Consider the following 48,322-nt stretch of genomic DNA (forward strand, 5'->3'; position numbering starts at 1 on the left):
GCGCGGCGCTGGCCGCCAGCGGCGCGGCCTTGCAGGCGCTGTTTCGCAATCCGCTGGCCGACCCCGGCCTGATCGGCACTTCCAGCGGCGCGGCGCTGGCGGTGGTCAGCATGCTGGCCATCGGCGCCGCCGGCCTGTCCTTGCCGCTGGCCGCCTTCGGCGGCGGCCTGCTGGCCACCTGGCTGATCCTGCTGCTGGCGCGATTGGTGCGCGGCGGCCTGGCCGGCCTGCTGCTGATGGGCCTGGTGGTGGGCGCTTTCTGCGGCGCCATCACCAGCCTGATGATTTTCATGTCCGACGACCTGACCCTGCGCGCCGCCACCAGCTGGCTGGCCGGCAATCTGTCGTCGGCTACGTCGGAACGCCTGCTGGCCTGCCTGGGCGTGGCCGGCCTGGGGCTGTTGATCCTGGCCGCGGTCGGCCGCGATCTCGATTGCCTGCTGCTGGGCGAGGACGCCGCTCAGTCGCTGGGCATAGATGTGCGCCGCACCCGCCGCCTCACCGCCGTGGGCGCGGCGCTGGCCACCGGCGGCGCGGTGGCGCTGTCCGGGGTGATAGGCTTCGTCGGCATGATGATTCCCAATGCGCTGGCGCTGGTGCTGGGCGGCTGCCGCCGCCGGCTGATCCTGCTGTCGGCCTGGGCCGGCGCCTTGTTTTTGCTGGCGGTGGACACGCTGGCGCGCACCATAGTCTGGCCCATCGATCTACCGGTGGGATTGATGGCGGCATTCGCCGGACCGCCGTTCTTCGTCTGGGTGTTCCGGCGGCAACAAAGGAGTCTGATCAATGGCTGAGACCTCTACTCTGTGCGTGCGCCAGCTGGCCTACGATATCGACGGCAAGCGGATTCTGGACGACATCAACCTGGACCTGCCCGCTGGCCGCGTCAGCGCGCTGCTGGGACCCAACGGCGCCGGCAAGACCACGCTGATGCGCCTGCTGGCCGGCCTATCCACGCCCGGGGCCGGCGCGGTGCGCTTGGCCGGCCAATGCGTGGGCCGCATGGACGCGGCGGTGCGCGCGCGCCGCATCGCCTGGGTGCCGCAGCACATCCCCTCCGGGATTCCGCTGACGGTGCGCGAGTTCGTGATGCTTGGCCGCATGCCCTATCTGGGCGCGTTCTCCCGCCCCAAGGTGGAAGACAAGAGCGCGGTGGCCGACGCGCTGGCCACGGTGGAGCTGGACGATTACGCCGACCAGCGGCTGGATCACCTGTCCGGCGGCGAGCGGCAGCGCGCGGCCATCGCCCGCGCCTTGGCGCAGCAGGCGCCGGTGCTGTTGCTGGACGAACCCACCAACCATCTGGATCTGCGCCACCAGCACCGCCTGCAACAATTGCTGCTGGAGCTGTCGCGCCAGGGCAAGACCGTGGTGCAGGTGCTGCACGACCTGGCGCTGGCGGCCAGCTATGCCGATCATGTGGCCTTGCTGGAGCAGGGCCGGCTGGTGGTGGCCGGCGCGCCGGAGCAGGTGCTGACGCCGGAACGACTGCTGGCGGTCTACCGCTGGCCGGTGCGCTTGCAGCGCAGCGGCAATGACTGGCAGCTCAACGCCGCCCTGGCGCAGGCGCAGAAGCCCGCGGCGCTGGCGGCCGGCGCCTGAGAGCCTGAGAGCCTGTCCATAGCCTGCTGCGCGTCGGCGGGATTGATAGGTAAAGGGCGTTGAAAACAGCTTCGAAATGCTCATGTACCACTTGAGCATTCCGCTTTCTCAGCCGCAACGCCTTGTCTCGCCCTAGCTCGCGAGGCTTTGAACAGACTCTGAGACCAGGTCCAAAAATAAAAACCCCCGGCTTGCTGACGCGAGCCGGGGGTTTTTCGCGATCTGGCCGCGCTTATTTCAGCGCGTAGATAGCCGGCAGATTGCGCCAGGCGCCGCGCACGTCCATGCCGTAGCCGAATACATAGCGGTCCGGCACGTCCAGGCCGACGAAGTCCGCCAGCATCGGCTTTTCCTTGCTGATCAGCTTGTTGGCGAACACGCCGCTGTAGAAGGCCTTGGCGCCCATGTCCATCACTTTGTCGCGGATCGCCGCCATGGTGTGGCCTTCGTCCAGGATGTCGTCCAGCACCAGCACCACGCGATCGCGCACGTCTTCCTTGGGCGCCTGCTTCCACACCAGTTCGCCGCCCTGGGTCTTGTCGCCATAGCGGGACACGTGAACGTAGTCGAAGTCCAGCGGGAAGGCCAGGCGCGGCAGCAGCTGGCCGGTGAACACCACGGCGCCGCCCATCACGGACAATACCAGCGGGTAGGTTTCGCCCAGTTCCTTGGTGATTTCCACCGCCATGCGGTCGACGGCCGCGCTGACTTCCTCGGCGGTGAACAGCACGTCGGAACTGTTGATCAGGCCACGGGCCTCGGCAATATTGGGCATGATGCCTCCTTGATTCACACGTACAAACGCCGCTCTTCATGACAGAGCGGCGTGATTGAGAAAACGATTAGTTCCTGGCCAGCGACTGCAGATAGGCGGCGAACTCGGCGCCGACCTCGTGATGCTGCAAGCCGTAATTGACCGTGGCTTTCAGATAGCCCAGCTTGGAGCCGCAGTCGTAACGCACGCCTTTGAACGGCAGCGCCAACACAGCCTCGTCCTTCATCAGCGCCGCGATGCCGTCGGTCAGCTGGATTTCGCCGCCGGCGCCGGCCGTGGTGTTGACCAGCTTGTCGAAAATGCGCGGGGTCAGAATGTAACGGCCCACCACCGCCAGATTGGACGGCGCCACTTCCGGGCGCGGCTTCTCCACGATATGTTCCACTTGCTGATGGCCGCGCGCGTCCGGCGCCACCTTGACGATGCCGTAAGAGCCGGTTTCCTCCGGCGCCACGGTTTCCACGCCCAGCACCGAGGTATGGGTTTCATCGAACAGCTTGACCATTTGCTCCATCGCGCCCGGCGCGCCTTCGATCAGGTCGTCGGCCAGGATCACCGCGAACGGCGCGTCGCCCACCACCGGCCGCGCGCAGAGCACGGCGTGGCCCAGGCCCAGCGCCTCGGTCTGACGGATGAAGATGCAGGACACCGACGGCGGGATGATGCCCTGCACGGTTTCCAGCAGCTTCTGCTTATTCTTGTTTTCCAGTTCGGTTTCCAGCTCGTAGGCCTTGTCGAAATGGTCTTCGATCGAACGCTTGTTGCGGCCGGTGATGAAAATCAGCTCGGTCATGCCGGCGGCGATCGCCTCTTCCACCGCGTACTGGATCAGCGGCTTGTCCACCACCGGCAGCATTTCCTTGGGGCTGGCCTTGGTGGCCGGCAGGAAACGGGTACCCAGCCCGGCGACGGGGAATACCGCTTTCGTGATTTTTTTCATGCCCATTCTCGTTAACAAGCGTTGACAGCCGCGCATTCTACCGCGCCGCGGCCCGCTGGTGAAAGTCCCGCCTTACAAAGCGGCGGCAAATCGCTGAGCCAGCGCTTGCGCCACGCCTTCCAGCACCGCATCCCAAGCGCCGGCCTCGGCCTGGCGCCAGACCCGCATCGAGTCGTACCACGGCGCGCGCTCGCCGGCGGCCAGGAAGAAGGGCGCGCTTTCCGCGCGCATCAGCACCCAGACCGGCTTGCCCATCGCCCCGGCCAGGTGGGCGACGGCGGTATCGACGGTGATCACCAGATCCAGCTCCGCCACCCAGGCGGCGGTATCGGCGAAATCGTTCAGGGCCGGTGTGCTCAACAAACCTTGCAAGGCCGAAGGCGTCGTTCCCGGCTGCAAGGACACGAAGTCGATGCCGGGCAGCCGGCACAAAGAGGCGAAGTCCTCCGGCGGCACCGATTTGTGGCGGCGCCAATGATCGGCCTTGCCCACGCCCCATTGCCCGCTTTCCCACACCACGCCGACGCGTGGACGGCCGCCGCCGCGCGCCGGGACCGCGGCCGCCGGCACCGCGCTCAGATAAGGCTGGCCGGACAGATTCTCCAGCGTCACGCCCAGCGCGCCGGGCAAGGACATCAGCGGCAGTTGCCAATCGAAAGCCGGCGCGGCCTCCGCTTCCAGCAGTTCGATGCCGTCGAATTGAGCGAACAGGCGATGAAAGGTTTTGGGGCAGGCCAGCAGCAGGCGCGCCCGCGGATGCTCGGCCCGCAGCCGCGGCAGGAAGCGCGCCATCTGCAGGCTGTCGCCCAGGCCCTGTTCCGCCCACAACAGCAAGACGGACGCGTCCAGCGCCTGGCCCTGCCAGCGCCGTTCGCGGTGACGCGGCTGCAGAATGGCTTCCCAGCGCGCCTCATAATACGGCCAGGCCTCGGCGTAGCAGCCGGCCAGCAATAGCGCGATGGACAGGCTGAAGCGCAGATTGGCGTCGTTCGGGTCCAGCTCCAAACCGCCTTGCAACACGGCGATGGCGTCGTCCAGCAGCAAGGCGCAGGTGCAGGCGTAACCCAGGTTGTTGCAGCGCGCCGGGCTGGCTCCGGCCAGCTCGATGGCGCGCAGATGGCAGGCGATGGCGTCCTGGTATCGCAGCCGATGCTGCAACACCACGCCCAGATTGCTCCAGGCGTCGACATGTTCGGGCTCCGCCGCCAAGGCTTCGCGCAGCAACGCTTCCGCCAGCTCCAGCTCACCCAACTCCTTGAGCAGCACCGCCAGATTGCACTTGATATTGACCGACTGCGGATTGAGCGCGGCGGCGGCCAGGTAGTCGTCCAGCGCGCGCGCGCTGTCGCCCTGACGCAAGCGGGCGTTGGCGCGGTTGGCCAGCGCTTGCCAATCCTGCGCATTCAAGCGCAGGCATTGATCAAACGCCTGCTCCGCCTCGCGCCAGCGGCCCTCCGCCGCCAATCGGTTGCCTTGTTTGAAGGCTTGGTCCGCCGTCATCTGTTCCGTTCCTTCTTAAAATACCTGCCACGAAAACCCCAAAACCGACTTAGCCACGGAAGCACACGGGAGGGCACGGAAGGCAAACCCTTTAGCCACGAAATCCACGAAAACAACAGCAGCCTTTGGTTTGGTCCGTGTTTTTCTGTGTGCTTCCGTGGCAAAAACATTTCCCGCCGAGGCTACAGGCTCTTAAGTCACTCTCCGGCCAGCAAGGCTTGCAAGCCGGCCTCGTCCAGAATCGCCACGCCCAGTTCTTCCGCCTTGGCCAGCTTGCTGCCGGCCTCCGCGCCCGCCACCACGTAATGGGTTTTCTTGGATACGCTGCCGGACACCTTGCCGCCGGCGGCTTCTATCAATTCCTTGGCCTGGTCGCGGCTCAGTGTCGGCAAGGTGCCGGTCAGCACCAGGGTCTTGCCTTCCAGCACGCCGGCCGCCGCCGCTTGCGCCGGCAGCGCCGCCAGGATCTCGTCGACCAGGGCGGCGAGCGCGCGCAGGCTGTCGCGCTTGCCCGGCAGGTCCAGCCAATCGGCCAGCGCGTTGATCACCTCGGCCGGCAGTTCCAGGTCCAGCAAGGCGCGCCGTTCGCGCCCGACCAGCGCGGCCAGGCCGTCGATCTGCGCCGCCAGCTGTTGGCTGCGCACCTCGGTCAGACGCGGGATGTCCAGCCGCGCCAACAGCGCCGCCGGCAGCAAACGCTCGGCCAGGCGCGGCGACGGCGCGTGCTCGTCGGCCGGCGTCACATGGCTCAACAAAGCGTCCAGCGCGGCTTCGTTATTGGCTTCGGCGAAAAAGTCCGCCAGCGATTCCGCCACCACGCCGCCGATGTCCGGCAGCGCGGCGAACAAGGCCGCCGGCGAGCGACGGACCAGGGCCATCGTTCCCAGCCAATCGGCCAGGGTCTTGGCGGTGGATTCGCCGACATGACGGATGCCCAGCGCGAACAGCAGCCGCGCCAGCGGCGGCCGTCGGCTGGCGGCGATCGCCTCGATCAGGTTTTCCGCCCATTTGCTGGCCACCTTGCCGGCCTTGACGGTTTCCGGGGTCACGCCCTCGTCCTCGTCGGCGCGGCGCTTCATTTCCAGCAAGTCTTCCAGCGTCAGCCGGTACAGATCGGCCACGCCGCGCACATAGTCGTACTCCACCAGCTTGTCGATATAGCGCTCGCCCAGGCCGTCGATGTCCATCATGCGGCGGCCGGCGAAATGCTGGATCGCCTGGCTGCGCTGCGCGCGGCAGGACAGGCCGCCGGAGCAGCGCGCCACCGCCTCGCCCTCTTCGCGCACCACATGGCTGCCGCATACCGGGCAAGTACTGGGCAGCCGGTAGGCCGGATATTGCGCTTCGTCGAACAAGCCGCCATCCGCGGCCGGCAGCATGGGCCGGCGCTCCATCACCACGGACACCACTTCCGGAATCACGTCGCCGGCGCGGCGCACGATCACGGTGTCGCCCACGCGCACATCCTTGCGCCGCGCCTCGTCCTCATTGTGCAGGGTGGCGTTGGTGACGGTGACGCCGCCGACGAACACCGGCTTCAGCCGCGCCACCGGGGTGATGGCACCGGTGCGGCCCACCTGTTCCTCGATCGCCTCGACCTGGGTCAAGGCCTCCTCGGCCGGGAATTTGTGGGCGATGGCCCAGCGCGGCGCGCGCGACACAAAGCCCAGTTCGTCCTGCAAGGCGCGCTGATTGACCTTGTACACCACGCCGTCGATATCGAAAGGCAGGCCGGGGCGGCGCTGCTGCACTTGTTCGTAATAACCGATCAAGCCATCCACGCCGCGCACCACCGGCCGCAGGTCCTCGGCCACCACCGGGAAGCCCAGTTCCCGCAACCAGGCCATTTCCCCGCTGTGGCTGGCCGGCCAGTCCGCGCCCTCCACCTGGGCGATGGCGTAGGCAAAGAAGGATAGCCGGCGCTGGGCGGTAATGCGCGAATCCAGCTGACGCAGGCTGCCGGCGGCGGCGTTGCGCGGATTGGCGAAGGTCTTGTCGCCGCGCGCGACCTGCTCGCGGTTGAGCTTGTCGAAATCCTGCTTCAGCATCAGCACCTCGCCGCGCACTTCCAGCAGGCCGGGCGTGGCCGCGCCGGCCGGCAGCCGCAGCGGAATCGCGCGCACGGTGCGGATATTCTCGGTGACGTTCTCGCCGGTCACGCCGTCACCGCGGGTGGCCGCCTGAACCAGCATGCCGTCGCGGTAAAGCAGGGAAATCGCCAGGCCGTCGAACTTGGGCTCGGTCGCGTACTCCACCTCGGCGACGTCCAGGCCTTTGCGCACCCGCTCGTCGAACTGCAGCAGCTCTTCATGGCGCAGTTCGCGCTCGCTCAGCTGCATATCGGAAAACGCGTTGGACAGCGACAGCATCGGCACGCTGTGGGTCACTTGCTGGAATTCGTCCAGCGGCGCGCCGCCGACGCGACGGGTAGGCGAATCCGCGCTCGCCAGTTCCGGATGCTCCTGCTCCAGTTGCTGCAGCTCGCGGAACAGGCGGTCGTATTCGGCGTCCGGCACGGTGGGAGTGTCCAGCACATAGTATTCGTGGCCGTAGCGGTTCAGCAGTTGATGCAGTTCGGCTACGCGCTGTTGCGGGGTTTGGGCGGTCATGTTCAGTCGGACTCAAACAGAAAAAGCCGGCGTGACGCCGGCCTTGGATACGGAGGATTATCGAGCGGGCCTATCACCCCAGTGTAGCGGCTGGACAGCAAGGCGACACCAGGGCTTCCCGCCGGGTTCAGGCAAACAGTCTCAACGCGGCCACGCTGCCGGGGGCGATGCCCCGATCGTCCATGCTGCCGTAGATGTGCAGCAATTGGTCGCGGATGCGGGTCAGGCCGGCGTCGGACAGCGGACGGCGGTTGTCGTCCACCAGTTGGGCGTCGAACTCCTGCGCCAGCTGGCGCGCGAAGTAAACGGCGCGGTCGAACACCTCGACGCCGCCGGCCACGCGCGGCACGTCGAACAACAGCGTCAGCGCCGGGAAGGATTTGTCCAGCAAGGTGTGGAAGGTGAACGGCATCTGGTCGGCCGCCATCAGGGAATACAGGGTATTGCCGGAATCCGCCAGGTAGTGGAAGGCGCCGTCCGGCTCCAGCTGCAGGCCGGCCGCCTCGGCGAAGCTGCGCAGGCGGGTGCCTTCTATCGGCCCCTGCGGCACGATGTTGATGCCGATCAGCACGTCCACATCGGCGCAGAAACGGTCCAGTTCGCGCGCTGCCACCAGCTTTTGCTGGCGCTGCGGGAAACTGACCGCCGCGTCGTGCTCCTCGGCGAAACGCGACACCTGCTGGCAGAAGCCGGCCAGTTCCTGTTCAGTGACCGCGCCGCTGCGGTCCACCATCTGCATGCTGACGTTGATCTGCTTGTAACGGGTGCCGGGCAAGGCCTCGGCTGGCTTCCACAGGCCTTTCTCGGTGCGGCCGATCAACTGGGTGCGCTTGCCGACGTTGAAGCGCGGAATCGCCGCCAGTTCGTGCGGCGCGTGGAACACCACTTCGGCGATGAAATCCAGCGACGGGTCCAGCATCGCCACCACCAGCGCCTGGTGATCGGCGGAATCCATCTGCTGAACCTCTTCTTCCTCTTCCACCACCGGTACCGCGTCGAAAACCGCCTCGCGCGGCCGCGCGGCTTCCTGTCGCTCCGGCTCCGCCGGCGGCAGTTGCGGCTCGAAATAAGCGGCGGCGTAATCGTCCGGCTCCGGCGCGGCATCCACTAGCACCGGCTCCATCCGATCCTGCTTCACGCCGTCGCGCACATTGTTCTTGGGCACGTCCAGCAATACATCGTCATGACCGCCGCGCGTAAAGGCCTGGCGAGTCTTCTTGCGAAAACGCCATTCCTGAAAAGCATTGAATCCATATACCAGGGCGATGACCGCTCCGCCCAATATCAATACACCAATCTGTAATTCGCTCATCAGCCAGTCCGCATTAAGGCGAATAATCGAAGCCGTCGGCAGCCTCATCGCCGCGCGCCGGCGCATCTTTCGATGCGCGATGCGGCGTCTTTCGGCAATGGCCAGGCCGACAGCCTCCCTTTAAGTATTCGGCAACAAAACCGTTCGAATCTGGCGTTTCGGCCAGTCGTGAACGGCGATAGACCACGGTTATTATAACGAAAGCCTCAGCTTGCGCATCATTTGGCAGCAATTTAGCCGTAAATGCCTTGCCGCCAACATAAATACAAGCCGGGGCAATAGCTGATGCGGGCAGTTTGGCGTTTCAAACCAGGATCACAACCTGAATTGGATGCCGAATCGCCCCTGCTGGTTCCATCGCCTGGTTCGAAACTGCCGCAGCAGGCCGTTCAGCACCGCGCAGCCGGCCCGCCTCGAGTGGGCCGAATGGAAGCGGAACGTCATTTCAGGGCTCATAAGGTCCAACAGATGACATTTCTGACAGGGGCGCTCTGGAATATCTCGTGCCAGAATATTTCGTGTTCATGCAAATGAATGAATGATTCCAACCGTCTTAACACTGCTTAGGAAAGCAAGGGATAGATCGATGAAAAACACTTCTCAAGCCAGTTTCCTTCCGGTGGTCCACGAGCTGGCGCGCACCTACCAGGCGTTTGAACAGTTTGCCAGCCAGCACATTCGTCAGTTGGGCTTGACTCCGCCGCAATTCGACGTGGTCGCCACGCTGGGCCACAGCAAGGGCATGAACTGCAAGGAGCTGTCCGACCGCACGCTGATCACCAAGGGGACGCTGACCGGCGTCATCGACCGGCTGGAAGACAAGGGCCTGGTAACGCGCACCATGCAGCCGAACGACCGCCGCAGCGTGTTCGTGTCGCTGACCCAGCACGGCGAGCGGCTGTTCGACCAAGCCTTCCCCGCCCATATCGACTATATGCAGATCGCCTTCAAGCGCTTCGGCGAACATGATCTGTCCGGCTTCTGCCAGGAACTGGGCCGCCTGCGCGAAGGCTTCAGCCTGGCGCTGGAAGAGCAAGAAGAAGTCACCGCCTAGGCCAAGCATGCGCTAGGCGCCCTCACCCGGCGGCGAAGCGCGGCCCCCGCATTGCGGAGCCGCTCTCGCCGCCATTGCTTTGGCGCCGGTCCACGCTCAGCGTCTCTCAAAACGCACCGGCACCGTCAACACCGAATCCACCGGCTGGCCATTACGCTTGGCCGGTACAAAACGCCAACTCTCCACCGCGGCCTTGGCCGCCCGGTCCAGCCGTGGATAGCCGCTGCTGGCCGCCACCGTCACTTCGCTGGCGCGGCCGGCGGCGCTGACCCCGACCCGCAGCATCACCGTGCCCTCTTCGCCATTTTCCCGCGAGCGCTCCGGGTATTCCGGCTGCGGATTGCGCAGATATTCGGCCCGGTACAGCGCCACGCTATCCTGTCCGCCTGCCCTTGCCGCTCCGGAAGCGCCTTGCGCCGACGCCAAGCCGGCCGGCTCTCCTTCCCCAACGCCGGAGCCGCCTCCGACCACCGCCGGCAACGATGGGCGCTGCTGCGACGCAGCCTCGGGCGATGGCGCCGCCGGCCGCGCAATCGCCTTGGCAGCGGGAACGGACTTGGGCTGTGGAGATTGACGGCGCTCGACCGGCGGCGCTTTGGCTGCTTCCGCCCCCGCGCCATCGGGAACGCCGGCGGCCGGCGGCGCCGGCAAGCTCAGCGTCAGCACCGCCTGGCTGACGGGGGGGCGCGATGCGAACGGCCGCCAGCAAAACAAGAGCAGCGCGTGCAGCAGCAAGGACGCCAGCAAGGCCCAAGCCCACCCCGGCCGCGCGCGCATCCCGCGCCTCAGCAACGCATCCGGCTGCCCGGCCGGCTGTATTGCCACCAAGCCACCAGCATGGACACCAGATAAAAAACGAAGAACATGCCGAAGGCCGGCAGGAAGCTGCCGAAAGCGGCCAACGCGCTGCCAAAGGATTTGGGAATCACGAAACCACCGAAGGCCGCCATCACCGAGCTCACATTCATCGCCGACGCGCCACGGCGGCCGCCGCGCGCATAGGCCTCGGCGACGTTCAGGCCGGCGGCCTTGGCCTGCTGGCCGGCCTGCAACAGAAAGACCTTGGGCGCCAACTGGAAAGATGAGCCGTTGCCAACGCCGGCGGCGAAGAAAATCAGCTGGAACATCGCCAGGAACAGCCAGAACGAACCGCCGCTGCTGGCGGTGGGCATGCTCAGGTAAACGCCAACGGTGGCCAGCGCCATCACCCCATTGCTGAGCATGGTGGCGATGCCGCCGCCGATGTGGTCGCCCATCCAGCCTCCCAGCGGCCGCGACAGCGCGCAGATCATCGGCCCGATGAAGGCGTAGGGCGTGACGTCGATCAGCGGAAACATATTGCGCGCCAACAGCGGGAAGGCGGCGGCGAAGCCGAGAAAGGTGCCGTAGCTGCCCATGTACAGCAGGCAGATATACCAGGTGTGCGGATCTCGCATCGCGTCCAGCTGATCATGCGGCGTGATGCGCAGCTTGGGCAGGTCATGCGCGTAGAGCAGGCAGGCCAGCGCGATGACGACGATGAAGGGCAGCCACAGATAGCCGGCGTTCTGCAGCCACACCGGATGCACGGCGCCGCCGACGCCCCAGATCTGCGGCATGCCGCCGGCCGCGCCGAACAAGGGCAGCAGGATAGCGACCGGAATCGCCAGCTGCGCCACCGACACACCCAGATTGCCAAGGCCGGCGTTCAAGCCCATCGCCAGCCCCTTGGCCGCCTTGGGGAAGAAAAAGCTGGTATTGGACAGATGCGAGGCGCTGGCGCCACCGCCGATGCCACATAGGCCGGACACCAGCAGCAGAATGGGAAAAGGCGTCGAAATATCCTGCACCACCGCGGCCACGCCCACCGCCGGCAGCAAGAGCAGCAAGGTGGAAATCCCCAGCCACAGGCCGCCGCCCACCCAGCTCCATATCCAGGAGTACAGCAAGCGCATCAAGGCACCGACCAGCGGCGGAATCGACACCAGCAGGAACTGTTGCTGATTGCTGAGCGCGAACCCCACCGCCGGCAGGTTGACCACCACCATGCTCCACATCATCCAGATATTGAAGTTCAGGTGCAGCGACAGGATGGACAGCCAGAGATTGCGATTGGCGATGCGCCGGCCGCGGCGCAGCCAGAAGATAGGGTTTTCAGGTTCCCAACGCTTGATGCTTACGGTCATGCCACTCATCCAGCAACGATATCGCCCGGCGGCCGTTGCCGTCGGGAAGCTGCGCAGTATGCCAGCCGCGCGCGCGGCCTAGTTTGCGCGCCGTCAAACTGTAACTGACGGCAATAGTCCGCGCCAGCCCGTTTAAACGATGGCTAACAAACCCGGCGGGTGCCAGGCGGGCTTTGCCACCGGCAGTAGCCGGTTGTCGGATACCAAAGACCTTGCGGCTGAAAAAGCGGAATGTACACGTGGTACATGAGCATTTCGAAGCGGGTTTCAACGCCGTATCGCCGACGCGCAGCAGATCGTAAACAGGTTCTTAGGCGGTTTCCCGCATTTTCAATGCTTCCACAATGTCCACCGCCACAATGCGGCTGACCCCCTGCTCCTGCATGGTGACGCCCACCAGTTGCTCCGCCATTTCCATGGTCAGGCGGTTATGGGAAATATAGAGAAACTGGGTGCGCTCCGACATCTGTTTGACCAGGTCGCAGAAGCGGCTGGTATTGGCGTCGTCCAGCGGCGCGTCCACTTCGTCCAGCAGGCAGAACGGCGCCGGGTTCAGGGAAAACAGCGAGAACACCAGGCTCATCGCGGTCAATGCCTTTTCACCGCCGGACAGCAGGTGAATGGTGCTGTTCTTCTTGCCTGGCGGCTGGGCGATGATCTGCACGCCGGCATCCAGCAAGTCCTCTCCGGTCAGCACCAGCTCGGCGCGGCCGCCGCCGAACAGCGTGGGGAAGAACTCGCGCATCTTGGTGTTGACCGCGTCGTAAGTGGCTTGCAGCATCTCGCGGGTTTCGCCGTCTATCTTGGCGATCGCTTCTTCCAGCGTCGCCATCGCCAGGGTCAGGTCCTCGGACTGGCTGGCCAGGTAATCGCCGCGTTTGCGGGCTTCATCCAGTTCTTCCAGCGCCGCCAGGTTGACCGCGCCCAGGCCTTCCAGCGCGCGCGCCAGCCGCGCGATTTCTGCGGCCAGCGCGTTCGGCTTCACCGCCTCGCTCAGATCGGCCATCAAGGCGGCCTCGTCGGCGCCGGCGCTGGCCAGTTCTTCGGCGAAGCGCTCCATCGCCAGCCGCGCTTCCTGGTGCTTGAGCAGCCAGTCCGAGCGCGATTCACGCAGCGCCGGCAAAGCGGCGTTGGCCTGTTGCTGCTGCTGGGTCAACTCGCGCAGCCTCTCGGTCAGGCCGTTGAGCCGGTCACGCACCGCGCCCAGCCGTTGTTCGCGCTGCTCGCGTTCGGCCAAGGCCAGTTGCAAGGCCTCTTCCGGCACAGCCTCTTCCACCGCCTCGGCCTCTTCGGCCAGGGCTTCCAGGCGCTCGGCCAATTGCTGATCGCGCTCGTCCAGTTCGCGGCCGCGCCGCGCCAGTTCGGCCACCTTCTGCTCGGCGGTGCTCATTTCCAGCTTGATTTCGTGCAGCATGCGCTCGGCGTCGCGGGTCTTGTTGCGCGCCAGTTGCAAGCCGGTTTCGGCGTTCAGGCGGTCCAAACGCATCTCTTCCAGCTGTACCGCCAGTTCCTCCAGCGTCAGCGCCGCCTCTTCGCCCAGCATCTCGGCCTCGGCCATGCCTTCCCCGGCCAGTTCGCGCTCTTCTGCGATGCGGCTGCGCTCGGCCTCGATCGCCGCCAGACGCGCCGCGCCCTGGCGCGCGGCCTGGTCCAGCTTGACGTGTTCCAATGTGGCGGCGTTCAGTTCCGCTTCCAGCCGGGTCAGCGCGCCCTTTTGCGCGCGCACCGCTTCGGCCAGCATGCCGCTGCGGCTCTGCGAGGATTCACGACGCTGCTGCAAGGCGCCCACTTCCGGCAGCAGGCTGTCCAGGCGCGCCTGCGCCGCTTCCAGCAGCGCCTTGCGCGCCATCAGGCCGTCGCCGCCGGCTTCGGCGTGCAGGCAGAGGCTGGCGGCGTAAACGCGATGGCCTTCCGGCGTCAGCAGGCAGGCGCCTGCCGGCAGTTGCTCGCGCAGCGCTTGCGCCTGCTCCAGCGAATCAGCCAGGTAGATGCCGGCCAGCCAGTCTTGCAAGGCCGGCACAAAAGCGTCGGCGGCGCGCACTTGCTGCAATAAGGTCGGCCATGGACGCTCAGGCTGCCACTCGCTGCGGGCGCCGCCGTCGGCCAACGCCAGCGCCGCCGGCGGCGGTTCTCCGGACAAGGCTGCGGCGCGCGCGGCCAGGCGCTCCCCCAGCGCCGCCTCCAGCGCCGGCTGCCACTTGGGCTCCACCTGCAGGCTTTGCCACAGCTGCGGCGCATCGGCCAGACCCTGGCGCTGCAACCAGCCATCCAGTTGCTCGCTGGCCGCTTCACGCGCCAGCATGCCGGCCAAGGCGGCGGCCTCGGCCTCGGCGCGCGCCTGTTCGCCGCGCAGCGCGGCCAGTTGTTCGTCCAGCTTTTCGCGCTCTGCCGCCAGGTCGGCCTGCTTGGCCTCGTCGGCCACCAGCCGCGCCCGCACCGTGTCCAAGGCGCCGCGCGCGCGTTCGACCTCGGCGGCGGCGGCTTGCTGCTGCGCTTGATCCGGCAGGTTCAGATCGCTCAGTTCACGCCGCAGCGCGTCCTCGCGGCTGGACAGCTGTTCCAGGCCACGGCGCAGATGCTCCAGTTTCTGGCGCGACAGGTCGCGGTCGCGGCTCAGATTGGCCTGCTGCGCGGTCAAGCCGTTCAAGTGTTGCTCGATGGCGCGGTATTCCGCCTCGGCGGTGGGCAGTTCGTCAGCGCCGTCCTCCAGCGTCATCTGCGCTTCTTCCAGCCCCATCTGCGCTTCTTCGCGCCGCGGCAGCCAGTCGTCCAGCTCCGCCGACACCTGGCCTCGGCCCTCGGCCAGCACTTGGCGCTCGGTGCGCACGCTGCCCAGTTCGCGGTCCACTCGGGCGCGGTTCTGCTCGCGGTGGCGCTGGGCTTCTTCCAGCCGCGCCAGCTGCGCATTGGCTTCGAACAAATGCTGTTGCGCTTCGTGCACTTCGTCGCTGGCGGCGAAATGCCCTTCGCGCACGGTTTCGGATTCGGCCTCCAGATGAGTGACCGCAGCCTCCAGCGCCGCTTCCTCGGTTTCGATGCGCGCCAGTTCGGCGCGCGCCGCCGCCTCGTTGCGCGCCGCTTCTTCGCGCCGCGCCAAGGCCAGCAGGTTCTGCTTGTGGGTCAGCGCGCCGCGCAGGTCGTGATATTGGGCCGCCACTTCCGCCTGCTCGGACAGGCGCTCCACCTGGCGCTCCAGCTCTTGCCGCAAGTCGGCGATGCGTTCCAGATTGGCGCGGGTGTCGGCGATGCGGTGTTCGGTCTCGCGGCGGCGTTCCTTGTACTTGGACACGCCGGCGGCTTCTTCCAGATAGGCGCGCAGTTCTTCCGGCCGCGCTTCGATGATGCGCGAGATCATGCCCTGCTCGATCACCGCGTAACCGCGCGCGCCGACGCCGGTGCCGAGGAACAGGTCGGTGATGTCGCGGCGGCGCACCTGCTGGTTGTTGATGAAGTAGCTGGATTCGCCCTGGCGGGTCAGCACTCGCTTGATCGCCACTTCCGCGTACTGGCCCCAGGCGCCGGTAAGCGCGCCGTCGCCGTTGTCGAACACCAGTTCCACCGAGGCGCGGCTGACCGGCTTGCGCGTGGACGAGCCGTTGAAGATCACGTCCTGCATCGATTCGCCGCGCAACTGCTTGGCCGAGGATTCGCCCAATACCCAGCGCACCGCGTCTATCACATTGGACTTGCCGCAGCCATTGGGGCCGATCACCGCCACCAGTTGGCCGGGCACGGCAATGCTGGTGGGGTCGACGAATGACTTGAAACCGGCAAGCTTGATGTGGGTGAGACGCAAAATGTCCTCGCAATGGCAGGGCGAAAATCGGCATTTTAGCAGTTGCCCGCTCCGGCTGCGCGTCGCGCGCGGGCCTGTTGCGCGTCGCGCAGCCGCATCTACCCAGCCAGCCCACTTATGCCATAATGGCCGCATGGAACCGCTATCGTTGTCCAATCACTTCTTGATCGCCATGCCCAATATGGCGGACCCGCTGTTCTCGCGCTCGCTGGTGTATCTATGCGAGCACGGCGAGCACGGCTCCATGGGCCTGATCATCAACAAGCCTTCCGGCATCGCCATGGCGCAGCTGTTCGACCAGATCGACCTGCCATTGGACGGTGAATCGCTGCGCGCCGAGCCCATCTACTTCGGCGGCCCGGTGCAACCGGATCGCGGCTTCGTGCTGCACATGCCGGTGGGCAATTGGCAATCCAGCCTACTGGTCACCGACGATATCGCGCTGACCACGTCCAAGGATGTGCTGATAGCGGTATCCGAGGATCACAATCAGCCGGAACGCATGCTGATCACGCTGGGCTATTCCGGCTGGAGCGCCGGCCAGCTGGAGCAGGAAATCGCCGACAACGGCTGGCTGACGGTGCCGGCGCGTCCGGACATCATCTTCGGCCTGCCTTGCGAAGAACGCTACGACGCCGCGATGGCGCTGCTGGGCTTCGATCCCTCGCTGTTGTCCACGGATGTCGGCCATGCCTGAAGGCTGCGCACTGGCATTCGACTTTGGCGAGCGCCGCATCGGCGTCGCCGTCGGGGACACCATCGTGGGCATTCCCCATCCGCTCATCACCATAGACACCGAAATCAACGATGCGCGCTTTGCCGCCATCGCCGCCTTGATCGCGGAATGGCAACCGGCTCAGCTGGTGGTGGGGCTGCCCATGCATATCGACGGCACCGAGCACCAGATGACGCAGTTGGCGCGCCGCTTCGCCAACCGGCTGAAGGGCCGCTACGGTCTGCCGGTGTGGCTGGTGGATGAGCGGCTGACCTCGGTGGTGGCCGAATCCATGCTGGAAGAAGCCGGCGTGCGCGGCCGCAAGCAGAAGCCGGCGCTGGACCAGGTGGCGGCCCAGGCCATCCTGCTGACCTGGTTCGAGCACCCCGGCCACGCGGTCTGAACCCGATGAGATTATCGCCGCAAGCCCGGCTCAGCGCGCTGATGCTGGCCTTCCTGGCCAGCCTGCTGGGCCTGATCGCCATCCTGCTGACGCCGCATCAGCTGCGGGAATGGCGCAATGCGCCAGGCCATGTCGAAAGCAGCCGCATGCTGGTGGTGTCCAGCGCCGAACACCCGGACCAATTCTACTGGCAGCCCTATGTGCAATACCTGTACACGGTGCGCGGCCAGGTCTACCACAACGACCGGCTGTTCGCCGTCGACAAGGCCCTGCCCGGCGACCGCAGCAACGCCGACGATCTGACCCGGCGCTTCCCCGCCGGCAAGGCGATCACCGTCTACTACAATCCGCGCAGCCCGGCCGAATCGGTGCTGATCAAGGGCGGCGACAGCGATATCGGCAGCGCCAAATTCATCCTGGCGGCGCTGAGCGCGCTGTTCGGCTGGGCGCTGCTGTACCGGCTGCGCGCGCGGCTGCCGCTGCCGCGCCGGCGCATTCAACGCGGCGCGCGCGTCCCATGAGCGAGAAAGTCATCGCCCTGCTGCTGATCGCCATCGGCGCGGCCATTTCCATCTATCTATGGCAGCAGTCTGCCAAGGCGCAGCAAGCCGCCAGCTGGCCCAGCACGACCGGCAAGATCGTCTCCAGCGAAGTGGACTGGCGCCAGATGCGCGGCGGCGACAGCTCGGACCGCAAGGAGTACCGCGCCATCGTGCGCTATGAATACCTGGTGGCCGGCAGCGTCCACCACGCGCAGCAACTGCGCTTCCCCAACCCCGGCTACGGCGGCAGCGAGCAGCAGGCGCGGGACATCGTCCAGCATTATCCGGCCGCCCAGGCCGTGCAGGTGTTCTACAACCCGCAGAATCCCGAAGAAGCCTGCCTGGAGCCGGGCAAGCACTGGACGGTGTGGCTGGGCCAGGCGATGGCCGCGCTGATCGCCCTCATCGGCCTGTTCTGGCTGCGCCGCTGAGCCGCAATATCTGGCAATACTTTAGCCATGGCGCGGAACGCCGCGCGGCGGCTATAACTCAGTCAGTTCCCGTCTCCATCTGGATTCGTCATGAGCAGCACCATCACCCAAGCCGCGCAGATCTCGCTGGCCAGCGCCGCCTTGCTCAATGGCGGCGTCGCGCCCTCGCCGGTGCAGCAGTCGGCGCAAGCTTCGCCGGAACTGGCGGCCCAGGCCGCGCAGCTGGCGGCGGACGCCAGCGCCATCGTGACACTGGGCGGCGCCAGCGCTAGCGACCCCAGCTATAACGCGGCCGGCTTGCTCAACAGCTTCACCCAGGCCGGCACCCTGCAAGGCGGCCTGCTCAGCGTCGGCAACGCCGCGGATACCGCGCAGCAAAGCAGCGATCAGCAAGTGGTCGGCCAGTTGCTGGGCGGCGGCAGTAGCAGCAGCGCCGGCCTCAGCAATGCCTGGGCCTCGGTATTGCGCAGCAATCCCGAACTCGCCGGCCAGGCGATGCAAAGCAATCTCGACAGCGGCATCATCGACACCCTGGCCTGAGCCCCCCTCGCGTTCCGCCGGACTTGCCCGCGCGGCATCCACTCCGTCTCTGCCATTTGACCGCCGTCGGGCGCTGCTCGCGCTTACCAGCCAAGATAAACAATTAAATAACCGTTATTGATTATGCGAAATATATAGTGTTTAATTTTTATAATAGCTACTGATAGCCACTGACAAAAAATGACATTGCCGTCACAATGTCGCCCCATCTGAAACTCCTCGCCGCCTAGCCGATGCCTCGCGCGCTGCCGATACTGCTATTGCTGTGCCTGTTCTTCGCCGCCCATGCGGCGCAAGCCGGCTTTCGTCCGTTCAGCGAACGGGACGCCAGCGCTTTTTGCAGCGCTGACGCCAGTCTGGGCATAGAACAGATTTCCAGCCCCGACTGGCAAGCACGCTTCCAGCCGCTGCCAGACGGCAAGCTGGCGCGCGGCTATGGCCACGATACGTGCTGGCTGCGGCTAAAGCTGCAGGCTTTGCCTCCGCACCCCTGGCTGGAGCTGATTCCCAGCTATCTGGCGCGCTTGAGCCTGTATCAGCCCTTGCCGGGCGGCGGCTGGCAGCGCAAGGACATCGGTTCCTGGCTGCCGGTGTCCACCATGGAGCTCCCGCTGAGCACCGCCGGTTTTTCGCTGCAGCCGCGCGAGCAAACCGTCTTCATCAAAGTCCAGTCGCTGACGCTGAACGCGCAACCGCGCCTGTGGAGCGAACCTGAGCTGGTCGCTCATCACAATGAGCGCCTGCTGCAGCTGGGCTTGATCTACGGCTATATGCTGACCATGGTGCTGATTGCGCTGGCAGCCTGGCTGATCATCCGCCAAGTGCAGCACGCCAAGCTGTTCGGCTACATCCTGGCGGTGGCCTGCCACCGCTTCGCCACCGACGGCATGGCCAGGCTGCTGCTGTTCCCGGAGCAGCCCAAGATCGCGCTGCTGTGCAACTACATCGGCCTGGGCGCCGCCGTCATCTTCGGCTGCGCCTACTTCGCCCAATTGCTGGGACTGAAGGACGGCCATCCGCGCACTTACCGCCTGTACCAGCTGCAGGCGGCCACCGGCGCCGCCACCATCGCCTGCGCGCTGTTCTGGCCCTACGGCCTGGCTTACAGCATCCCGCTCACCCTGTACGCCATCATCGTCATCAATTTGTTGAGCATGCCGATCTGCTGGCGGCTGTGGCAGCGCAACGGCGGCGGCGACCGCCTGATCGCGCTGCACTTGCCCACCAATCTGGCGCTCAATATCCCCGCGCTGTTATTGCACCTGGGCCACATCCCTTATCAATCCTGGATTCAGGAATACGGCCGCCTGGCGGACCTGCCCCCCATCACCCTGCTCTACATCGGCCTGTTCCTGCGCATGCGCACGCTGGAACGCGAGCGCATCGAAGCCTTGCACCAGGCCAGCCAGGCCCAGGCCGACAGCCAGCGCCAGCGCGAAGCGCGCGAGGAGCAGGCCGATCTGCTGGCGATGATCACCCATGAAATCCGCACCCCGGTGGCCATCATAGACGCCGCCAGCAGCAGTTTGCGCCTGTTGGAGGAGGATGAACCGGCGCAAGCGGTGCAGGCCCAGCGCCAAGCCCGTCACGAACGCATTCATCGCGCGCTGCAGCGCATGCAGGAATTGATGCTGCTGGCGGAACAGCACGGCCGCGCCGGCGTGGTCGACGCCGGCCTGCACAGCCAGTCACTGGATTTGCTGGAACTGACCCGGCAGACGCTGGAACACCTGGAGGCCGGCACCCAAGGCCGCTTCTGGCTGCAAAGCGGCGGGCCGAGCATGCCGCTGTGCGGCGACGCGCAACTGCTGTCTGTGCTGTTGCAAAACTTGATGGAAAACGCCTTGAAGTACGCGCATCCGGACACGCCTATCCAGATCGGCATCCACCATCGCGGCGATCACATCATCTGGCAAATCAGCGATCACGGCCCCGGCATCGCCCCAGGCCAGGAAGAAGCGATCTTCCAGCGCTTCACCCGGCTGGCGGAAACCAGCAACCGCCCTGGCCTGGGCCTGGGCCTGCACTTGGCGCGGCGCATCGCCGTCCAGCACGGCGGCGAACTAGGCCTGGACCCGCACTGGCCCCACGGCGCCAGCTTCATCTTGCATCTACCGAAAGCCGTTCATGATCAATATAGCCTTGCTTGAAGACAATCCGGACTTGCGCGAGGAACTACTGTTCCAGCTCGGCCGCAGCGGCTATCAAGCCGCCGGCTTCGCCTGCGGCCAGGACCTGGAGCGCCATCTGGCCGAACACCCCTGCCGCTTGCTAATCCTGGATCTGGGCCTGCCCGATGTGGACGGCCTGGAGCTGAGCCGGCGGCTGCGCGCCAGCCATCCCAGCCTGGGCCAGGTCATGCTCACCGCGCGCGGCGCGCTGGACGACAAGGTGCAGGGGCTGCAGCAAGGCGCCGACGCCTATCTGGTCAAGCCGACGCCGCTGCCGGAACTGCTGGCCACACTGGCCAGCGTGCTGCGGCGGCTGGACGGCAGCGCTCCCGCCCGCGCCGCGGGCTGGCGCTACCATGCCGCCAACCGCATGCTGACCGCGCCCAACGGCCAGCAATTGCACCTGACCCACGCCGAACACCAGGTGCTGGCCACCATGTTGCGGCGGGCGCCGGAGCCGGCTCACCGCCGCGAGCTGGCCGAGGCGCTGGGCGCCAATTATCTGCATTACGACGAACGCCGGCTGGAAACCCTGATCAGCCGCCTGCGCCGCAAGCTCAGCGGCATCGCGCCGCAACACAATCCCATTCTTGCCGCCAGGGGCGTGGGCTATGGTTTCAGCGAACCCTGCCAGCCGCTTTGAGGCGGTAAAAAAAAGCGCGGCCCGCAATGGGCCGCGCTTGGGCGAACAAGAATGGACTCAAGCTCAACGGCGGCCGGACTTCTTGCTGTCCCGCTCCTGCTGCCGGGCTTCGCGCTCGGCCGCGCGGATGGCGGCCAATTCCTTGGCCCGCTTTTCCCAGGCCAGCCATTCTTCCGGCCGTTCCAGCGTGATGCGGCCGATATTGCCGTCGCGAAAATCGGTCAGCACGAGCTCGGCGGCCTTCTGCACATTGATCTTGCCGCCGGACTGCACCGCGCCGCGCTTGCGGCCTATCATTTCCAGCACCTGCCAATCCTGCAGGCCGGCGATGTCGTCCAGCTTGTAACGGGCGCTCAATTCCGGCACATAGTGCTGTATCAGATACTTGAGCAACTCCAGCGTCACTTCCTCTTCGTCCATCGCATTGCGCCCCACCGCGCCGCTGGCCGCCAGATTGTAGCCACCCTCTTCCACCTCGATCTTGGGCCACAACATGCCCGGGGTGTCGAACAGCTCCACGTCGTCGGCCAGGATGATGCGCTGCTCGTTCTTGGTGACGCCGGGCATATTGCCGGTCTTGGCCACCTTGCGGCTGCTCATGCTATTGATCAGCGTGGACTTGCCCACATTGGGAATGCCGCAGATCAACACCCGCAGCGGCTTTTCCAGGCCGCCGCGCGTCGGCGCCAGTTCACGACAGGCCGCCACCAGCTTTTGCGCCGGCGCGCGCTCGCCGGCGTCCATGCCCAGCGCCTGGGTGTTTTTCTTGGCGCGATACCACTCCAGCCATTGCTGGGTGGCGGCGGCGTCGGCCAAGTCCTGCTTGTTCAGAATCATCAGCCGCGGCTTGCCCTTGGCCATGCGCGCCAGCATGGGATTGGCGCTGGAAGCAGGCAGCCGCGCGTCCAGCATCTCGATGACCACGTCGATGTCTTTCAATCGCTCGGTCACGTCCTTGCGGGCCTTGTTCATATGGCCGGGGAACCATTGGATTGCCATGCTTCAGCGCTTTCTTATCGGATCAAGTAGATAGGTTAGGCCATTATGGTCCAGCTCCTGCATCAATTGCAGCAGACGGCCAATCTCGCCGGGTGGAAAGCCTTCGCGGGCGAACCAGTTCAGATAGTTGCCGGGCAAATCGCAGATCAGCGTGCCCTTGTGTTTGCCAAACGGCATGGCCCGGGTCACCAGGCTTTGCAAATCATCGGCTTGCATTGCGCCCCTCGTTCAAACAGCTTGCGCATTGTGCCAAAACCGCGGCGCGCTGGCCATGCCCGCGCCCCTGGCTTGACATGGCGCAAGCGCCGGCCGGGTTTTGCTGGGGGCGGTCAGGCGCGGGGTTTAGCATGTAGGCGGCCTTCAAAAACCAGCGGCGCGCCAGCCGCCTATTTTCCGGTTCGCGCAGAACCTTTTCGGGCGCCGGGCATTGCATATGCCCGCGCCCGCTCTTTTTGTCCAGCGGACACTCACTCCGGCATCGGCTTACCGTCGTTGAAATTCAGGAAACCGCGCACGATGCGGTAGACATACCATACCCAAGTGGCGCCCAGGATCACGAAACCCACCAGGATCCAGGCCAGCGCCACGCCCAGCACCGTGCCGAGCAAGGCCCACCAGAAGGTACGGATCTGCCAGTTGAAATGGCTTTCATAACGCGTGCCGCGCACATCGTCGCGCTTGACGTAGTTGATGATCACCGCCACCAAGCCGGTCAGGCCGACAAACAGGCTCACCGCCTGCAGGATATAGACCACCAGGGTCAGATTATTCAGTTTGCGTTCGTCTTCTTGCGTGATCACTTCCAGCGACATCATGCCTCCCCGGCTCAAAATTCATGCGGAACAATTATCAAGATACTCTAGCCAGCAAGGCTTGCAAGCGCCGCTCGCAATGCCGCGCCAGCCTGGCCCTGCCACCCGCCAGCGACAGCGCCACTTCGGCGCTGCGGCTCCAGGCCTGCAGGCAAAGCTCGCCACCGGCGTCCGCCACCAGGATGGGCAGCGCCGGCGTGAACGGCAGTCCGGCTTGTTCCGACCATGCGCGACAGCGTCGGTTCGCCAGATCCAGCCGGGAAAACACCTCCACCGTCACCAACACATGGCTGAGCCCCAGCAGCAGGATACGCGCCGCCAGCCAGTCCGCCGCGTCGGCCAGCCGCGCCGGCGTTGCGCCACCCTGCTCGCGCCAGCGCTGCGCCGCCAGCAACATGGCCATCGCGCGCAGTTGCGGCAGCTGGCTTTCCAGCACATCGCCGGACTGGCGCGCGGCGCTGATCGGCGCCGCATCCGGCGCCGGGTGGTTGGCAAAGCGCTCGCCGTCGGTCAACACTCTGACCGGCACCGCATCGCTGGGGCATAGCAGGGACCAAGACTGGCGCGCGATTTGCGCGGCATCGCTGACTTCATTCATGGGACGGACCTCCTGGGGTCTGGCCTGGCTTCCGGAGGTCATGTATTTCGGGGAGGAAAAACAAATGCCGCCGGTAGCGCGGCGGCATTTATCGGGAATCTTGCTAGTGCTGGGTCAATCTTTCAGTTCACAGCCATCCCTTGGCGCCGCCGGTGTGCGGTACCAATAAAAATAGCTGTTGAAGAAGGCGAAAGATTGGGTCATGTCGACCATGCTGCCAACAATCGGCCCGGCTTGTCAAGAAAAACCCCGGAGCACGCTCCGGGGTTTCGCCAAATCATCCCGCTTACATATTGGGATAATTGGGGCCGCCGCCGCCCTCGGGCACGGTCCAGACGATGTTCTGGGTCGGGTCCTTGATGTCGCAGGTCTTGCAGTGCACGCAGTTCTGCGCGTTGATCTGCAGCTTGGGCTCGCCTTCTTCCCGACCGACGATCTCGTAGACCCCGGCCGGGCAGTAGCGCTGTTCCGGCGCGTCGTACTTGGCCAGGTTGAACTGCACCGGCACGCTGGCATCCTTCAGCTTCAGGTGCGGCGGCTGGTCCTCGCCATGGTTGGTGTTGGAGATGAACACCGAGGACAGGCGGTCGAAGGTCAGCACGCCGTCCGGCTTGGGATAGGCGATGGGCGTGCATTCGTCGGCCGGCTTCAGGCTTTGATGGTCGGCCTGGTGATGGCGCAGCGTCCACGGTGCCTTGCCGCGGAACAAAAAGGTGTCCAGCGCCGAATAAATCATCGCCGGCCACAGGCCCCAGCGGAAGGAGGGCCGGATATTGCGCACCCGGTGCAATTCCTCGTGCAGCCAGCTTTGCTTGAATTTCTGGCTGTAGGCGCTGGCTTCGCGCGCCGGCTGTTCCTCGCCCAGCAGCTCGAACACCGCTTCCGCCGCCAGCATCGCCGACTGCATCGCGGTATGGGTGCCCTTGATCTTGGGCACGTTGAGGAAACCGGCGGTATCGCCCACCAATAGGCCGCCGGGGAAGGTCAGCCGCGGCAGGCTTTGCAGGCCGCCCTCGGTCAGCGCGCGCGCGCCGTAGGACAGGCGGCGGCCGCCTTCGAACACCTTGCGGATGGCCGGATGGGTCTTGAAACGCTGGAATTCCTCGAACGGCGACAAATAAGGATTCTGGTAATCCAGGCCAATGACGTAGCCGACCACCATCTGGTTATTCTCCAGGTGATACATAAAGGAGCCGCCATAGGTGGCGGTATCCACCGGCCAACCCACGGTATGGGTGATGCTGCCCGGCTGATGCAGTTCCGGCTGCACCTCCCACAATTCCTTGATGCCGATGCCGTAGGTTTGCGGATCGGCCCCGTCGTGCAGGCGGAAGCGCTCGAACAGCGTCTTGGTCAGCGAGCCCCTACAGCCTTCGGCGAAAATGGTCTGCTTGGCCCACAACTCCATGCCCGGCTGCCAGGCGTCGGTTTTCTCGCCGTCCTTGCCTATGCCCATATCGCCGGTGGCCACGCCCTTGACCGAGCCGTCCTCGTGATAGAGCACTTCGGCGGCGGCGAAACCAGGGTAGATTTCCACGCCCAGTTCTTCGGCCTGCTGGCCGAGCCAGCGACAGAAGTTGCCGAGACTGACGATGTAGTTGCCGTGATTGTGCATCTGCGGCGGTGTCGGCAGCTGGATGGATTCGGTTTCGGTCAGGAACAGGAAGCGGTCGGACTTGGCCTCGGTGTTCAGCGGCGCGCCTTTTTCCTTCCAGTCCGGAATCAGCTCATTGAGCACGCGTGGTTCGATCACCGCGCCGGACAGGATGTGGGCGCCGATTTCCGAGCCCTTCTCCAATAGACAGACGCTGACCTCCCGGCCTTGCTCCGCCGCCAGTTGCTTCAGGCGAATCGCCGCGGTCAGCCCGGAGGGCCCGCCGCCGACGATCACCACATCGTATTCCATGTAATCGCGTTCCACTGCATCTCCTTAATCGCGCGCCAGGTTCAAATCACCCCATATCGCATGCATGTTGCATGGCGCGCGATCAAAAATCAAACAACCGTTTAAAAACTGTCAGCCGCCCGCCCACTGGGCCCGCGTCTGACTTCAATCTGTAAAGGCTCATCCTGTTGCAAATGCACATCGCGCTGCGGAAAGGGCAGTTCGATGCCGGCCTTGGCCAGCGCGCCGTCTATCATATGGCGCAGATCGCTGGCCACCAGCACGGAATCGGCTTCGCCGATGTCCAGCCAATACTCCAGCTCGAACTCCAGCGCGTCGGCGCCGAAGTTGCTGAACAGCACCCGCGGCGGCGGCTCCTTGAGCACCACGCCATGGCGCTCCGCCTCCGCCAGCAATAGATTGCACACCTCGCGCGGCGGGCTGCCGTAAGCCACGCCGATGGCGATTTTCCGGCGAATCCGCCGGTTGCTGTAAGTCCAGTTGGTCACCGCGCTCTCCACAAAGGTGGAGTTGGGAATCAGCGTCTCGATGCCGTCGCCGGCGCGCACCACCGAAGAGCGCAGCCCTATGCTGCTGACGGTGCCGCTGATGCCGCCGACCTGAACGAAATCGCCCACTTTCAGCGGCCGCTCCACCAGCAGCATCACGCCGCTGATCAGGTTCTTCAGCAGGTTCTGGGTGCCGAAGCCAATGCCGATCGCCAATGCGCCGCCAAGGAAGGCGAACACCGTCAACGGGATTTTGACCAGATTGAGCGCAAAGATCACCAACAGCGCGATCACGAACACATAGCTCCAGCGCCACCAGATATTGGCCGAGGCCTCGCTGACGCCCAGCCTACCCGTGGCCAAGCGCCGCAAGGCGCGCAGCAGCGCGGTGCTGGCGGCGTAGCCTATCAGCAACACCAGAATGGCGCCCAGGCTCTTGCCTATGGTCACGCTGCGGGTGGCCTGCACTTTCTGGCCGTTGATCTCCACGCTGTCGTCGGCGCTGAACAATTCATAATTCCACAGCGCCCGCGCCGCCTGCAACACACGCTCGCTCAAGCGGCGCGACACTTCCTGCGGCGTGCCCTCCGCCGGCGCGCCGACGTCGAACTCCTGCTGCAACAGCAAAATGCCGGTCAAGGCCGCCTGCACCGGCTGCTGGGCGGCGTTGACGATGTCCAGCCGCTGGCGCAGCAGCTGCAGCATCGCCAGCGCGTGGCCGCCGCCGCGATCCAGGCCGATGTCATGCTGCACATCCGCCATCTTGGCCATGGTCAGCTCCGCCTCTTTTTGCAGGTAGTCGCGCACCGCGCCCAATTCCTCGCCGGCCTGACGGCTGGCGCTGGCCACTTCGGCCAGATTGGCGGCCTTGCCGGCGTACAACTGATAGCGGTACTCCCAGATACCGCCCTCCTGCGAGTTCGCCTCCTGGCGGATGCGCATCAGCTGCACCGCGAGGTCGCTATTGTCCAGAGCCTGGCGCTGCTCGACTGTGCGCTGGGTCAAATCCTGTAACAGCGCGGCCTGCGCCGGCGCGTCCTTTTTCTGCTTCACGGCGCTCAACTGCCGCTCCAACTCCTCCAGCTCGGCCTTGACCCGGCGGCGGCGCAGCTCATGCGCGCCCATTTCCCGCTCCAGGCGCAGGCGCTCCTCTCCCAGCCTCCGTTGCACTCCATCCAGCTCCGCCGGCTGGAAGCGGACCTGTTTGCCGATACCATCCAGTTGTTTCCGCCACAAGTCCAACTGCGCCTGCAAAGTCTGCTGGCGGATGCGCAGCACCTGCCCCAAGGCGTCGAACTGCAGCAATTCCGACGCGCTGATGTCGCGGCGCCAGCGCGCGCCCTCCATCCGCCAGCGCAGCGCTTCGGCCTCGCCGGCCGCGGCCCCTTCCAGTTGCTCTCGCGCCTGGCGCAGGCTTACCTCGTTGAGCTTGAGGCTGTTGCGCATCGCCTCTTGCATCTGCGACAACATCAGCTGCTGCGCCTGCTGGGTATCTTTTTCCCAGCCGCCGGTCTGCAGTCGGCTGCGCAAGCCCTCCACCAAGGACACCGGATAGGGGCCGGCTTGCGCGAAGCCGCTCCAGTTCCGCAAGGCCTCTTCGGCCTCGGCTTGCTGCCTCAGCCTCTGATCGCGTTCTCCCGCGAGATCCAGCTGCCAGGCGTAGGACGCCACCAAGCGTTCCAGCAAGGCGCGGCGAAACAACAGCTCGCCCGGGGTAACGCCGGCCGGCAGCTTGTCCAGCTTGATGGTTTCCAATTGATCCAGCGCCTGCTGCGCCTCGGCCAGCTTATCCACCACGCTGACCGCGGGCGCCGAAGCCATCGGCTTGGCCGCGGGCTTGGACGCAGCCGGCAAGGCGACGGGTTTGGACGCGGCCGGCAAGGCGGCGTAGGCCGCGGCGCAGGACAAGAGCCCGGCAAACAGGCAACAGACGGCAAAGAAGCGGCTCTTCACGCTAGGCATTTCATTGAACAAGCGGTGGACCTTGCCCCGGCTCAGACCGCCGGCGGCAACTCGACCGCGCATTTTCGCACGAATCCGCACGCGGCACCCAGACCCAAACCATGCCAAAGGCATTTATTTGCGTCAGATCACGCCCGCCCCGCGCAAGCGGGCAATGTCGTCGGCACCGTAGCCGGCCTTCTCCAGCAAGGCATCGGTGTGCTGGCCCAGCCGGGGCGGCGCGTCGCGATATTGCGGCGGCGTGTCCGACAGTTTGATCGGGCAGGCCACCAGCGGCACGGCCAGGCCATCCGGGCCTGGCAATTCAATCTGCATCTGACGGTGCCGGATTTGCGGATCGGCGAAGGCCTCGTCCACGGTATTGATCGGCCCGCAGGGCACGCCGGCCTGATCCAACCGCGCCAGCCAGGCGTCGCGCGGCTGGGCCAGGAAACCGGCGGCCAATAGCGGCACCAGTTCATCCCGGTGCGCGACGCGCTGCGGATTGCTGGCGAAGCGGGCATCATCGGCCAGTTCCGGCCTGCCGATCAACTCGCACACCGAGCGGAACTGACGATCGTTGCCGCAGGCCAGGATGAAGTGGCCGTCGCCGGCGCACTTGAACACCTGATAGGGCACGATATTGGGATGGGCGTTGCCCAGGCGCGGCGGCACCGCGCCGCCCACCAGCCAGTTCATATTGACGTTGGCCAGCATCGCCAGCGCGCAATCGAACAAGGCCATGTCGATATGCTGGCCGCGCCCGCTGCCTTGCCGCGCCCACAGCGCGGCCTGGATCGCGTTGGCGGCGTAGAGTCCGGTGAACAGGTCGGTGACCGCCACCCCCACCTTGTGCGGCTCGCCGTCGGCCGGGCCGGTGATGCTCATCAGGCCGGACATGCCCTGCACGATGTAGTCGTAGCCGGCCATCTGCGCGTACGGCCCATCCTGGCCGAAGCCGGTGACCGAGCAATACACCAGCCGCGGATTGAGTTCGGCCAGGCTGGCGTAGTCCAGCCCATACTTGGCCAGCCCGCCCACCTTGTAGTTTTCGATCAGCACATCGGCGTCGGCGGCCAGCCGGCGGACAATTTCCTGCCCCTCCGGCTTGGCGATGTCCACGGTCAGCGATTTCTTGCCTCGGTTGGCGCACAGGAAATAGGCGGCGGTGCCGTCCGGCAAGCTGGGCGGCGCCCATTGCCGGGTATCGTCGCCACAGCCCGGGCGTTCCACCTTGATCACTTCCGCGCCCAGATCGGCCAGCAACTGGCCGGTCCACGGCCCCGCCAATACCCTGGACAAATCCAATACCTTGATGCCTTCCAGCGCGCCCGTCATCTGCGTCTCCCGCTACATGCAGCCCATCGAAAAAAAAGCGGCCCGGCAAGCCGGGCCTCCAAGGACAGACAGGAATAACGGCGCGGCCGGCCTCCCGACCGCGCCGGCTTATCAGGCAAATGCCTGAATACCGGTCTGGGCTCGGCCCAGAATCAAGGCATGCACATCATGCGTGCCTTCGTAAGTGTTGACCGCCTCCAGATTCATCACATGGCGGATCACATGAAATTCGTCGGCGATGCCGTTGCCGCCGTGCATATCGCGCGACAGCCGGGCGATGTCCAGCGCCTTGCCGCAGTTGTTGCGCTTGATCAGCGAGATCATTTCCGGCGCGGCCTTGCCTTCGTCCATCAGCCGTCCCACGCGCAGCGCCGCGTGCAGGCCCAGCGTGATCTCGGTCTGCATATTGGCCAGTTTCAGCTGGATCAATTGATTGGCGGCCAGCGGACGGCCGAACTGCTTGCGGTCCAGCGTGTACTGGCGCGCCGCGTGCCAGCAAAATTCGGCGGCGCCCAGCGCGCCCCAGGCAATGCCGTAGCGCGCCTTGTTCAGGCAGCCGAACGGACCTTTCAAGCCCTTGACACCGGGCAGGATGGCGTCTTCCGGCACCAGCACGTCGTCCATCACGATCTCGCCGGTAATGGAGGCGCGCAGCGAGAACTTGCCGTGGATCTTGGGCGCGGACAGTCCGGCCATGCCCTTCTCCAGCACAAAGCCGCGGATTTCGTCCTCGTCGTCCTTGGCCCAGACCACGAACACATCGGCCTGCGGGCTGTTGGTGATCCACATCTTGCTGCCATTGAGCAGATAGCCGCCGTCCACTTTGCGTGCCCGCGTCTTCATGCTGGCCGGGTCCGATCCCGAATCCGGCTCGGTCAGGCCGAAACAGCCCAGCCATTCGCCGCTGGCCAGCCGCGGCAGGTATTTATCCTTCTGCGCGTCCGAGCCGTAGGCCCAGATCGGATGCATCACCAAGCTGGACTGCACGCTCATCGCCGAACGGTAGCCGGAATCCACCCGCTCCACTTCACGCGCCACCAGTCCGTAGGCCACGTGGCTGAGGCCGGCGCAACCATAACCTTCGATAGTGCAGCCCAGCAGGCCGAGCTCGCCCATCTCGTTGATGATTTCGCGATCGAAGCGCTCTTCGCGATTGGCGCTCAACACCCGTGGAAACAGCTTGTCCTGACAGTAGTCATGAGCGCTCTGCTGCACCATGCGTTCTTCTTCACTCAGGCATTCGGCCAAAAGCAAAGGATCGTCCCAGCTGAACGGCGCGCGACTGGAGGGGGCTGCCATAGGTTCTGTCTCCGCGTTACTTGTTCCGCATTGCGGAACTTGGTTTCACATTGCAGAATAGACTAAAACACCGCCTGGACGGATGTAAAGCGATTTTGCGAAACTCGACGCCCGCCGGCGATACTCACCCCAATTGAGGCTGACAAAACAAGATGGATTCAATGGATTTGGAAACGGACAAGGACCGGCTGTTCGTCACCGCGCTAGCGCGCGGGCTGGAGGTATTGGCGGCATTCCGCCCCGGCGAACTGGCGCTGTCCAACCAAGAACTGGCCAAGCGTACCGGCCTGCCCAAGTCAACGGTGTCGCGTTTGAGCTACACCCTGACCCGGCTGGGCTATCTGGCTCAGGACGAGGACAACGGCCGCTATCGGCTGGGGCTGGCGGTACTGGCCCTGGGCTCCACGGTTCTGTCCAGCTACGACATCCGCCAGATCGCCGGGCCGCTGATGCGCGAGTTCGCGCAGGAGCAAGGCATGTCCATCAGCCTGGCGCTGCGCGACGGCAGCGACATGGTGTATCTGGAAACCTGCCGCAGCCCGGCACGCATTTCTGTGCAGCTGACGGTGGGCTCGCGGGTGCCGCTGGCCACCACCGCCATCGGCCGCGCGTATTACGCCGGCTTGCCGGCGGAGGAACAGCTCAAGCTGCAAGCGCTGCTGGCCGCGCGTTACAGCGCGGAATGGCCGGAAATAGGCGCGCGCCTGGAGGAGGCCCGCCAGGCCTACCTGCGCCAGGGTTATTCAGCGTCTTTCGGAGAATACGAACCGGATGTGATGGCCGTGGGCGTGCACCTGGCCGTGCCCGGCCAGGCGCCGATGGCCTTGAACGCCAGCGGGCCGGCCTTCGCGCTGGATGAAGACGCGATGCGTGCGCGCATCGCGCCGGCGTTGAAGGCCTTGCGCCAGCGGCTGGCGCCGCTGGGCTGAGCGCGCGGCTCCGTTCGCCGGGCTCAGGCGGACTGGATGTAATGGACCAGGTGATTGATCACCTGCTCCTGCTCTTCTATGGTGGCGCGCACCAGATCGCCGATGGACAGCATGCCCATCACCTCGCGGCCTTCCAGCACCGGCAGGTGGCGAATGCGCTTTTCCGTCATCAGCGCCATGCAGTCGTCCAAGGTCTGGCTGGGCGTCACGTAGACCACGCGGCTGGTCATGATGTCACGCACCTTGGTGCCGGCCGAGGTACGGCCCTGCAACACGATGCGCCGCGCATAATCGCGCTCGGAGAAGATGCCGATGATGCCGCCCTCCTCCATCACCAGCACCGCGCCGATATCGTTTTCCGCCATCACCTGCAGCGCCTGAAACACCGTGCTGTCCGGCGTCACGTAGACCAGAGCCCGATTTGGCTTGCTGTCCAACAACTGTCTTACCGTTTGCATGCATGTCCCCTTATCAAACCGGCACGCCGGCGCTGCAAGATGCTGCGCTCGGCCCACGGCGACGCGGGCAAGCGCCCACTTATCCACTATAGTGCCGCCCGCGGAGCCTGTTCAAGCTTCCGCGAACCGGCGCGCCGCAAGGCGATAACGGCTGATGCGGCATGTGCCGCCCCCGTCATCAGGCCCGGATCATGGTGCCGACGCCGGCATCGGTCAGGATTTCCAGCAGCAGCGCGTGCGGCACGCGGCCATCGATGATGTGCACCGCGTTGACGCCGTTGCGCGCGGCATCCAGCGCCGAACTGATCTTGGGCAACATGCCGCCGTGGATGGTGCCATCGGCGAACAGTCCATCCACCTGCTGCGCAGACAAGCCAGTCAACAGCTTGCCGTTCTTGTCCAGCACGCCGGGGGTATTGGTCATCAGCACCAGTTTTTCCGCGCCCAGGGTTTCCGCCAGCTTTCCTGCCACCAGGTCGGCATTGATGTTGTAGGCCTCGCCGTCTTCGCCGACGCCGATCGGCGCCACCACCGGGATGAAGTCCTGACTGTCCAGCAAGGACACCAGCGCCGGATCGATGCTGGAGATTTCGCCTACTTGGCCGATGTCGATCTCGTCGTCGGTTTCTGATTTCAAATACATCTTGCTGGCGCGGATGAAATGCCCGTCCTTGCCGGTCAGGCCGACGGCCTTGCCGCCGTGCTTATTGATCAGCGACACGATTTCCTTGTTCACCAGGCCGCCCAGCACCATTTCCACCAAGTCCATGGTGTCGGAGTCTGTAACGCGCATGCCCTGGATGAACTCGCCCTGCTTGCCGACGCGGCTCAACAACTCATTGATTTGCGGGCCACCACCATGCACCACCACTGGATTGATGCCCACCAGCTTCAGCATCACCACGTCCTTGGCGAAGCCTTCTTTCAAGGCCGCGTCCGTCATCGCGTTGCCACCGTACTTGATCACCAGGGTCTTGCCGGAAAAACGGCGGATATAAGGCAGGGCTTCGGCAAGTATCAGGGCTTTTTCTGCTGCATCGGTCGGCACGGCGTTCTCCATGGTTGCGCCCGGCCGCTGCCGGCCGGACGAAAAACGATTCTGATCTGTTGCATTTTAATCAAGCCGATTAATGAACTGTGATTTATTAATTGCAGAACAGCGGCATTCTGCCCTACAGTCCAAAACATTAATGAACCAAGATTCAGCTATACAAACATGGCACAAGCTCCCTCCTCGCGCTGGCAGCGCAAAAAAGACGCGCGTCCCAGCGAAATCCTGGATGCAGCACTGGCCTTATTCGTTGAGAAAGGCTTCAGCGCCACCAAGATGGAAGACATCGCCCGCGCGGCCGGCGTGACCAAGGGCACGCCCTATCTGTACTTCCAGAACAAGGAAGACATCTTCAAGGCCATGGTGCTCCACCATCTGTCCAGCCGTCTCGGCGCCTTCGTCGAGCTGGAGCAACAGCATCAGGGCCCAGTGGGCGAGCTGCTGCAAATCCTGTTGCTCAAATGGTGGGACGAGGTGGGCGCCACGCCAGCCGCCGGCCTGTGCAAGCTGGCGATAGCCGAGGCCACCAATTTTCCGGAGCTGGCGCAGTTCTACACCAATGAAGTGATCTCGCCCTGTCTGAGCATGGTCGAGCACATTCTGCGCCGCGGCATGGACAGCGGCGAGTTTCGGCCGCTGCCCATCGCCAGCAGCTGCGACGCCCTTCTGGCGCCGCTGGTGATGGCGATGACCTGGGCGCATTCCTTCGCCAAGGTGGTGCCCGAAACCTGCGGCTATTCGCATCACCATTCCCGCGAACACCTGAGCGAAGCCTTGCAGCTGGTGCTGCAAGGCCTGAAGAATCCTTGCTACGAGAACTGACATGAGAACTGCAGCTCACTGCCTCTGGCTGACCATCGCCAGCCTGACTCTCGCCGCCTGCGGCAAGCCGGAAGCCCCGCCCGAAGCGCCGCGCCCGGTGCGTTATGTGGTGGCCGGTCAAACCGCCCAACAGCAGGGCGACAGCTACGCAGGCGAAATCCGCGCCCGCCACGAAACCAATCTAGCCTTCCGCGTGGCCGGCAAGGTGGTGGCCAAGCTGGCCAATAGCGGCGATCGAGTGAAGAAGGGCCAGGTGCTGGCGCGACTGGACCCCAGCGACTACGCGCTGGACCTGTCCGCCAAGCAGGCGCAGCTGGCGGCGGCGCAATCCGATCTCGGCCAGCAGGAACTGAATCTGAAACGCTACCGCGAGCTGTTGGCCAAGCAGTTTGTCAGCCAGTCCCAGGTGGACGGCCAGCAGAACGCGGTCAACGCCGCGCGCGCCAAGGTGGACCAAGCCAAGGCGCAACTGGCGGCCAGCCGCAACCAGACCGGCTACACCAACCTGGTGGCCGATGCCGACGGCGTGCTGAGCCAGATGGTGGCCGAACCCGGCCTGGTGGTGGCCGCTGGCCAGGCGATGGCGCGGCTATCGCAGGATGGCGCGCGCGAAGCCGCGATCCAAGTGCCGGAGAACGCGCTGGACAAGGTGCGTCGCGCCCGGCAGTTCCAGATCAGGCTATGGAACGGCGGCACGCCGCTAACGGGGACGCTGCGCGAACTGGCGGCGGACGCCGACCCGGCCACGCGCACTTATCCTGCGCGCATCGCCATCGACGGCGACTCCAGCCGCCTGCAGCTGGGCATGACCGCCAGCGCGGCCTTGCCGGACGCGGCCGCGGCGCAGCTGCGGCTGCCGCTGACCGCGCTGCTGGACGAGCAGGGCCGGCATTATGTCTGGCTGATCGGCGCCGCCGGCAAGGTGACGCGCCGCGCGGTGACGGTCAGCCGCATCGACGCCGAGTCCGCCGCCCTGTCCCAGGGCGTGCAGCCGGGCGACAAGATCGTCACCGCCGGCATCCATCTGCTGCGCGACGGCCAGTCCGTGAAACTGCTGGAGCGCTGAGACCGCGATGAAGAAACTGAATCTGTCGGAATGGGCGCTGCGCCACCAGTCGCTGGTGCGCTACCTGATGGTGATGCTGATGCTGGCCGGGGTCTGGGCCTATACCCAGCTGGGCCAGAAGGAAGATCCGGAATTCACCTTCAAGGCCATGCTGGTGCAAGCCTACTGGCCAGGCGCCAGCACGCTGGAAATGGAGCAGCAGGTCACCAACAAGCTGGAGGAGAAACTGCAGGAAATGGGCGAGATCGACTTCGTCCAGAGCTATACCAAGCCCGGCGAAAGCCTGCTGCTGATTTCGCTGCGCGAGGACGTGCCGCCCAAGAATGTTCAACAGCTGTGGTACCAGGTGCGCAAGAAGATAAGCGATATGCGCGCCAGCCTGCCCGCCGAGACCCAGGGGCCGTTCTTCAACGACGAGTTCGGCGACACCTTCGGCAATATCTACGCCTTCGCCGGCGACGGCTTCAGCTATGAAGAGCTGCGCCAATACCTGGAGGACGCCAAGCGCGAGGTCCTGCGCGTGCCGGACGTGGCCAAGGTCAGCCTGCTGGGCGTGCAGGAGCAGCGCGTTTACGTGGACCTCTCCAGCGCCAAGCTGGCCTCGTTGGGCCTGGACACCAGCGCGATCTGGAAAGCGCTGCAGCAACAGAACGCGATGATGCCCTCCGGCGTGTTCGAAACCGCCAGCGACCGCATCTGGGTGCGTCCCACCGGCAATTACCGCAGCGTGGACGCGATCGCCGCCACGCCGGTCACCGTCAACGGCAAGACCTTCCGCCTGGGCGACATCGCCGCGGTCAGCCGCGGCTATGTCGACCCGCCGCAAAACACCATGCGCTTCAACGGCAAGCCGGTGCTGGGCATGGCCATCACCATGAAAAGTGGCGGCGATGTGCTGCGCCTGGGCAATAATCTGAGCGCCACGATGCGGGAGATCCAGTCCAAGCTGCCGGTGGGCGTGGAAATCCACTCGGTGTCCGATCAGCCCAAGGTGGTCAAGAACGCGGTCAGCGAATTCATGCGCTCGCTGGTGGAGGCGGTGGTGATCGTGCTGGCGGTCAGCTTCTTCAGCCTGGGCCTGCGCACCGGCATCGTGGTGGCGCTGTCCATTCCGCTGGTGCTGGCGATGACTTTTCTGGCGATGTATTTCTTCAACATCGACCTGCAGCGCATCTCGCTGGGCTCGCTGATCATCGCGCTGGGCCTGCTGGTGGACGACGCCATCATCGCGGTGGAAATGATGGCTCTGAAACTGGAACAGGGCTGGAGCAAATTCCAGGCCGCCACCTTCGCCTACACCAGCACCGCCTTCCCGATGCTGACCGGCACCCTGATCACCGCCGCCACTTTCCTGCCGGTGGGCATCGCCAAATCCAATGCCGGCGAATATGTGTTCAGCCTGTTCGCCGTGGTCGGCATCGCGCTGGTGCTGTCCTGGATCGTCGCGGTGGTGTTCACCCCCTATCTGGGCTACAAGCTGCTGCCGGAAAACCTGCAGCAGCACGAGGCGCACGATGTCTACGACAAGCCGTTCTACCGCCGCTTCCGCCGGGTGGTGGAATGGTGCCTGGAACGGCGCAAGACCGTGATCGCGCTGACGCTGGCCGCCTTCGTGCTGTCCCTGCTCGCCTTCAAGCTGTTGGTGGCGCAACAGTTCTTCCCCTCCTCCAACCGACCGGAACTGATGGTGGACATGTGGCTGCCGCGCGGCGCCAGCTATCAGGCCACCGAAGCCGAAGTGAAAAAGCTGGAGACGCTGCTGGCGCGCGACAAGGACATCGTCAGCGTCACCAGCTATGTCGGCAGCGGCAGCCCTCGCTTCTACCTGCCGCTGGACCAGCAGCTGCAACACCTGAACTACGCCCAGCTGATGCTGATGACCCGCGACGAGCATGTGCGCGAGCAGGTGAAGAAACGGCTGGAGAAGCTGTTCGACAACGACTTCCCCAATGTGCGCGGCCGAGTGATCCGGCTGGAGAATGGCCCGCCGGTAGGCTATGCGGTGCAGTTCCGGGTGATGGGAGAGGACCACGCCAAGGTGCGCGCCATCGCCGCCCAGGTGGAAGCGCTGATGCGCGCGCATCCGTCCACCCGCCAGGTCAACATCAACTGGGGCGAACAGGTGAAGGCGCTGCGCATCCGCATCGACCAGGACAAGGCGCGCGCGCTCGGCCTGTCCTCGCAGCAATTGTCGCAGCAGTTGCAGATGCTGATCTCCGGCGCCACCATCAGCAGCTTCCGCGAGGATGACCAGGCCATCGCCATCGTCGCGCGGCTGAACCCGGGCGAGCGCAAGAATGTGGCCGGCCTTGGCAATCTGATGATACAAACCGGCAGCGGCCGCTTCGTGCCGGTGTCCCAGATCGGACACATCGAGTATCAGCCCGAGGAAAGCATCATCTGGCGGCGCAACCGCCTGCCGGCCATCACGGTGAGCGCGGACCCGGCCGAAGGGGTGCAAGGCGCCGACATTTCCCGGCAATTGCTGCCCAAGATGCAGGCGTTGGAAAAAACCCTGCCGCTGGGCTACCACATCGAGGCCGGCGGCACCATGGAATCCAGCGCCAAATCGCAGAAAGCCATCGCCGCGGTGGCGCCGCTGATGCTGGTGGTGGTGCTGACCCTGCTGATGCTGCAACTGCACAGCGTGCAGCGCACCATCATGGTGTTGCTGACCGCGCCGCTGGGCATGATAGGCGTGACGCTGACCCTGATCGCCTTCAGCGCGCCATTCGGCTTCGTCGCCATGCTGGGAGTCATCGCGCTGTCCGGCATGATCATGCGCAACTCGGTTATCCTAGTCGACCAGATCGAACACGATATCCGCGACGGCATCGATCCCTGGCACGCGATTGTCGGTTCCACAATTAGACGTTTTAGGCCTATCATGCTGACGGCATTGGCCGCCATCCTGGCGATGATACCGCTGAGCCGCAGCACCTTCTGGGGACCGATGGCCGTGGCCATCATGGGCGGACTGCTGGTGGCCACGGTGCTGACCCTGCTGTTCTTGCCGGCGCTGTACGCGCAGTGGTTCAAGGTAAGGCGGCCTCAAGCCTGAGCGCGCGATGAGACAAAACAAACCGAGCATACAAATACAAATGAACAAGACTCTATTCCGATCGCCCGTGCTGGGCAGTTTACTGCTGCTGGGCTTCGCGCTGCCGGTCCACGCTTTCGACCTGGTCGAAGCCTGGCGCGCCGCCCGCGACTACAACGCCGATTTCGCCGCCGCGCGCTCCGACCTGGACGCCGGCCGCGAAAAAGCGGTGCAGGGCCGCGCGCTGCTGCTGCCGCAAATCGGCGCCAGCGCCAACTACAACTACACCAACCCGATCATGCCGGCCGGCCAGGGCGGCTACGACGCCACCACCTATGGCGTCAATCTGCAGCAGCCGCTGTTCGACGTCGGCAAATACACCGGCTATCAGAAAGGCAAGCTGGCGACGCAGCAAGCCGAGACCAGCTTCGGCGCCGCCGAGCAGCAATTGATCCTGGACACCTCGCAAGCCTATTTCAATGTGCTGCTGGCCAAGGACACCCTATCCGCCACCAGCGCCAGCAAGAAGACCTTCCAGCAGCAGCTGGAGCAGGCCAAGACCGCCTTCGAAGTCGGCACCGCCACCATCACCGATACCCATGAAGCCCAGGCCGGCTACGATGGCGCGGTGGCACAGGAAATCAGTGCGGTCAGCAGCCTGGAACTGGCGGAAAACAATCTGCGCCGCGTCACCGGCCTGGACCCGAAAACCATACAGCCGGTGCTGGACAAGCTGCCGCTGGAACTGCCGACGCCGGCCACGCTGGAAGCCTGGATCGACCTCGCCCAGCGCAACAGCCTGAGCATCAAGGCCGCCGAACAAGCGCTGGGCATCGCCGACAAAAACGTCACCGAGAAAAAAGGCAACCACCTGCCCGTGGTCAGCCTGACCGCCGGCTACAGCGACAGCCAGACCCGCGCACCGCTGCAAGCGCCGCATACACGCGGCAGCAGCATAGGCGTGGGCGTCACCCTGCCCTTGTTCGCCGGCGGCGGCATCAACTCGCAAGTACGCGAAGCGGTGGCGCAGCAGGAATCCGCCAAGGACAAGCTGGAAGCCACCCGCCGCCAAGTGCGCGAAGACGTGCGCCGCACCTTCCTCGGCGTCACCAATGGCGCGGCGCTGGTGCGCGCCCAGGAGCAATTGCTGGTCTCGGCCAAGAGCAAGGTGGAGTCCACGCGCCTGGGCAAGGAAGTGGGCATCCGCACCAATATCGACCTGCTGCAGGCCGAGCAAGCCTATTATTCGACGCTGACCAGCCTGGCCACCGCCAAGTACAACTATCTGATCGCGCGCCTGTCGCTATCCCAGGCCGCCGGCCAACTGGATAGCGAGGTTCTGGGCAAGGTCAACGCCGTCATCCGCCGTTAAGCCTCCCCCTCCGCGGCCATGCCAATCCGACATGGCCGCCGCCTCTTTCCGCTCCCTCCTTCCCCCCGCTGACGTCCACGCAACAGGTGTTTAATTTTTTAGGTCATGTGTAGCTTTTTGCTAAACACAAACATAGAATGCCTGAGATGGTCAGACAGCAATAATGAAAGCAAAAACCACGGAGCGACAACCGGCGCCATGACAGACCGGCCACGTTCCGACACCGATTCGCGGCGGCCAGCCCGATGCGGCGCCGACCGCACAACGTCGAGGAGATAGCAGATGAGCAATAAGGATTTGATGCAACGTAAGGCCGACGCCACCCCGCGCGGCGTGGGCGTAATGTGCGGATTCTTCGCCGATCGCGCCAAAAATGCCGAAATCTGGGATACCGACGGCAAACGCTACATCGACTTCGCCGGCGGCATCGGCGTCTTGAACACCGGCCATCTGCACGCCAAAGTGCAGGCCGCGGTCGCGGAACAGCTGTCCCGCTTCAGCCACACCTGCTATCAAGTCGTTCCCTATGAATCCTATATCCGCCTGGCCGAACAGCTGAACCAACTGACCCCGGGCCAGCACGCCAAGAAAACCGCGTTGTTCACCACCGGCGCCGAAGCGGTGGAAAACGCGGTGAAAGTGGCGCGCGCCGCCACCGGCCGCGGCGGCGTGATCGCCTTTGGCGGCGCCTTCCACGGCCGCACCCTACTGGGCATGGCGCTGACCGGCAAAGTGGTGCCGTACAAGGTCGGCTTCGGCCCCTTCCCCGGCGATGTCTACCACGCCCCCTACCCCAACGCGCTGCATGGCGTTTCGGTGGAGGACTCGCTGCGCGGCCTGGAAAAACTGTTCAAGTACGATGTCGATCCCAAGCGCGTCGCCGCCATCATTTTCGAGCCGGTGCAAGGCGAAGGCGGTTTCTACAATGCGCCCAGCGAATGGGTGGTGCAGCTGCGCAAGATCTGCGACGAACACGGCATTCTGCTGATCGCCGACGAAGTACAATCCGGCTTCGCCCGCACCGGCAAGCTGTTCGCGATGGAACACTATCCGGTGCAGGCCGACCTGATCACCATGGCCAAATCGCTGGCCGGCGGTTTCCCGCTGTCCGCGCTGACCGGCCGCGCCGAGATCATGGACGCGCCGGCGCCCGGCGGCCTGGGCGGCACCTATGCCGGCAATCCGCTGGCGGTGGCCGCCGCGCTGGCGGTGATAGACGCGATCCAGGAAGACAAATTGCTGGAACGCGCCAACCGCCTCGGCGCCTTGCTGAAGGAAAAACTGCACGGCCTCAAGGGCGCGGTGCCGCAGATGGCCGAAATCCGCGGCCTGGGCGCGATGCTGGCGGTGGAATTCAACCAGCCCGGCAGCCAGCAGCCGGACCCCGACTTCGCCAAGAAAGTGCAGACCAAGGCGCTGGAATCCGGCCTGATTCTGCTCACTTGCGGCGTCTACGCCAATGTGATCCGCTTCCTGTTCCCGCTGACCATAGAAGACGCCGTGTTCGAAGAAGCGCTGGCCAAGCTGGAGGCCGCGCTCAAAGCTTAAGAGCCTGTTCCAAGACCAAGGCCCGCGCCGGCGGCGCGGGCCTATCCGACATCGCTGCGTTGGAGACCCGCATGTTGAATTTGAAAGACCCCTCGCTGCTGAAACAGCAGTGCTATGTGAACGGCGCCTGGATAGACGCCGACAACGGCGAAACCATTCCGGTCAGCAATCCCGCCACCGGCAAGATCGTCGCCCATGTGCCCAAGATGGGCAAGGCGGAAGCGGAGCTCGCCGTCGCCGGCGCCGCCGCCGCCTTCCAAGAATGGAAACGCAAGCCGGCGAAGGAGCGCGCAGCCATCCTGCGCCGCTGGTTTGATCTGGTGATGGCCAACCAGGACGATCTGGCGGTCATTCTCACCAGCGAGCAAGGCAAGCCGCTGGCGGAGGCCAAGGGCGAGATCGCCTATGGCGCCTCCTACATCGAGTGGTATGCGGAGGAAGCCAAGCGCCTGTACGGCGACACCGTGCCCGCGCCCGGCGCCGACAAACGCATCCTAATCACCAAGGAACCCATCGGCGTCGCCGCCGCGATCACGCCGTGGAACTTCCCCAATGCGATGATTACCCGCAAGGCGGCGCCGGCGCTGGCCGCCGGCTGCCCCATCGTGGTGCGTCCGGCCAGCCAGACCCCGCTGTCTGCGTTGGCGCTGGCGGTGCTGGCCGAGCGCGCCGGCATTCCCGCCGGCGTGTTCTCGGTGCTGACCGGCGGCTCCAGCGAGATCGGCGCGGTGCTGACCGGCAGCGATGCGGTGAAGAAATTCTCCTTCACCGGTTCCACCGAAGTAGGCCGCAAACTGATCGCCCAGTGCGCGGACACCGTCAAGAAAGTGTCGATGGAACTGGGCGGCAACGCCCCCTTCATCGTGTTCGACGACGCCGATCTCGACGCCGCGGTGGAAGGCGCCATCATTTCCAAATACCGCAACGCCGGCCAGACCTGCGTCTGCGCCAACCGCTTGCTGGTGCAGGACGGCGTCTACGACGCCTTCGCCGAGAAGTTCGCCGTCGCGGTGGCCAAGCTGCAAGTGGGCAACGGCCTGGACGCCGGCGTCACCCAAGGCCCGATGATAGACATGAACGCGGTGGCCAAGGTGGAAGAGCACATCGCCGACGCGCTGGCCAAGGGCGGCAAGCTGGTGGCCGGCGGCAAGCGCCACGCGCTGGGCCACAGCTTCTTCGAGCCGACGGTGATCACCGATGTCACCCCGCAGATGAAGGTGGCCAAGGAAGAAACCTTCGGTCCGCTGGCGCCGCTGTTCCGCTTCCACAGCGAGGCCGAAGCGATCCAGATGGCCAACGACACCGAATTCGGTCTGGCCAGCTACTTCTACGCCCGCGACATCGGCCGCATCTTCCGCGTGTCCGAAGGCTTGGAATACGGCATGGTGGCGGTCAATACCGGCATCCTGTCCAACGAGGCCGCGCCCTTCGGCGGCGTCAAGCAATCCGGCCTGGGCCGCGAAGGCTCCAAATACGGCATCGAGGATTATCTGGAAATCAAATACGTGCTGCTGGGCGGCATCGACCAGTAAAGCGCCGCGCCAATGCGAAACGGGCTGGAAATCCAGCCCGTTTTTTTTGACAGTCGCGACCGCGCGCCTAATGGAACTTGGCCAAGGTCTCCGACAAGGGAATGCCGGCCTCCTTCAGACACTCGGCCAGATCGCGCCAGGTTTCCTCGCGCTCGGGCGCCACGTCCGGCGTCACCAGCCACGGCGCGTGCGCCGCCACTTCCTCGCGACCACGCAGGCGGAAGCCCACCTCGTAACCCTGCATCTCCGGCTGGTATTCGGCGATGGCTTCCAGCTCCTGCACCCCGCCTGCGCTGGCGGCCAGCAAGGCCGCGGTCACGCCCAGACGCTTGCGGTTCCAGGCACGCACGCCGGTTTGCACGGCCTCCCACCATGGCAGCGGCGCGAACAGCTCGGCCTCGCCATATTCCATCTCAGCGCCCACCGCCTGCTGCACCAGCGGCATCGCCGCGTCCAGCGCCTTGCGCGCCAGGCGTCGCGCCTGTTCCGGCGGCAAGGCGCCGCGTTCCACCAGGAAGGGAATCCAGGCCAACACCAGTTGCGGCTCATTGGTCTTGCGCGCCGCTTCATAGGTGGCGCGCGAGGAGTCCGGGTCCAGCGGCGCGAAGTCGCAGCCGGCATCCATCACCGGCGCCAGCTGCACCAGGTCCTGGCAGGCGCGCTCGTTCAGCATCTCCAGCGTGAACAAGGTGGGGGAAATCCACAGTATCGACTGCTCCGGCACCTCCAGCGCATCCGCCAGCGCCACTTCCAAACGCTCCAACTGCGGGAAATGCCACCACACGCCGCCCTGAGCGCGCGAAAACGCGAACGGCAGCGCCCACAACTCAAAGGAAGCCACCGAGCCGTCCTTGCGCATCACCTCGGGGAAGGCGATCGCGTCGCGCGCGCTGTTCACCAGCAGCTGGCGCGCGGCGGGTTGCGACAGCAAGGCCAATTGCGATTCGGTGAACACCGCCTGATCGCCGGCCGCCAGCGCCATCTGCACTTCGCCAGCCAGCTGCGCCCGCTCCATAGGCTGATCCACCGCGCGGCGCGCCAGCTCCACCAACTGCTTCACCGCGCGGCCGCGTTCCGCCGGCGGCAGCGGCTCGGTTGGCCCGGCGCGCATCTCGCGCGGCTCCGGACCGGCCGCCTCGCGGTCGGCGTAAGCCTTGTGCAAGCGCTGATACGCCTGCATCGCTTCGTCGCAGATCGCCTGCAACTGGCCGACGGTGGGCATTTCGTCTTCATTGCTGAAATTGAAATCAAACAGACGCAGACGCAGATTGCAGACGTATACCGTCACATTGTCGGCCTCGTCGAACAGCATGGCGCTGGCCAGACCTTCGCGGTCACGGCCGGGGAAGTCGGTATCGTCGTCGCCCAGCAGCCGGCATACAAAAGCCGGCGCCTCGGTGTGAATCAGGTACTCGGAGCCTTCCAGGCCCTGATCGTCGACGGCATCACCGAAAATGAAACGGTTGGGCAAGAACGGCTCGCCCTTGATGCGGGCATTACGCGGCAGGGATTTCATCAGGCAGCAAATCTATTCAATAAATCAGATACTCATTGTACCTGCCTAGCGTGGCGGCTTGAAGTCCGCCGGCCAAATCAATCTCCGCCGCGGCATTGCGCCAGCGTCCGTAGCTGCCGCCCCGCCGCATCGAAATTGTCCGGCGCCAACCAGCGCTCCATGCCTTGCCGCAGCGCCGGCCACTCGCTATCCAGTATCGAGAACCAGGCGGTATCGCGGTTGCGCCCCTTGTAAACCATCGCCTGACGGAACAGGCCCTCGAAACGGAAACCCAGCCGCTCAGCCGCTTGGCGCGACGGCAGATTCAAGGTGTCGCACTTCCATTCATAACGCCGGTAGCCCAATTCAAACGCCTGCCGCATCAACAAATACATCGCCTCGGTCGCCGCCGGCCGCCGCTGCAGCGCGGGCGAAAAATTCAAATGGCCAAGCTCGATGCAGCCCATCGCCGGATCGATGCGCAGATAAGCCGCCACCCCGACGGCCAGATCGGTGGCGCCATCCACGATCGCGTAAAAGTGCGGGTCCGGCTTGGCCTGCTGCGCCGCCAGCCAGTCTTGATAATCCTGGTACACAGCGAAGGGGCCATAACTCAGATAGGTCCAGTTGCGCTCGTCCGCGGCCATCGCCGCGAACAGCGCCGGGCCATGGCTGGCCGCGTCCAGCGGCTCCAGCCGGCAAAACCGCCCGCTCAGGCTCCGTCGCGGCGGCCAGGCCGCCGGCTGCCAATCCGTAACCGGCAAGCCCACCATCTGCCCCAAGGCATTGCGGCTGCCGGCCGCGGCCAAAACGTCGACATCGGCGATGCTCATTCCGCCCTCCCTCAGCAATTGCAGCTCACGGCGGCGCCGGCGCGCGCCGTCGTCGCATAGCCGTCGCGAATCCACCAGTCCAGGCCGCCTTGCAGCTCGCGCACATTGAAGCCCAAGCGCGCCAGCTTGAGCGCGCCCTTGGTCGACGCATTGCAACCTATGCCGTCGCAGAACGATACCAGGACCGCATCCTTGGGCAGCTGCGCGGTGCTCGCCTCATCCATGCTCCGGTGCGGCACGGACAACGCGCCGGGGATGGTTTCCTGCTGATACGCCTCGGGCGCGCGCGCATCGATCAACAATAAACGCTCGCCGGCCTGCAAGGCGCTCCAGACATCGGCGGCATCCATTTCATATGCCAGCTTGGCCGCGTAAAAGTCCTGTTGCGTCAGCATCGAATCTCTCCTGTTGCGCTGAAAATACTGTTAGCCTAAGCAACAAGTCATTCCCTTTACAGTGCCACCATGCAGAAATTAAAGGAACCACTTTGCCCGCCGACTGGTTGAGCGAATACCTGCGCGGCCAATTGCAGCGCCAAGGGGCGGAAAGCCTGGCGCGCCAGTTGTATCGACTGCTGCGCGAACTGATACGCGAAGGCAAGCTGGCGGGCGGCGCGTCTTTGCCGGCCAGCCGCGCGCTGGCGGCGGAGCTGGCGCTGGGCCGCAACACCATTCTCAACGCCTACGAACAACTGGGCGCCGAAGGCTATCTGGAAAGCCGCCACGGCTCCGGCACCTATGTCGCCACGCTGTTCGACGCGCGAAGCGCGCCGCCGCCGCGCGTGGAACAGCATCCAGGCCTGTCACAGCGCGGCCAGCGCGTCGCCGCCGGCTGTACCCTGCCCATAGGGCTGAATGGCGCTTTCGCGCCGGGCGCGCCCGAACTGAAGCGCTTCCCGCACGCGCAATGGCAGCGCTGCCTGCAAGCCCATGTGCTGCATCCACAGCCGGAAAACCTGCACTACCGTCACGACGGCGGCCTGCCGGCCTTGAAGCAGGTGCTAAGCCAGTACTTATACCTGGCCCGCTCGGTGCGCTGCCGCCCGGAGCAGATCATCATCACCCAGGGCGCGCAGCAAGGCCTGGAATTGCTCGCCCGCCTACTGAGCGACCCCGGCGATGTCGCCTGGGTCGAAGACCCTGGCTACAACGGCGCTCAAGCGGCCTGGCGCGCCGCGGACATGACGATCGAACCCATTCCAGTCGATGCCCAGGGCATGGCGCCAGAGCCGCGACACCACGCCATTCCGCCGCGGCTGATCTACATCACCCCGTCCCACCAATACCCGACCGGCGTCGTCATGTCGCTGGCGCGGCGGCTGGAATTGCTGCAGCTGGCGAAACAGCACGACAGCTGGATCATAGAAGACGATTACGACAGCGAATTCCGCTACACCACCCACCCCATCGCCTCCTTGCAAGGCCTGGCCGACAGCGAGCGCGTCATCTATCTCGGCACTTTCAGCAAGGTGATGTTTCCAGCCTTGGGACTAGGTTATCTGGTGCTGCCCGAAGCCTTGGTGGATCCTTTCCGCCGCGTGCAGGCCCGCCTGTATCGGGAGGGCAATTACCAAGTACAAGCCGCGCTGGCCGACTTCATCGAGCAAGGCCACTTCGCTCGCCATATCAAACATATGCGCGAGCTGTACCGGCTGCGGCAACAATTACTGTGCGGCACGCTTCGGCATGCGCTCGGCGACGCACTGCCGCTGTCGGCCGGCGAAGCCGGGCTGCACCTGGTGGCGCAGCTACCTGACGGTTTCGACGAATGGGAACTGAGCCAAGCGGCAGCCCTACAGCGGCTATGGCTGCGCCCCATGCTCAAGCACTTCATCGGTCCGGCTGATCGCTGTGGCCTGGTGCTTGGCTATGCCGGAGTGGAAGAGAATGATATCCGCGCCGCCGCGCTCAAATTGGCGGCGCTATTGGAAGCAAGATGGAAATGAAACCGAAATTATTGGTCAGCGCCTGCCTGCTCGGGCAGCCGGTACGCTACGACGGCCAGGCCAAGCCGCTGTCGGAACAGGATTGGCGGCGCTTGCGGCAGAAATTCGACCTGATCGCCGCCTGCCCCGAAGGCATGGGCGGCCTGCCAACCCCGCGGCCGCCGGCGGAACTGCGCGGCGGCGACGGGACCGCCGCCTTGCGCGGCCAGGCCGGTGTGATCACAGCTACTGGAGAGGATGTCAGCGCCGCCTTTATTGATGGAGCCGGCCAGGCCTTAGATCTGGCGCAAGCCCATGGTTGCCGCCAAGCGCTATTGAAGGCCAACAGCCCTTCCTGTGGCAGCCGCCGCATCTACGACGGCCGGTTTTCCGGCACGCTCAAGGACGGAGAAGGCGTGACCGCCAGCCTGTTTCGGCAGGCCGGCATCGTGGTCTGTTCGGAAGAGGACATCGACGTGCTGCTCGACGCCCCTTCCCGCCAAGCAGCGCAGCAATCAGAATTCTCATGATGCTTGCGCGGCAATGAACAGGCTCTAAGCCGTCGTGGGCAGAAACTCCAGACGCCCGCCGTTCAGGTGATACATCGCGCCGACGATCTTGATCTGGCCGTCACGTTCCAGTTTGGCCAGCACATCGCTGCGCTTGCGGATCTGTTCCATCGTGTACAGCACATTGCTGCGCGCCACCGCGTCGACGAAATCGGCGTTCTTGCTGCTGCGCTCGCCTGCATACTGGGTTTGCGCGATCGCCGGCCGGATACGCGCCAGCAAACCGGTCAGATTGCCCATCTCCACATGGTCTATCGCGCCCTTGATCGCGCCACAACCGGTATGCCCCATCACCAGCACCACCTTGGCGCCGGCCGCCGCACAGGCGAACTCCATGCTGCCCAGCAGATCGTCATTGACCACATTGCCGGCCACCCTAGAATTGAAGGTTTCGCCGATACCGGAATCCATCACGATCTCGGCCGGCGCGCGCGAATCGATGCAGCTGAGCACCACCGCCGACGGATACTGCGCGCCGACACTGGAACGCTGCTGCGCCAGATAATCATGCCGCAATGGCTTGCCGCTGCGAAAGCGCTCATTGCCCTTCGCCATTGCCGCAATCACCTGATCCGGCGTCATCGCATCGCGCTGCGCCTTGCTCAAGGATGCCGCGTAAGCCACGCCGCTCAAGGCGCCGCCAGCACCGATGGAAAACAGCGCCGCCGCGCCCAAGGCCGTTTTCAACACCGTGCGCCGGCCCAAAGTCTCGCCGGCATCGGCCAAATCATATTGCTGCTTGCTCATTCCCGTCCTTCCCTAGCGTTGTTGTATAAGGCTTTCTGATTTTATTCACCAAACATGCAATTAGATGATGATTGCCAGCTTGGTTCATTCAGCAAAGCAATATTTCAAACAGATTAGAGAAGACGTGGACCAACGAGCGGCATGTCCAATGCCCGAACGCAACAAAGCCTCCCCGAGGGGAGGCTTCCGTGTCGGCGTTTCCACCGCGCCAATGCATAAAGCCCAGCTCGTGTGAGCTGGGCTTTGCAATGGGGCGTCTGGCGGTGTCCTACTTTCACATGGCGAATGCCACACTATCATCGGCGCTAAGGCGTTTCACGGTCCTGTTCGGGATGGGAAGGCGTGGGACCACCTCGC

At 64.8% G+C, this 48,322-nt stretch carries 41 protein-coding genes and 1 rRNA gene; 19 read left to right on the top strand and 23 right to left on the bottom strand.

Going from position 1 to position 48,322, the window contains the following annotated elements; all coding sequences use genetic code 11:
- The coding region (locus tag LQT98_RS17460) for a FecCD family ABC transporter permease (protein WP_231463877.1) at positions 1-794 on the top strand (794 nt) is incomplete at its 5' end.
- On the top strand, positions 787-1,602 hold the full coding sequence (locus LQT98_RS17465) for an ABC transporter ATP-binding protein (RefSeq protein WP_231463880.1): 816 nt from the start codon (positions 787-789) through the stop codon (positions 1,600-1,602). The genes LQT98_RS17460 and LQT98_RS17465, both read left to right, overlap by 8 nt.
- Before the next feature lie 232 nt (positions 1,603-1,834).
- Here LQT98_RS17465 and LQT98_RS17470 read toward each other — a convergent pair whose 3' ends face one another.
- The 5 genes from LQT98_RS17470 to LQT98_RS17490 form a co-directional block, all read right to left on the bottom strand.
- Positions 1,835-2,377 (bottom strand): hypoxanthine-guanine phosphoribosyltransferase, encoded by a 543-nt coding sequence (locus tag LQT98_RS17470; protein ID WP_048409236.1) that lies wholly within the window; start codon positions 2,375-2,377, stop codon positions 1,835-1,837.
- A 67-nt stretch (positions 2,378-2,444) separates the two neighbouring features.
- Positions 2,445-3,317 (bottom strand): UTP--glucose-1-phosphate uridylyltransferase GalU, encoded by an 873-nt coding sequence (galU, locus tag LQT98_RS17475; RefSeq protein WP_231463882.1) that lies wholly within the window; start codon positions 3,315-3,317, stop codon positions 2,445-2,447.
- A 72-nt stretch (positions 3,318-3,389) separates the two neighbouring features.
- A complete protein-coding gene (locus tag LQT98_RS17480) occupies positions 3,390-4,817 on the bottom strand; it encodes a tetratricopeptide repeat protein (protein WP_231463884.1) in 1,428 nt (475 codons plus the stop codon).
- 197 nt (positions 4,818-5,014) lie between these two features.
- The gene (gene ligA / locus LQT98_RS17485) at positions 5,015-7,426 is read right to left on the bottom strand and encodes an NAD-dependent DNA ligase LigA (protein ID WP_231463886.1); all 2,412 of its coding nucleotides are present in this window, start codon (positions 7,424-7,426) and stop codon (positions 5,015-5,017) included.
- Positions 7,427-7,553: 127 nt separating this feature from the next.
- Positions 7,554-8,738, bottom strand: a complete 1,185-nt coding sequence (locus LQT98_RS17490; protein ID WP_048409233.1) for a cell division protein ZipA C-terminal FtsZ-binding domain-containing protein — start codon at positions 8,736-8,738, stop codon at positions 7,554-7,556.
- 586 nt (positions 8,739-9,324) lie between these two features.
- Here LQT98_RS17490 and LQT98_RS17495 point away from each other — a divergent pair.
- Positions 9,325-9,792: a MarR family winged helix-turn-helix transcriptional regulator gene (locus LQT98_RS17495; protein ID WP_019103187.1), complete on the top strand. Its 468-nt coding sequence runs from the start codon at positions 9,325-9,327 to the stop codon at positions 9,790-9,792.
- 96 nt (positions 9,793-9,888) lie between these two features.
- Here LQT98_RS17495 and LQT98_RS17500 read toward each other — a convergent pair whose 3' ends face one another.
- The 3 genes from LQT98_RS17500 to smc form a co-directional block, all read right to left on the bottom strand.
- On the bottom strand, positions 9,889-10,617 hold the full coding sequence (locus tag LQT98_RS17500) for an energy transducer TonB (protein WP_231463888.1): 729 nt from the start codon (positions 10,615-10,617) through the stop codon (positions 9,889-9,891).
- Complete coding sequence (locus tag LQT98_RS17505; protein WP_231463890.1) at positions 10,578-11,957, bottom strand: MFS transporter; 1,380 nt, start codon at positions 11,955-11,957, stop codon at positions 10,578-10,580. Before LQT98_RS17505 ends, LQT98_RS17500 begins: the two co-directional genes overlap by 40 nt.
- A 310-nt stretch (positions 11,958-12,267) precedes the next feature.
- Positions 12,268-15,753, bottom strand: coding sequence for a chromosome segregation protein SMC (smc, locus tag LQT98_RS17510; protein ID WP_231463892.1), 3,486 nt, complete (start codon positions 15,751-15,753; stop codon positions 12,268-12,270).
- Positions 15,754-15,886: 133 nt separating this feature from the next.
- On the opposite strand from smc, the gene LQT98_RS17515 reads away from it, so the two are divergent.
- The 7 genes from LQT98_RS17515 to LQT98_RS17545 all read left to right on the top strand — a co-directional run bounded on the left by LQT98_RS17515 (position 15,887) and on the right by LQT98_RS17545 (position 21,198).
- The gene (locus tag LQT98_RS17515; RefSeq protein ID WP_048411730.1) at positions 15,887-16,450 is read left to right on the top strand and encodes a YqgE/AlgH family protein; all 564 of its coding nucleotides are present in this window, start codon (positions 15,887-15,889) and stop codon (positions 16,448-16,450) included.
- Positions 16,443-16,871 (top strand): Holliday junction resolvase RuvX, encoded by a 429-nt coding sequence (gene ruvX / locus LQT98_RS17520; protein WP_369799220.1) that lies wholly within the window; start codon positions 16,443-16,445, stop codon positions 16,869-16,871. The genes LQT98_RS17515 and ruvX overlap by 8 nt, the downstream gene beginning before the upstream one ends.
- Positions 16,872-16,876: 5 nt before the next feature.
- The gene (locus LQT98_RS17525; RefSeq protein WP_231463894.1) at positions 16,877-17,392 is read left to right on the top strand and encodes a DUF3592 domain-containing protein; all 516 of its coding nucleotides are present in this window, start codon (positions 16,877-16,879) and stop codon (positions 17,390-17,392) included.
- Positions 17,389-17,844: a DUF3592 domain-containing protein gene (locus LQT98_RS17530; protein ID WP_231463896.1), complete on the top strand. Its 456-nt coding sequence runs from the start codon at positions 17,389-17,391 to the stop codon at positions 17,842-17,844. The genes LQT98_RS17525 and LQT98_RS17530 overlap by 4 nt, the downstream gene beginning before the upstream one ends.
- A 90-nt stretch (positions 17,845-17,934) precedes the next feature.
- On the top strand, positions 17,935-18,384 hold the full coding sequence (locus LQT98_RS17535; protein WP_231463898.1) for a hypothetical protein: 450 nt from the start codon (positions 17,935-17,937) through the stop codon (positions 18,382-18,384).
- Between the two features lie 233 nt (positions 18,385-18,617).
- Positions 18,618-20,534 (top strand): sensor histidine kinase, encoded by a 1,917-nt coding sequence (locus LQT98_RS17540; RefSeq protein WP_231463900.1) that lies wholly within the window; start codon positions 18,618-18,620, stop codon positions 20,532-20,534.
- Positions 20,512-21,198, top strand: coding sequence for a response regulator transcription factor (locus LQT98_RS17545; RefSeq protein WP_231463901.1), 687 nt, complete (start codon positions 20,512-20,514; stop codon positions 21,196-21,198). Before LQT98_RS17540 ends, LQT98_RS17545 begins: the two co-directional genes overlap by 23 nt.
- 63 nt (positions 21,199-21,261) lie before the next feature.
- Here LQT98_RS17545 and ylqF read toward each other — a convergent pair whose 3' ends face one another.
- The 8 genes from ylqF to LQT98_RS17585 form a co-directional block, all read right to left on the bottom strand.
- Complete coding sequence (gene ylqF, locus LQT98_RS17550) at positions 21,262-22,197, bottom strand: ribosome biogenesis GTPase YlqF (RefSeq protein WP_231463903.1); 936 nt, start codon at positions 22,195-22,197, stop codon at positions 21,262-21,264.
- Positions 22,198-22,200: 3 nt separating this feature from the next.
- Positions 22,201-22,413 (bottom strand): DUF3820 family protein, encoded by a 213-nt coding sequence (locus LQT98_RS17555; protein WP_019100859.1) that lies wholly within the window; start codon positions 22,411-22,413, stop codon positions 22,201-22,203.
- A gap of 251 nt (positions 22,414-22,664) precedes the next feature.
- Positions 22,665-23,012 carry a DUF4870 family protein gene (locus LQT98_RS17560; RefSeq protein WP_231463905.1) on the bottom strand — a complete coding sequence of 116 codons (348 nt, stop codon included), beginning with the start codon at positions 23,010-23,012 and terminating at the stop codon, positions 22,665-22,667.
- 34 nt (positions 23,013-23,046) lie between these two features.
- Complete coding sequence (locus LQT98_RS17565) at positions 23,047-23,607, bottom strand: hypothetical protein (protein WP_231463907.1); 561 nt, start codon at positions 23,605-23,607, stop codon at positions 23,047-23,049.
- A gap of 286 nt (positions 23,608-23,893) precedes the next feature.
- Complete coding sequence (locus LQT98_RS17570; protein ID WP_231463926.1) at positions 23,894-25,513, bottom strand: electron transfer flavoprotein-ubiquinone oxidoreductase; 1,620 nt, start codon at positions 25,511-25,513, stop codon at positions 23,894-23,896.
- 101 nt (positions 25,514-25,614) lie between these two features.
- The gene (locus LQT98_RS17575) at positions 25,615-28,026 is read right to left on the bottom strand and encodes a mechanosensitive ion channel domain-containing protein (protein ID WP_231463909.1); all 2,412 of its coding nucleotides are present in this window, start codon (positions 28,024-28,026) and stop codon (positions 25,615-25,617) included.
- A 60-nt stretch (positions 28,027-28,086) separates the two neighbouring features.
- Positions 28,087-29,280: a CaiB/BaiF CoA transferase family protein gene (locus tag LQT98_RS17580; RefSeq protein WP_048411737.1), complete on the bottom strand. Its 1,194-nt coding sequence runs from the start codon at positions 29,278-29,280 to the stop codon at positions 28,087-28,089.
- A 111-nt stretch (positions 29,281-29,391) separates the two neighbouring features.
- Entirely contained in the window at positions 29,392-30,579 is a 1,188-nt protein-coding gene (locus LQT98_RS17585) for an acyl-CoA dehydrogenase (protein WP_048411738.1), read from the bottom strand.
- A gap of 161 nt (positions 30,580-30,740) precedes the next feature.
- Here LQT98_RS17585 and LQT98_RS17590 point away from each other — a divergent pair, with 161 nt between their 5' ends.
- Complete coding sequence (locus LQT98_RS17590) at positions 30,741-31,508, top strand: IclR family transcriptional regulator (protein ID WP_231463911.1); 768 nt, start codon at positions 30,741-30,743, stop codon at positions 31,506-31,508.
- 23 nt (positions 31,509-31,531) lie between these two features.
- Here LQT98_RS17590 and LQT98_RS17595 read toward each other — a convergent pair whose 3' ends face one another.
- Positions 31,532-31,966 (bottom strand): CBS domain-containing protein, encoded by a 435-nt coding sequence (locus LQT98_RS17595; RefSeq protein WP_048411740.1) that lies wholly within the window; start codon positions 31,964-31,966, stop codon positions 31,532-31,534.
- A 178-nt stretch (positions 31,967-32,144) separates the two neighbouring features.
- Positions 32,145-33,014 (bottom strand): acetylglutamate kinase, encoded by an 870-nt coding sequence (gene argB / locus LQT98_RS17600; protein WP_369799221.1) that lies wholly within the window; start codon positions 33,012-33,014, stop codon positions 32,145-32,147.
- 168 nt (positions 33,015-33,182) lie between these two features.
- Between argB and LQT98_RS17605 the strand changes: the two genes are divergently transcribed.
- From LQT98_RS17605 to LQT98_RS17630, 6 genes are all read left to right on the top strand, one after another.
- Positions 33,183-33,839: a TetR/AcrR family transcriptional regulator gene (locus LQT98_RS17605; protein WP_048411742.1), complete on the top strand. Its 657-nt coding sequence runs from the start codon at positions 33,183-33,185 to the stop codon at positions 33,837-33,839.
- Position 33,840: 1 nt separating this feature from the next.
- Positions 33,841-34,905, top strand: a complete 1,065-nt coding sequence (locus LQT98_RS17610) for an efflux RND transporter periplasmic adaptor subunit (protein ID WP_231463913.1) — start codon at positions 33,841-33,843, stop codon at positions 34,903-34,905.
- Positions 34,906-34,912: 7 nt separating this feature from the next.
- The gene (locus tag LQT98_RS17615; protein ID WP_231463915.1) at positions 34,913-37,966 is read left to right on the top strand and encodes an efflux RND transporter permease subunit; all 3,054 of its coding nucleotides are present in this window, start codon (positions 34,913-34,915) and stop codon (positions 37,964-37,966) included.
- A 40-nt stretch (positions 37,967-38,006) separates the two neighbouring features.
- Positions 38,007-39,317, top strand: a complete 1,311-nt coding sequence (locus LQT98_RS17620) for a TolC family outer membrane protein (protein ID WP_231463917.1) — start codon at positions 38,007-38,009, stop codon at positions 39,315-39,317.
- A 282-nt stretch (positions 39,318-39,599) separates the two neighbouring features.
- Positions 39,600-40,865: a 4-aminobutyrate--2-oxoglutarate transaminase gene (gene gabT / locus LQT98_RS17625; RefSeq protein ID WP_231463919.1), complete on the top strand. Its 1,266-nt coding sequence runs from the start codon at positions 39,600-39,602 to the stop codon at positions 40,863-40,865.
- A gap of 71 nt (positions 40,866-40,936) precedes the next feature.
- The gene (locus LQT98_RS17630) at positions 40,937-42,397 is read left to right on the top strand and encodes an NAD-dependent succinate-semialdehyde dehydrogenase (protein ID WP_269326072.1); all 1,461 of its coding nucleotides are present in this window, start codon (positions 40,937-40,939) and stop codon (positions 42,395-42,397) included.
- 67 nt (positions 42,398-42,464) lie between these two features.
- Here the strand turns inward: LQT98_RS17630 and LQT98_RS17635 are convergent, their stop codons facing one another.
- The 3 genes from LQT98_RS17635 to LQT98_RS17645 all read right to left on the bottom strand — a co-directional run bounded on the left by LQT98_RS17635 (position 42,465) and on the right by LQT98_RS17645 (position 45,120).
- Positions 42,465-43,913 (bottom strand): hypothetical protein, encoded by a 1,449-nt coding sequence (locus LQT98_RS17635; protein ID WP_048411748.1) that lies wholly within the window; start codon positions 43,911-43,913, stop codon positions 42,465-42,467.
- Positions 43,914-43,990: 77 nt separating this feature from the next.
- Entirely contained in the window at positions 43,991-44,725 is a 735-nt protein-coding gene (locus LQT98_RS17640; RefSeq protein ID WP_231463921.1) for a GNAT family N-acetyltransferase, read from the bottom strand.
- 11 nt (positions 44,726-44,736) lie between these two features.
- Positions 44,737-45,120 carry a rhodanese-like domain-containing protein gene (locus LQT98_RS17645; protein WP_048411750.1) on the bottom strand — a complete coding sequence of 128 codons (384 nt, stop codon included), beginning with the start codon at positions 45,118-45,120 and terminating at the stop codon, positions 44,737-44,739.
- A gap of 92 nt (positions 45,121-45,212) precedes the next feature.
- Between LQT98_RS17645 and pdxR the strand changes: the two genes are divergently transcribed.
- Together pdxR and LQT98_RS17655 are read left to right on the top strand one after the other, a co-directional pair.
- Positions 45,213-46,670, top strand: a complete 1,458-nt coding sequence (gene pdxR, locus LQT98_RS17650) for a MocR-like pyridoxine biosynthesis transcription factor PdxR (protein WP_231463923.1) — start codon at positions 45,213-45,215, stop codon at positions 46,668-46,670.
- Complete coding sequence (locus LQT98_RS17655) at positions 46,667-47,179, top strand: DUF523 domain-containing protein (protein WP_231463924.1); 513 nt, start codon at positions 46,667-46,669, stop codon at positions 47,177-47,179. Before pdxR ends, LQT98_RS17655 begins: the two co-directional genes overlap by 4 nt.
- Positions 47,180-47,203: 24 nt before the next feature.
- On the opposite strand, the gene LQT98_RS17660 is transcribed toward LQT98_RS17655, so the two are convergent.
- Together LQT98_RS17660 and rrf are read right to left on the bottom strand one after the other, a co-directional pair.
- Positions 47,204-47,965, bottom strand: a complete 762-nt coding sequence (locus LQT98_RS17660) for a carbonic anhydrase family protein (protein ID WP_048411753.1) — start codon at positions 47,963-47,965, stop codon at positions 47,204-47,206.
- 255 nt (positions 47,966-48,220) lie between these two features.
- Positions 48,221-48,322: ribosomal RNA gene (gene rrf, locus LQT98_RS17665) — 5S ribosomal RNA — on the bottom strand; the annotation flags it as partial.

It is taken from the genome of Chromobacterium aquaticum (genome assembly GCF_021129195.1).
Lineage (GTDB): Bacteria > Pseudomonadota > Gammaproteobacteria > Burkholderiales > Chromobacteriaceae > Chromobacterium > Chromobacterium aquaticum.

Coding starts and splice junctions, on each gene's coding strand:
- LQT98_RS17465 (WP_231463880.1), top strand. CDS start 787: ATGGCTGAGACCTCTACTCTGTGCGTGCGCCAGCTGGCCTACGATATC.
- LQT98_RS17505 (WP_231463890.1), bottom strand. CDS start 11,957: ATGACCGTAAGCATCAAGCGTTGGGAACCTGAAAACCCTATCTTCTGG.
- LQT98_RS17545 (WP_231463901.1), top strand. CDS start 20,512: ATGATCAATATAGCCTTGCTTGAAGACAATCCGGACTTGCGCGAGGAA.
- LQT98_RS17585 (WP_048411738.1), bottom strand. CDS start 30,579: ATGGCAGCCCCCTCCAGTCGCGCGCCGTTCAGCTGGGACGATCCTTTG.
- LQT98_RS17490 (WP_048409233.1), bottom strand. CDS start 8,738: ATGAGCGAATTACAGATTGGTGTATTGATATTGGGCGGAGCGGTCATC.
- galU (WP_231463882.1), bottom strand. CDS start 3,317: ATGAAAAAAATCACGAAAGCGGTATTCCCCGTCGCCGGGCTGGGTACC.
- LQT98_RS17535 (WP_231463898.1), top strand. CDS start 17,935: ATGAGCAGCACCATCACCCAAGCCGCGCAGATCTCGCTGGCCAGCGCC.
- LQT98_RS17605 (WP_048411742.1), top strand. CDS start 33,183: ATGGCACAAGCTCCCTCCTCGCGCTGGCAGCGCAAAAAAGACGCGCGT.
- LQT98_RS17655 (WP_231463924.1), top strand. CDS start 46,667: ATGAAACCGAAATTATTGGTCAGCGCCTGCCTGCTCGGGCAGCCGGTA.
- ylqF (WP_231463903.1), bottom strand. CDS start 22,197: ATGGCAATCCAATGGTTCCCCGGCCATATGAACAAGGCCCGCAAGGAC.
- LQT98_RS17575 (WP_231463909.1), bottom strand. CDS start 28,026: ATGCGCGGTCGAGTTGCCGCCGGCGGTCTGAGCCGGGGCAAGGTCCAC.
- gabT (WP_231463919.1), top strand. CDS start 39,600: ATGAGCAATAAGGATTTGATGCAACGTAAGGCCGACGCCACCCCGCGC.
- LQT98_RS17640 (WP_231463921.1), bottom strand. CDS start 44,725: ATGAGCATCGCCGATGTCGACGTTTTGGCCGCGGCCGGCAGCCGCAAT.
- LQT98_RS17480 (WP_231463884.1), bottom strand. CDS start 4,817: ATGACGGCGGACCAAGCCTTCAAACAAGGCAACCGATTGGCGGCGGAG.
- LQT98_RS17580 (WP_048411737.1), bottom strand. CDS start 29,280: ATGACGGGCGCGCTGGAAGGCATCAAGGTATTGGATTTGTCCAGGGTA.
- LQT98_RS17495 (WP_019103187.1), top strand. CDS start 9,325: ATGAAAAACACTTCTCAAGCCAGTTTCCTTCCGGTGGTCCACGAGCTG.
- LQT98_RS17530 (WP_231463896.1), top strand. CDS start 17,389: ATGAGCGAGAAAGTCATCGCCCTGCTGCTGATCGCCATCGGCGCGGCC.
- LQT98_RS17615 (WP_231463915.1), top strand. CDS start 34,913: ATGAAGAAACTGAATCTGTCGGAATGGGCGCTGCGCCACCAGTCGCTG.
- LQT98_RS17540 (WP_231463900.1), top strand. CDS start 18,618: ATGCCTCGCGCGCTGCCGATACTGCTATTGCTGTGCCTGTTCTTCGCC.
- LQT98_RS17645 (WP_048411750.1), bottom strand. CDS start 45,120: ATGCTGACGCAACAGGACTTTTACGCGGCCAAGCTGGCATATGAAATG.
- LQT98_RS17565 (WP_231463907.1), bottom strand. CDS start 23,607: ATGAATGAAGTCAGCGATGCCGCGCAAATCGCGCGCCAGTCTTGGTCC.
- LQT98_RS17595 (WP_048411740.1), bottom strand. CDS start 31,966: ATGCAAACGGTAAGACAGTTGTTGGACAGCAAGCCAAATCGGGCTCTG.
- ligA (WP_231463886.1), bottom strand. CDS start 7,426: ATGACCGCCCAAACCCCGCAACAGCGCGTAGCCGAACTGCATCAACTG.
- LQT98_RS17610 (WP_231463913.1), top strand. CDS start 33,841: ATGAGAACTGCAGCTCACTGCCTCTGGCTGACCATCGCCAGCCTGACT.
- LQT98_RS17470 (WP_048409236.1), bottom strand. CDS start 2,377: ATGCCCAATATTGCCGAGGCCCGTGGCCTGATCAACAGTTCCGACGTG.
- LQT98_RS17660 (WP_048411753.1), bottom strand. CDS start 47,965: ATGAGCAAGCAGCAATATGATTTGGCCGATGCCGGCGAGACTTTGGGC.
- LQT98_RS17630 (WP_269326072.1), top strand. CDS start 40,937: ATGTTGAATTTGAAAGACCCCTCGCTGCTGAAACAGCAGTGCTATGTG.
- LQT98_RS17590 (WP_231463911.1), top strand. CDS start 30,741: ATGGATTTGGAAACGGACAAGGACCGGCTGTTCGTCACCGCGCTAGCG.
- LQT98_RS17560 (WP_231463905.1), bottom strand. CDS start 23,012: ATGATGTCGCTGGAAGTGATCACGCAAGAAGACGAACGCAAACTGAAT.
- LQT98_RS17525 (WP_231463894.1), top strand. CDS start 16,877: ATGAGATTATCGCCGCAAGCCCGGCTCAGCGCGCTGATGCTGGCCTTC.
- ruvX (WP_369799220.1), top strand. CDS start 16,443: ATGCCTGAAGGCTGCGCACTGGCATTCGACTTTGGCGAGCGCCGCATC.
- LQT98_RS17570 (WP_231463926.1), bottom strand. CDS start 25,513: ATGGAATACGATGTGGTGATCGTCGGCGGCGGGCCCTCCGGGCTGACC.
- LQT98_RS17635 (WP_048411748.1), bottom strand. CDS start 43,913: ATGAAATCCCTGCCGCGTAATGCCCGCATCAAGGGCGAGCCGTTCTTG.
- LQT98_RS17515 (WP_048411730.1), top strand. CDS start 15,887: ATGGAACCGCTATCGTTGTCCAATCACTTCTTGATCGCCATGCCCAAT.
- LQT98_RS17620 (WP_231463917.1), top strand. CDS start 38,007: ATGAACAAGACTCTATTCCGATCGCCCGTGCTGGGCAGTTTACTGCTG.
- LQT98_RS17555 (WP_019100859.1), bottom strand. CDS start 22,413: ATGCAAGCCGATGATTTGCAAAGCCTGGTGACCCGGGCCATGCCGTTT.